Annotated in this window: 51 protein-coding genes and 2 tRNA genes (1 of these 53 cut by a window edge); 33 read left to right on the forward strand and 20 right to left on the reverse strand. The window is 69.3% G+C overall.

Annotated elements, in window-relative coordinates:
* Window positions 1-80: 80 nt before the first annotated feature.
* The 5 genes from bcp to SD455_RS10465 form a co-directional block, all read right to left on the reverse strand.
* On the reverse strand, window positions 81-545 hold the full coding sequence (bcp, locus tag SD455_RS10445) for a thioredoxin-dependent thiol peroxidase (RefSeq protein ID WP_445508064.1): 465 nt from the start codon (window positions 543-545) through the stop codon (window positions 81-83).
* 74 nt (window positions 546-619) lie between these two features.
* A complete protein-coding gene (locus SD455_RS10450; RefSeq protein ID WP_445508065.1) occupies window positions 620-3772 on the reverse strand; it encodes a type I restriction endonuclease subunit R in 3153 nt (1050 codons plus the stop codon).
* Window positions 3769-4917, reverse strand: a complete 1149-nt coding sequence (locus SD455_RS10455) for an ATP-binding protein (RefSeq protein WP_445508066.1) — start codon at window positions 4915-4917, stop codon at window positions 3769-3771. Before SD455_RS10455 ends, SD455_RS10450 begins: the two co-directional genes overlap by 4 nt.
* A 103-nt stretch (window positions 4918-5020) precedes the next feature.
* A complete protein-coding gene (locus tag SD455_RS10460; RefSeq protein ID WP_445508067.1) occupies window positions 5021-6322 on the reverse strand; it encodes a hypothetical protein in 1302 nt (433 codons plus the stop codon).
* A complete protein-coding gene (locus tag SD455_RS10465; protein WP_445508068.1) occupies window positions 6319-8292 on the reverse strand; it encodes a type I restriction-modification system subunit M in 1974 nt (657 codons plus the stop codon). The genes SD455_RS10460 and SD455_RS10465 overlap by 4 nt, the downstream gene beginning before the upstream one ends.
* Before the next feature lie 280 nt (window positions 8293-8572).
* Here SD455_RS10465 and SD455_RS10470 point away from each other — a divergent pair, with 280 nt between their 5' ends.
* The 3 genes from SD455_RS10470 (at window position 8573) to SD455_RS10480 (ending at window position 10131) form a co-directional block, all read left to right on the forward strand.
* A complete protein-coding gene (locus SD455_RS10470) occupies window positions 8573-9178 on the forward strand; it encodes a hypothetical protein (RefSeq protein ID WP_445508069.1) in 606 nt (201 codons plus the stop codon).
* Between the two features lie 79 nt (window positions 9179-9257).
* Entirely contained in the window at window positions 9258-9725 is a 468-nt protein-coding gene (locus tag SD455_RS10475; RefSeq protein ID WP_344681143.1) for a hypothetical protein, read from the forward strand.
* Between the two features lie 4 nt (window positions 9726-9729).
* Window positions 9730-10131 (forward strand): hypothetical protein, encoded by a 402-nt coding sequence (locus SD455_RS10480; RefSeq protein WP_344681146.1) that lies wholly within the window; start codon window positions 9730-9732, stop codon window positions 10129-10131.
* Between the two features lie 29 nt (window positions 10132-10160).
* Here SD455_RS10480 and SD455_RS10485 read toward each other — a convergent pair whose 3' ends face one another.
* Genes SD455_RS10485 through SD455_RS10495 form a run of 3 tightly spaced genes read right to left on the reverse strand, consistent with a single transcriptional unit; the run spans window position 10161 to window position 13867 of the window.
* Window positions 10161-11492, reverse strand: a complete 1332-nt coding sequence (locus SD455_RS10485; RefSeq protein ID WP_344681148.1) for a DUF4032 domain-containing protein — start codon at window positions 11490-11492, stop codon at window positions 10161-10163.
* A complete protein-coding gene (gene otsB, locus SD455_RS10490) occupies window positions 11489-12346 on the reverse strand; it encodes a trehalose-phosphatase (RefSeq protein ID WP_445508070.1) in 858 nt (285 codons plus the stop codon). The genes SD455_RS10485 and otsB overlap by 4 nt, the downstream gene beginning before the upstream one ends.
* An 18-nt stretch (window positions 12347-12364) precedes the next feature.
* Window positions 12365-13867: an alpha,alpha-trehalose-phosphate synthase (UDP-forming) gene (locus SD455_RS10495; RefSeq protein WP_311024683.1), complete on the reverse strand. Its 1503-nt coding sequence runs from the start codon at window positions 13865-13867 to the stop codon at window positions 12365-12367.
* Between the two features lie 313 nt (window positions 13868-14180).
* Here SD455_RS10495 and SD455_RS10500 point away from each other — a divergent pair, with 313 nt between their 5' ends.
* The 4 genes from SD455_RS10500 to SD455_RS10515 all read left to right on the forward strand — a co-directional run bounded on the left by SD455_RS10500 (window position 14181) and on the right by SD455_RS10515 (window position 18455).
* Window positions 14181-15098, forward strand: coding sequence for a DsbA family protein (locus tag SD455_RS10500; protein WP_139827811.1), 918 nt, complete (start codon window positions 14181-14183; stop codon window positions 15096-15098).
* A gap of 112 nt (window positions 15099-15210) precedes the next feature.
* A tRNA-Thr gene (locus SD455_RS10505) sits at window positions 15211-15286 on the forward strand.
* A 412-nt stretch (window positions 15287-15698) separates the two neighbouring features.
* Entirely contained in the window at window positions 15699-17198 is a 1500-nt protein-coding gene (locus SD455_RS10510) for a DHA2 family efflux MFS transporter permease subunit (protein ID WP_445508071.1), read from the forward strand.
* Between the two features lie 456 nt (window positions 17199-17654).
* Window positions 17655-18455: a polysaccharide deacetylase family protein gene (locus SD455_RS10515; RefSeq protein ID WP_445508072.1), complete on the forward strand. Its 801-nt coding sequence runs from the start codon at window positions 17655-17657 to the stop codon at window positions 18453-18455.
* 16 nt (window positions 18456-18471) lie between these two features.
* On the opposite strand, the gene SD455_RS10520 is transcribed toward SD455_RS10515, so the two are convergent.
* Genes SD455_RS10520 through SD455_RS10530 form a run of 3 tightly spaced genes read right to left on the reverse strand, consistent with a single transcriptional unit; the run spans window position 18472 to window position 20074 of the window.
* Complete coding sequence (locus tag SD455_RS10520; RefSeq protein ID WP_070162367.1) at window positions 18472-18783, reverse strand: AzlD domain-containing protein; 312 nt, start codon at window positions 18781-18783, stop codon at window positions 18472-18474.
* A complete protein-coding gene (locus SD455_RS10525) occupies window positions 18780-19487 on the reverse strand; it encodes an AzlC family ABC transporter permease (protein ID WP_344684199.1) in 708 nt (235 codons plus the stop codon). Before SD455_RS10525 ends, SD455_RS10520 begins: the two co-directional genes overlap by 4 nt.
* Window positions 19484-20074: a helix-turn-helix domain-containing protein gene (locus SD455_RS10530; RefSeq protein WP_344684201.1), complete on the reverse strand. Its 591-nt coding sequence runs from the start codon at window positions 20072-20074 to the stop codon at window positions 19484-19486. Before SD455_RS10530 ends, SD455_RS10525 begins: the two co-directional genes overlap by 4 nt.
* 175 nt (window positions 20075-20249) lie before the next feature.
* Here SD455_RS10530 and SD455_RS10535 point away from each other — a divergent pair, with 175 nt between their 5' ends.
* The 3 genes from SD455_RS10535 to SD455_RS10545 all read left to right on the forward strand — a co-directional run bounded on the left by SD455_RS10535 (window position 20250) and on the right by SD455_RS10545 (window position 23577).
* Window positions 20250-20936: an SDR family oxidoreductase gene (locus SD455_RS10535; protein ID WP_445508073.1), complete on the forward strand. Its 687-nt coding sequence runs from the start codon at window positions 20250-20252 to the stop codon at window positions 20934-20936.
* 111 nt (window positions 20937-21047) lie between these two features.
* Window positions 21048-21124: transfer RNA gene (locus SD455_RS10540), tRNA-Val, on the forward strand.
* A gap of 203 nt (window positions 21125-21327) precedes the next feature.
* A complete protein-coding gene (locus SD455_RS10545) occupies window positions 21328-23577 on the forward strand; it encodes a threonine/serine exporter family protein (RefSeq protein WP_445508074.1) in 2250 nt (749 codons plus the stop codon).
* 18 nt (window positions 23578-23595) lie between these two features.
* Here the strand turns inward: SD455_RS10545 and SD455_RS10550 are convergent, their stop codons facing one another.
* Window positions 23596-24294: a uracil-DNA glycosylase gene (locus tag SD455_RS10550; RefSeq protein WP_445508075.1), complete on the reverse strand. Its 699-nt coding sequence runs from the start codon at window positions 24292-24294 to the stop codon at window positions 23596-23598.
* A 323-nt stretch (window positions 24295-24617) separates the two neighbouring features.
* Here SD455_RS10550 and SD455_RS10555 point away from each other — a divergent pair, with 323 nt between their 5' ends.
* The 3 genes from SD455_RS10555 to groL all read left to right on the forward strand — a co-directional run bounded on the left by SD455_RS10555 (window position 24618) and on the right by groL (window position 27593).
* Window positions 24618-24920, forward strand: coding sequence for a DUF3263 domain-containing protein (locus SD455_RS10555; protein ID WP_070162354.1), 303 nt, complete (start codon window positions 24618-24620; stop codon window positions 24918-24920).
* Between the two features lie 160 nt (window positions 24921-25080).
* On the forward strand, window positions 25081-25662 hold the full coding sequence (locus SD455_RS10560; RefSeq protein WP_445508076.1) for a LytR C-terminal domain-containing protein: 582 nt from the start codon (window positions 25081-25083) through the stop codon (window positions 25660-25662).
* A 293-nt stretch (window positions 25663-25955) separates the two neighbouring features.
* On the forward strand, window positions 25956-27593 hold the full coding sequence (gene groL, locus SD455_RS10565) for a chaperonin GroEL (RefSeq protein WP_070162350.1): 1638 nt from the start codon (window positions 25956-25958) through the stop codon (window positions 27591-27593).
* Between the two features lie 107 nt (window positions 27594-27700).
* Here the strand turns inward: groL and SD455_RS10570 are convergent, their stop codons facing one another.
* From SD455_RS10570 to SD455_RS10595, 6 genes are all read right to left on the reverse strand, one after another.
* The gene (locus tag SD455_RS10570; protein ID WP_070162348.1) at window positions 27701-27991 is read right to left on the reverse strand and encodes a WXG100 family type VII secretion target; all 291 of its coding nucleotides are present in this window, start codon (window positions 27989-27991) and stop codon (window positions 27701-27703) included.
* 75 nt (window positions 27992-28066) lie between these two features.
* Window positions 28067-29671 (reverse strand): sensor histidine kinase, encoded by a 1605-nt coding sequence (locus SD455_RS10575; RefSeq protein ID WP_445508077.1) that lies wholly within the window; start codon window positions 29669-29671, stop codon window positions 28067-28069.
* A gap of 10 nt (window positions 29672-29681) precedes the next feature.
* Window positions 29682-30416 (reverse strand): response regulator transcription factor, encoded by a 735-nt coding sequence (locus tag SD455_RS10580; protein ID WP_070162346.1) that lies wholly within the window; start codon window positions 30414-30416, stop codon window positions 29682-29684.
* A gap of 107 nt (window positions 30417-30523) precedes the next feature.
* Entirely contained in the window at window positions 30524-32170 is a 1647-nt protein-coding gene (locus SD455_RS10585) for a DNA repair helicase XPB (protein ID WP_445508078.1), read from the reverse strand.
* Complete coding sequence (locus tag SD455_RS10590) at window positions 32167-34482, reverse strand: helicase-associated domain-containing protein (protein WP_445508079.1); 2316 nt, start codon at window positions 34480-34482, stop codon at window positions 32167-32169. The genes SD455_RS10585 and SD455_RS10590 overlap by 4 nt, the downstream gene beginning before the upstream one ends.
* A gap of 2 nt (window positions 34483-34484) precedes the next feature.
* Complete coding sequence (locus SD455_RS10595; protein WP_070160844.1) at window positions 34485-34721, reverse strand: hypothetical protein; 237 nt, start codon at window positions 34719-34721, stop codon at window positions 34485-34487.
* Between the two features lie 192 nt (window positions 34722-34913).
* Here SD455_RS10595 and SD455_RS10600 point away from each other — a divergent pair, with 192 nt between their 5' ends.
* Window positions 34914-35297, forward strand: coding sequence for a cold-shock protein (locus tag SD455_RS10600; RefSeq protein ID WP_070160842.1), 384 nt, complete (start codon window positions 34914-34916; stop codon window positions 35295-35297).
* Window positions 35298-35328: 31 nt separating this feature from the next.
* Window positions 35329-35685 carry a DUF3027 domain-containing protein gene (locus tag SD455_RS10605; protein WP_070160840.1) on the forward strand — a complete coding sequence of 119 codons (357 nt, stop codon included), beginning with the start codon at window positions 35329-35331 and terminating at the stop codon, window positions 35683-35685.
* A gap of 154 nt (window positions 35686-35839) precedes the next feature.
* Here the strand turns inward: SD455_RS10605 and serC are convergent, their stop codons facing one another.
* Complete coding sequence (serC, locus tag SD455_RS10610) at window positions 35840-36967, reverse strand: phosphoserine transaminase (RefSeq protein WP_085437470.1); 1128 nt, start codon at window positions 36965-36967, stop codon at window positions 35840-35842.
* A 191-nt stretch (window positions 36968-37158) separates the two neighbouring features.
* On the opposite strand from serC, the gene SD455_RS10615 reads away from it, so the two are divergent.
* The 11 genes from SD455_RS10615 (at window position 37159) to SD455_RS10665 (ending at window position 48015) form a co-directional block, all read left to right on the forward strand.
* Window positions 37159-37878: a metal-dependent transcriptional regulator gene (locus SD455_RS10615; protein ID WP_070160838.1), complete on the forward strand. Its 720-nt coding sequence runs from the start codon at window positions 37159-37161 to the stop codon at window positions 37876-37878.
* Between the two features lie 456 nt (window positions 37879-38334).
* Complete coding sequence (locus tag SD455_RS10620; protein WP_201791096.1) at window positions 38335-39447, forward strand: C40 family peptidase; 1113 nt, start codon at window positions 38335-38337, stop codon at window positions 39445-39447.
* A 254-nt stretch (window positions 39448-39701) separates the two neighbouring features.
* The gene (locus tag SD455_RS10625; RefSeq protein WP_311024669.1) at window positions 39702-40196 is read left to right on the forward strand and encodes an HNH endonuclease; all 495 of its coding nucleotides are present in this window, start codon (window positions 39702-39704) and stop codon (window positions 40194-40196) included.
* 4 nt (window positions 40197-40200) lie between these two features.
* Complete coding sequence (gene mobA / locus SD455_RS10630; protein WP_445508080.1) at window positions 40201-40935, forward strand: molybdenum cofactor guanylyltransferase; 735 nt, start codon at window positions 40201-40203, stop codon at window positions 40933-40935.
* A gap of 12 nt (window positions 40936-40947) precedes the next feature.
* Window positions 40948-41244, forward strand: coding sequence for a DUF6457 domain-containing protein (locus SD455_RS10635; protein WP_070160833.1), 297 nt, complete (start codon window positions 40948-40950; stop codon window positions 41242-41244).
* Window positions 41244-42542 carry a molybdopterin molybdotransferase MoeA gene (locus SD455_RS10640; RefSeq protein WP_445508081.1) on the forward strand — a complete coding sequence of 433 codons (1299 nt, stop codon included), beginning with the start codon at window positions 41244-41246 and terminating at the stop codon, window positions 42540-42542. Before SD455_RS10635 ends, SD455_RS10640 begins: the two co-directional genes overlap by 1 nt.
* Window positions 42530-43378, forward strand: a complete 849-nt coding sequence (gene fdhD / locus SD455_RS10645) for a formate dehydrogenase accessory sulfurtransferase FdhD (protein WP_445508082.1) — start codon at window positions 42530-42532, stop codon at window positions 43376-43378. Before SD455_RS10640 ends, fdhD begins: the two co-directional genes overlap by 13 nt.
* A gap of 74 nt (window positions 43379-43452) precedes the next feature.
* Window positions 43453-45873, forward strand: coding sequence for an FdhF/YdeP family oxidoreductase (locus tag SD455_RS10650; RefSeq protein WP_083277583.1), 2421 nt, complete (start codon window positions 43453-43455; stop codon window positions 45871-45873).
* A gap of 181 nt (window positions 45874-46054) precedes the next feature.
* Window positions 46055-46258 carry a cold-shock protein gene (locus tag SD455_RS10655; protein ID WP_070160828.1) on the forward strand — a complete coding sequence of 68 codons (204 nt, stop codon included), beginning with the start codon at window positions 46055-46057 and terminating at the stop codon, window positions 46256-46258.
* 273 nt (window positions 46259-46531) lie between these two features.
* A complete protein-coding gene (locus tag SD455_RS10660; protein WP_070160827.1) occupies window positions 46532-47305 on the forward strand; it encodes a hypothetical protein in 774 nt (257 codons plus the stop codon).
* 254 nt (window positions 47306-47559) lie between these two features.
* Window positions 47560-48015, forward strand: coding sequence for a class F sortase (locus SD455_RS10665; protein ID WP_070160846.1), 456 nt, complete (start codon window positions 47560-47562; stop codon window positions 48013-48015).
* Between the two features lie 135 nt (window positions 48016-48150).
* Here the strand turns inward: SD455_RS10665 and SD455_RS10670 are convergent, their stop codons facing one another.
* Window positions 48151-49707 carry an MFS transporter gene (locus SD455_RS10670; RefSeq protein ID WP_070160825.1) on the reverse strand — a complete coding sequence of 519 codons (1557 nt, stop codon included), beginning with the start codon at window positions 49705-49707 and terminating at the stop codon, window positions 48151-48153.
* Window positions 49708-49933: 226 nt separating this feature from the next.
* Between SD455_RS10670 and SD455_RS10675 the strand changes: the two genes are divergently transcribed.
* The 7 genes from SD455_RS10675 to SD455_RS10705 form a co-directional block, all read left to right on the forward strand.
* The gene (locus SD455_RS10675; RefSeq protein WP_445508083.1) at window positions 49934-50713 is read left to right on the forward strand and encodes a MerR family transcriptional regulator; all 780 of its coding nucleotides are present in this window, start codon (window positions 49934-49936) and stop codon (window positions 50711-50713) included.
* A 175-nt stretch (window positions 50714-50888) separates the two neighbouring features.
* A complete protein-coding gene (locus tag SD455_RS10680; protein WP_070160823.1) occupies window positions 50889-51614 on the forward strand; it encodes a fasciclin domain-containing protein in 726 nt (241 codons plus the stop codon).
* 193 nt (window positions 51615-51807) lie between these two features.
* The gene (locus tag SD455_RS10685) at window positions 51808-52422 is read left to right on the forward strand and encodes a sigma-70 family RNA polymerase sigma factor (protein WP_070160821.1); all 615 of its coding nucleotides are present in this window, start codon (window positions 51808-51810) and stop codon (window positions 52420-52422) included.
* Entirely contained in the window at window positions 52412-53185 is a 774-nt protein-coding gene (locus SD455_RS10690) for an anti-sigma factor (protein WP_070160820.1), read from the forward strand. The genes SD455_RS10685 and SD455_RS10690 overlap by 11 nt, the downstream gene beginning before the upstream one ends.
* Window positions 53186-53256: 71 nt before the next feature.
* The gene (locus tag SD455_RS10695) at window positions 53257-54876 is read left to right on the forward strand and encodes a molybdopterin-dependent oxidoreductase (RefSeq protein ID WP_445508084.1); all 1620 of its coding nucleotides are present in this window, start codon (window positions 53257-53259) and stop codon (window positions 54874-54876) included.
* Between the two features lie 89 nt (window positions 54877-54965).
* On the forward strand, window positions 54966-55985 hold the full coding sequence (locus SD455_RS10700) for a LacI family DNA-binding transcriptional regulator (RefSeq protein WP_445508085.1): 1020 nt from the start codon (window positions 54966-54968) through the stop codon (window positions 55983-55985).
* Window positions 55986-56142: 157 nt separating this feature from the next.
* Window positions 56143-56494 carry the 5' portion of an ABC transporter substrate-binding protein gene (locus tag SD455_RS10705; protein ID WP_070160816.1) on the forward strand. 986 nt of this gene lie beyond the right edge of the window, so the window shows 352 of its 1338 coding nt (coding positions 1-352); it begins with the start codon at window positions 56143-56145; its stop codon lies off the right edge, out of view.

Here is a 56494-nt window from a genome sequence, read left to right on the forward strand (position 1 = left end):
GCCCCGACCAGATCTGGTCGGGGCCCGCGGCGTCTGGGTCTGGTGCGGGGCGGAGCGCGGACGGCGCTCAGGCGCCGAGCTCAGACTCCCAGGGTGCGGCGCAGCTCGGCCACATGCCCGTCGGCGGCGACCTCGTAGGCTGCGTGGCGCAGCGTGCCCTCGGGGTCGATGACGAAGGTGGAGCGCAGGGTGCCTTCCACCGTGCGGTCTCCGAGGTTCTTGGTGCCGAAGGTGCCGTAGGCGCGGGCGGTGGCCTGGTCGGCGTCGGAGAGCAGCGGGAAGGTCAGCTGCTGGTCCTCGGTGAAGCGGCGCAGCGCCTCTGGCTCATCGGGGGAGACCCCGACGACGGCGTATCCGGCCGCCTGCAGGGAGGCCAGGTTGTCCCGGAAGTCGCAGGCTTCGGTGGTGCAGCCCGGGGTGGCGGCCTTGGGGTAGAAGTAGACGATCAGGTGCTGCCCGGCGAAGTCGGCGGTGCTGACCTGGTCGCCGTCGGCGTCGGACAGGGTGAAGGCGGGGGCCGGCTGGCCCACCTGAAGGCGTGTCATGAGGTCTCCTCGAGAGGGGTCAGGGACACCGCCAGTCTATCGTGATATGGAATCAGATATCCATAATATGGATGTCAAGTGGAGGAGTGGGTCGCCTTCTGGTGGATGTGCTCGTAGAGCCCGAAGTCCATCAGCGCGTGGACGAGGTCCGCGGTGCTCATCTCACGGATGGCCTTCATGACGTCCTGGCTGCTCGACTCGTGCGACCAGACGGCGTCCTCGACCGTGCGGTGCAGGGTGGGGGAGACCTGGAAGTCCTCTCGAGTGTTGTGCCGGGCCTGGTCGTGGAGGCGGTCGTCCTTACTGGTCTCGCGGATGAGCGCCTGGATTCCTTGGACCTTGTATTCGTCGTCGACGTCGAGGTCGCCGAAGTAGCGGTTGATCTTCTCGACGATGGTGTCCCAGTCGGCACGCTTGGTCTCGTCGCTGCGCGTGATGCCGGCCTCGGTCATGCCGCGTAGGCCTTCGGCGCCGCCGTCGTGGAGGCGCATGTCCTCTTCACGCAGCTTCTCCAGCCGGTAGTGCGTCAGGACGACGTCCTCGACGTCCACATAGTCCGGGTCGGCGTCCTCCTCAGTGAAGTTGGCCAGCTTACGGACCAGCATCTCCCCGTAGGTCGAAAGCTTCTCGTACATCTCGTCGCCGTAGTGGAGGATCTGGCTGAAGAACGCGTATGTCTTGGTGTACTGGACCAGGGTCTTGCGAAACTCTCGCAGGGTCTCGAGCCTCTCCGAGTCCTCGGCGAGCACGGCCTGTCTCCACTGGTGGGCGAACCGGTCCACCGCAGGATCCAGCGCGGCGGAGAGTCGGCTGTGTGCCTGGGCCAGGTGCTGGGTGTCCCGCCAGACGCTCCAGAAGTGCTCCACCTCGGAGCGGGTGATGATGCCGGCGTTCTCCAGCTTCTGCTTCAGGTCGGCCACCAGGTCCGGGTCGGACTCGGTGACGATCTGCGCGTCCTCGTAGTACTCCTGGAAGGCCGCCTGGATCTGCTCGGGCTCATTGACGAAGTCCAGAATGTACGTGTTGTACTTGCCCCGCGCCTGCCTGTTCAGACGCGAGAGCGTCTGGACCGCGGAGATCCCGGAGAGCTTCTTGTCCACGTACATGCCCACCAGCAGCGGCTCGTCGAACCCGGTTTGGTACTTATTGGCCACGATCAGCACATGCTGGTCGGGCTGGCGGAACACGACGGCGAGGTCGCGGCCACGCAGGTCCGGGTTCTCGGAGGTCTCGGTCACAGTGGGCCGATCGAAGCCGGGCACGTCGGGTGCGTCCGGGTCCTCCACCTCACCGGAGAACGCCACCAGGGCCTTCAAGTCCAGGTCCTGTTCCTTGACGGCCCGCTGGAACGCCCGGTGGTAGGCGACGGCCGCTTGGCGGGACGCGGTGACCACCATGGCTTTGGCGCGCCCGCCGAGTTCGGGGCGGACGGTGTGCTGGAAGTGTCGGATGATCTCGTGGACCTTGGAGCTGACGTTGGTCGGGTGCAGCTCCACCTGCCCGATCACTGCCCGGGTGGCGCGGCGGACATCGATCTCCTCGCCGGTCTCCTCGCCGTCCCGGGCGATGCGCGCAGCGACGTCGTAGGAGGTGTAGTTCTTCAGGACGTCCAGGATGAACTTCTCCTGGATGGCCTGCTTCATGGAGTACAGGTCGAAGGGCTGGAGTTCGCCGTGTTCGTCTCGGCGGCCGAAGAGCTCCAGGGTCTTGGCCTTCGGGGTGGCGGTGAAGGCGAAGAAGCTGATCCGCTGGTCCTCGTCGGTGCGGGCGGCCATCAGGTTCAGGGCGTCCTGGTCGTCGTCGAGGGGTTCCTGGGCTTGGTCGGACTGCTGAGCCTGTTCCGCCTGCTGCGCCTCGCGCTCCTGGTTGCGGTAGAGGAGTTCCTTCAGCGCGTCGGAGGCGGCTCCGGTCTGGGAGGAGTGGGCCTCATCGGCGACGACGGCGAAGCGCCGCCCGGCCAGGACTCCGCCCTCTTCACGCATCTTCGCCAGGGCGTGGGGGAAGGTCTGCAGGGTCAGCCCGATGATGGGCACCTCGGCGGCCAGCGCGTCCAGGAACTGGGCGGTCTTGGAGCCTTCCGAGCCGCGGGTGATGGGCTGGAACTTGCCGGTGACGTGGGTGAGCTGGTCGACGGCGTCCTGGAGCTGGCTGTCCAGGATCTGCCGGTCGGAGATGACGATGATGGCGTCGAAGACCTTCTGTCCGTCGGCGTGCTGCAGGTCGGCCAGCCGGTGGGCAGTCCAGGCGATGGAGTCAGTCTTGCCGGAGCCCGCGGAGTGCTGGATGAGGTACTTGTGTCCGGGGCCTTCTGTCCGGGCGGCCTGGGTGAGCCGGGTGACGGCTCGCCACTGGTGGTAGCGGGGGAAGCGCAGCTGGCGCTTCTCCTGGACCTCCCCGGTGACGGGGTCGGTGCGGGTCTCGTGGTTGATGTAGATGAACTTGGTGAGGATGGTCAGCCAGGTGTCACGCTCCAGCACCTCCTCCCACAGGTAGCTGGTGCGGTGCTTGCCCTCGCGTGGAGGATTGCCCGCCCCGTTGTCATGCCCGGTGTCGAAGGGCAGGAAGAAGGTCTCCTCCCCGGCGAGGGCGGTGGTCATGGCCACGTTCTCTTCAGCGACGGCGAAGTGCACCAACGCGCCCCGGAAGGGGGTGAGCAGGGGCTCGCCCTGGGGCTTGCGGTCCTGCCGGTACTGCTTCTTCGCCTCCTCCAGCGGCTGGCTGAAGGAGCTCTTGGTCTCGATGGTGGCCACGGGGATGCCGTTGAGGAACAGCACCAGGTCGATGCGGTCCTGCTTCCGCGCTGAGTAGCGGACTTCGCGCACCACGCGGAGGCGGTTCTGGCCGTAGCGTCGGGTTGCCTGCGGGTTGAGGTCGGTGGAGACGGGCGCCTGCAGCAGGCTGAGGCGCCGGGCGCCGGGGATGTCGACGCCGCCACGGAGGGTCTTCAGGGTGCCGCCGCCCTGGTCCTCGCTGGTCGCCAGGACTTTGGCCACGCGGTCGAGGATGCGGCGCTGGCCGCGTTCGCGGACGGCGGCATCGGCCTCAGGCGGGACGAGGCGGGCGTAGTTGTCCGGGTCGGTGTCCTCGAGCCAGCCGAGCAGGTCCTCGGGCCAGAGGGCTCGCTCGACGTCGTACCCGTGGGCCTCAGGGGAGTGCAGCCACCCGTGATGGGCCAGGTGCTCCGCGATCTCCCGCTGGAAGGTGTCCTCATGGTGGATCTGGCTCATGGCAGCTCCTGGATCGAGTCGAGGGCGATGAGCTGCTCGAACGGGAGCACGCTCACCTGGTCTGTCAGTCGGTAGCGGCGCGTGCCGGGGTAGATGACCCACAGGTGGTCGAGGTCGAGGTCTTGGGAGGCGGAGCGCATGGATGTGGAGAGCCGGGGCGCGTCGGCACGTTTGATCTCGAATCCGAGGCGGCGGGGGCCGTCCAGCATCAGGTCGAGCTCGGCGCCACCTTTGGTGCGCCAGAAGTAGGGCTGGAACTCTGCGGAGCGGCGCAGCACCTCGTCGATCACGAATCCCTCCCAGGAGGAGCCGACGCTGGGGTGCCGCAGCAGGGAGGCGTGGTCGGGGACGTTCCCCCAGAGGGCGTGGAGCAGGCCGGTGTCGCGGAGATACGTACGCGGTGTTCGGACCAGGCGCTTGCCGTGGTTGGTGTGCCAGGGCGGAAGGGAGCGGATCAGCAGGGCGTCGCGGAGGCCGTCGAGGTACTTCCGGACGGTGGACTCGCCGATGTCGAGGTTTCCCGCGATGGAGGCGGCGTTGATGGGCCCTCCGTGCTGGTGCGAGAGCAGCCCGAGGAAGCGCGTGATCGTGGACGCGGGTAGGGAGAAGCCGAACTCGGCGAGGTCCCGGTTGGCCAGGGTGCGCAGGTAGGAGCGCCGCCAGTCCAGGGAGTCCTCGTCTGTGTCGGCGAGCAGGGACCTCGGGTAGCCGCCTCGCAGCCAGACGGCCTCCGGGTCTTCTGCGTCAGCAGGGCCGAGCCCGGGGAGTTCGACGATCTCAATCCTGCCGGCCAGGGATTCTGAGGACTGGCGCAGTGCTTCCGGGGAGGCGCTGCCGAGGACGAGGAAGGTGGCTGGGGCGTCGTCTCGGTCCGCGAGGACGCGCAGCACGGGGAACAGCTCTGGGTGCCGCTGCACTTCGTCGATGACGACCGTTCCAGTGAGGCCTTCCAGGGCCAGCATCGGCTGCTCCAGTCGAGCGAGATCTACCGGGTTCTCCAGGTCGAAGTAGTTCTCTGAGCCAGGGGCGACGACGGTGCGGGCCAGTGTGGTCTTGCCGACTTGGCGTGCGCCTACGAGGAGGACCACTGGCGCCCGGCGCAGGGCGCGGTGGAGCGCAGCTTCTGCGTGGGGGCGTTGCTCCATGATGCGATGCTACCTGGCAAATCCGCACGTGTCATGCGGATTTGCCAGGTAGGTGTGGGAGGGATTGACGAGCTCGTGGGGACGATGGGAGGGCTGGCACTGCTCAGTGCAGCTGTTTGACCTCGTCTTCGAGCTGTTCGGCGACCGGCCGGTGCTTCTGCGTGACGTCGATCTGGCCTGTGACCGCGGCGGAGATGAGCGCGGCGCGGCGCTCGCGGGCGAGGTCGACGGCACGGTTCACGGCGTCAACCATGGAGGCGTGCGCCGCAGCCGCGGTGTTATGAACGTGGACGAAGTTCTCCTGGGCCTTGCGGTCGGGAAGGGGGATCTTCGCAGCTGACACAATGCCCAGATTCAACCTGGTGCGGGTGGTCCCTCTCCCCATCATTTGGAACGCGGCACTCATTGCCGGTGACGAGAGCGCCCAGGCCAGGTAGGCAGGAGACACGCGTTCGGACGTCCGCGCCCGGTAGCAGTCGGCTTTGACGATGCCCCTGCCGAACTCCGCCGGTACAACCGCTGCACGCCCCAGCGGGAGTTTCTCATCCCCAAGCCCTGCGATCACTACGTCTCCAGGTTCGACGTCGTGGGAAGAGAGCTGAGCGGCATAACCCCGGGGGACATAGACTCGTGGCTCCGTGCTGAATCTGTTGCGCCGGATATTTCCTAGCCGTACGACGGGAGCTCCCTCATCAGAGTAGCTGGAAGATGTCAGAGCAGACCCGAAAGGGCCATCGACGAGAGATCGCAGCACCCGGCGCAGCTCTACTACTGGGTGGACTCCAACGAGCCTTCGAAACTCCGCGTCCCAGAAGGAGTCCAGATGTTCCGCGGACAGAGCGAGGAACTTTTGGAGGTCGGCGATGAAGGCGTCGATCTCGGCGGTCTCGTGGTCGAGGTAGTCGGCGATGGTTTGCGCCCGACGCACGGGCGGCACAGCCACGGGAAGCCTGCCGAATGCATCCGGATCCAGGTCCCACTGATTCGGGCGCACACCTGAAGAAATGCTGCCGAAGGCTTGGCGGTAGACGTCGGATCGGAACACGTAGTGGAAGTACCGCACCGGGTGCTCGCTGATCGGGCGGTATACGAAATATGCCGGGCTGATGATTCCGGAGTAACCACTGATACCCACAGACCCTTGCCAGGCCTTCATCTTATTGACGACGAGGTCCCCTGGATTGACCTGCTGATAGTTGCTCAGATCATCGGATGCTCGATTGAAATTGTCGTCCCGGCTATCCTTGGGAACGATGCCGTAGTCGCGGTACAACGACAGCAGCGTTTGCGACCCCGAACTGACTGTCTTGGCTCTTGAGAACAGGTGCTTCAACGGTACGACCCTGGCACGCGTCAGATTCGCAGACCGCCGGACAGTCTCGTCAAGTGAGTTGATGGCGTTCATGACTTCACCTGCTCCAGGCGTGCGCGAATCCTGCCCAGTACCTCATCAAGGTCGCGGTCGATCTCTTCGAGCGGCCGCGGCGGCACGTACTCGTAGAAGTGCCGAGTGAAGGGGATCTCGGTGCCGATCTTCGTCTTCGAGTCATCCACCCAGGCCTCCGGGACGAACGGCTTGACCTCTCGCTCCAAATACTCGTCGAGGTCCTCATCCCACGGGACGTTCTCCGTGTCTCGCAAGGAGGTGTTCGGCTCGGGCGTGCCGTCTCGCTTGGTGACCAGCTCGCCGTCGTCGTCATGTTCGCTGAGCTCTGCCACCAGAGCCTTCAGCTCGGCAGGCTTCAGCGTCACACCTGCCTCGTCACAACGCTTCTTCAGGTCCTGGCGGAACTCCTCACGATTCGTGGAGACGTGCCCGTTCCACCCGGCGGACGCCTTCTCCAGCGCGCCGCCTAGCGCGGCCTGGGCGTAGTCGTCGAGCTTGGCGAACATCTTGGATGCCCGTGCCCGCTCCACGCGGTCGGCAGAGTAGGCGTAGTTCAGCCGCAGGGGTCGCTCCACCGTGATGGTCCGGTAGAAGAAGTCCTCGTTCCTGAAGATTTTTGAGTGCTTGGACTCCTCGAACGCCTGATACAGCTGCGCGATGCGCGCGATGTCCTCAGCTCCGAGCATCTTGCGCTTCGAGCCCACCGACTTGCGCATCTTGGTGAACATCTCCGTGGCGTCGATCAGCTGGACCGTGCCGCGCCGGGCCTTCGGCTTCTCCTTGTTGAGCAGCCACACATAGGTGGAGATGCCGGTGTTGTAGAACATGTCCGTCGGCAGACCGACGATGGCCTCCAGGTAGTCGTTCTCCAGCACCCACTGTCGGATGCTCGACTCCCCGGAGCCCGCCCCACCGGTGAACAGCGGCGAGCCGTTGAGCACGATCGCGCCACGGCCGCCCACGTTCTGCGCCTCACCGCCCGGCTCGCGCAGCTTCGAGATCAGGTGCATCAGGAACAGCAGGGAGCCGTCCGAGACGCGGGGGAGCCCCGGACCGAACCGTCCCGAGTATCCCTGCACCTCATGCTCGGTCTGCACCCGGGAGCGGTACTGCTTCCAGTCCACGCCGAACGGCGGATTCGAGAGCCCATAGTGGAAGGTGCGTCCCTTGAAGGCCGGCTCGGTGAGGGTGTTCCCCAAGACGATGTTGCCGATGTCCTGGCCTTTGACCACCATGTCCGCCTTGCAGATGGCATAGGAAGCCGGGTTGATCTCCTGGCCCAGCAGGTTCACCGAGGCGTCCGGATTGATGGCCTTGATCTTGTCATCGGCCACCGAGAGCATCCCGCCGGTGCCGGCCGTCGGGTCATAGACCTCACGGACCACGCCCGGAGTGTGGAGGTTCTCCTCATCATTGAGCAGCAGAGTGACCATCAGCTCGATGACCTCGCGCGGGGTGAAATGCTCACCGGCGGTCTCATTGGAGGCCTCCGCGAACTTGCGGATCAGCTCCTCGAAGATATGGCCCATCTGCTCATTGGTCACCCGCTCCGGATGCAGGTCCACGTGGGAGAAGTGCTGCAGAACCTGCAGCAGCAGATCGTGCCGGGCGAGCTCGATGATCGTGTCCTCGAGCTTGTACTGCTCGAAGATGTCCCGCACATTGGCGGAGAACCCGTTCACATAGCCGCGCAGGTTCTCCTCGATGTTGTCCGCATCGCCGCGCAGCGTCTTCAGCGTGTGCCGCGAGCGGTTGAAGAAGCTGTAGTGGTGATCTGCCCGGACCCGCAGCATGCCCAGCGGCGGCTCGGCGTCCTCATCGAAGCCCTCCGAGGCTGCCAGCACGGAATCCTTGGTGGGCGCGAGCACCGCATCCAGGCGGGCCAGCACGGTGAACGGGAGGATGATGTCCCCATACTGGTGCTGCTTATAGGTGCCGCGGAGGATGTCCGCGGCCTGCCAGATGAACTGGGCGTGGTTGAGCGACACTCGAGGGCCTTCCGTGATGGGCGGGGCAACTGCTGGCCAGCGTACTGGATTGCGGTATCAACTCTGGAGTTGCATCGGGCTGACCAGGGTCTATGAACGGCCAGCACTTCGCTGGGGTGGAGCGAGCCATCCTCCTCCGTGAAGCTCGCTGGGGCGATGTGTGACCTGTGGTGTCAGTGTTGTCGTCCATCATGAAAGGGCAACGCCGCAAGAGAGGGGACGCAGAATGCCTCATAGGGTCGACGACAACGATCTCGCTGCCGCACGTGCGGTCAGAGAGGTGATCACGGCCGTCGCTGTGCACCGCGACGCCCAGCGCGCCGGCGTATTGGTCGCCGAGCACCTGGACACCTTTGGCGTTGCGCTTGTCCGCTCAGCTTCCGCCTTCATTGCTCACCACACAACGAATCGTGCGACTCCAGAGCTCGCCACGGATCGGTTTCACTATCTGCTGACACGTATCGGAGGCCTGATTGAGCTCGCAGCCGACATGGATGATCTCGAGCCTGAGGAAATGACGGTGGTCATCGTCGAGCACCTCGAGGCGTCGGTGAGTGATGAATCGGAGCGACAAGCCTTCCAAGCTGCGCAGACCTGCCTGGTCGCCCAGATGCTGATTCGGCGTGGTCGCCCACCGTGGGGCATTCAGAGGTCGCTCGACCTTGAGGACATGCTGGTTCTGAACACCGCTCTCGCTGAAATACTCGTGCTGGTCTCCTGCTCGTTCACTGAGGAAGCTCTTGGCGACGTATTCGTGGTGCTGCTGAAGGAAGCGCAGCACATCTTGGCTCGGCAGGCACAAGCTCGTGGCTGGACGGTGGAGAAGCTCATTGAGAACTACTTCCTGGCGCTCTCCGCGGGGGAGGTCGAGGTGCGGCAGGCCTGAGCGGTCGATCACACGTGGCCGCATGGCACTATCTGTGTCATGATCGTATCCACGATCTTAGCAAGAAGGAGGCGAGATCATGAGTGTTGCAGCTGAACACATCTACCAATCCTCGGACTTGGCCGGCAGCAACCGTAAAGCCTTCATCGCTGACGCACTCCGTTCCAAGGCTCGGTTGCGCAGTACTGACGGTGAATCGTTGGTCATGCTCCGTGAGGCTCGTCTCGAGCACGTGGCGGCGATTCGTCATTACGCCGTGGCGTACTTGACCCTGGATACGGCGCTGCGGCGACCGAGGGAAGACCGACGCGCCAGTGACTTCGGACCCTGGGCATTCCTTGAAGTCTTTGATGATGCAGATATCGAAGAGTTCCGGCAGGAGATCAACGACGCCATCGTCCGTGCCGCATCCGGCGATAATCACGACGCGGTGGAAGCGTTGCTGCACCAGTGGCAGATGAGTGCGGAGACGCTGTCAGATCCCGTCGCCCGCGACATCCTGGACGGCGAGACGACGGACGAAGACTGGGTCGAGCTCGACGGCTGAGCCGATGACTGAAAATCCGCAGCCGAAGGCGTACCGACCGTTCGTGGCCGCCCGCTACCCGGCATCGGGTCAGCCCGTTGAGAAGCCGGTGTGGAGGGTGATAGTGCATCGTAAGCACGTCGACGCGTGGAACCGCATCCTCGATCTCTGCGGTGAGAGCAACGCGCAGGAACTGTGGCAGCACCTCACCACGAGGCCGGATCAGCAGCCGCTGTTAGGAACCGTGACTCCGATGAAAGGCAGGCGGTATGGCCCCACCGCGGACGGCATGTCGAGGGTCTACCACTACGAGGTCACGGGCGCCGCACGTGTCGACTACCGATTCAATCCGAACTACAGGACCTCAGTTGACGGAGATCCCCACAGGATCGTCCAGATCATCAGCATCTCGCTCGGAAGCCATTGAGACGGTGATCGTCCGGTGGGGCCGCCCCCTCACTCCGGGTCGGCCGCCCAGACGGCGTCGTCCTCTCCGGTGAAGCTGATGCCGTCGTCGTCCTCGTCGTCGCGCTCTCCGCGTTCCAGCTGCTCGATCACATCGGTGGGCGGGTTGATCATCAGCACCGCCTCGTCCCGGTAGCCGCGCAGCTCCTCCTCGATGAAGCTGGGCAGCGCATCGGCCAGCTCTACGTCTCGGCCCTCCCGCTCGGAGAGCTTCCAGCGGTGGTCGATCAGCTGGTGCATCAGCTCGGCCGGCTCCAGCTTGTCCCGCAGCTCCCGGGGGATCTGGGCGATCAGCGGCTGGAACACCTGCTGGGTCCACATATGGGCGGCCACCGCCTCATCACCGTGCGGGTCGGTCTGCGCCCGGTAGGCGTCGATCGCGCCCAGCAGCCGCCGGGCCTGGTTCTCCTGCACGTCCAGGCCGGTGAGGTTCATCAGCCGCCGCTGGTGGTGCCCGGGGTCCACCACCTTGGGGCGCAGCAGCAGCTTGCCGTCCGCGCTGGCCGAGCGGATGTCGTATTCCTCGACGTCGAAGCCCAGCTCGTTGAGCCGGCGGATCCGCTCCTCGATCAGCCACTGCTGGTCCGGGTTGAAGGCGGTGTCCCCGGTGAGCTCGCTCCACAGGCCCCGGTAGGAGTCGATGAACTGGTGGCTGGTGGCGATAGGATCGACCTCCTCGTCCACCATGCCGCCCTCCATGAGGTCCATCAGCTCCCCGGCGATGTTCACCTGGGCCAGCTCGAGGTCGTACTCGCGCTGCCCGGTCGAGAGCTCGGGGTGGATCTCCCCGGTCTCGGCGTCCACCAGGTAGGCGGCGAACTGGCCGGCATCGCGGCGGAACAGGGTGTTCGACAGGGAGACGTCGCCCCAGTAGAAGCCGATCAGGTGCAGCTCCACCATCAGCAGCGCCTGGGCGTCGATCAGTCGGTGCAGGGTCTCCTTGCGCATCATCTGGTTGAACACCGCCCGATACGGCAGCGAGAACCGCAGGTGCCGGGTGATCAGCGCCGGGGACAGCGCAGTGCCGTCCTCCCGGGTGCGACCGGTCACCTCGGCCACCGGCTTCACGCACGGCGCGCCCAACCGGCCCAGCCGGCGCAGCATCCGGTACTCGTGCCGGGCGGCCCGCTCCGAGGTCTCCTTGATGGCGATGATCGACCCGCCCAGATGGGCGAACCGCACGATGTGCCGGGAGATGCCTCGCGGCAGCGCGGCGATCACGTCCTCCGGCCACTCCACCAGCGGCAGATGCCACGGCAGGTCCAGCAGCTCCTGCGGGATGGTGCCGGAGGCGGTCAGGCTCAGGCCTGGGACTGGATTCACTGCTGCTCCTTCTCTGCGGCCGGGGCCCCTGCGGCTCCGGCCCGCTCGCGGGCGTCTGCGATCACGGTCAGCACATCGGCCAGCTGGGGCGGAGCCCCGATCCTGTGGTCGGCGCGGGTCTCACCCTCGCCCACCTTCACTCCGACGTCGGCACCGGCCAGCACCGCGAATCCGAACTCGTCGGTGACGTCGTCGCCGGCGAAGAACACCGCATCCGGGGACACCAGCTCGCGCAGCTCGGTGATGCCCTCGCCCTTGGTGGCCTGCACGACCACGGCCTCCAGCACCGCCTTGCCCTCCTTCGGGTGGACCTCGTCCAGGGCGGCGACGGCGGCGCGCGCCTCGGTGAGCACCTGCTCGGCCTCCGCGGCGTCGGGCACCTTGCGCACATGCATGGCCGCCCCGGCGGGCTTGTGCTCCACCCAGGCGCCGTCGGTGCCGGCCGCGATGGTCTCGAAGACCTCCAGCAGGCGGGTCCGTGCGGCCTCCTGCTTCGAGGTCAGGACCAGCTGCGCATCCTCCTCGGCCAGGTCCGCCACATCCCGTTCGGCGCCGTGGGAACCGATCAGCAGGGTTCCCGACGGCGGCGCGGCGATCTCCCGCAGCGTGTCCAGTCCGCGCCCGGAGACATAGGCGACCCGCACCCCGTCGAACTCCGAGAGGCGCTGGACCGCCTCCGCGTTGGCCGGCTCCGGCCGGGCATCGTCAGCGTCGGGGACCAGCTCGGCCACACAGCCGTCGAAGTCCAGGCACACCAGGATCTTCGGCAGCGCGGCGAAGCGCCGCAGGGCGGCCACCAGGTCACCGTCCAGCGCCGTCACGGAGGCGTCCCGTGGAGCGTGATCTGTGGTCATGGCTCGAGTATCTCCCGATCAGCGCAGCTCCGCCAGACGCTCGAGGAACTCCTCGGCCCAGCGCTGCACGTTGTGGGAGACCACCTGACGGCGCAGGCTGCGCATCCGCCGTCGCGCATTCTCCGGCTCCATGGTGGCGGCCTTGACCATCGCAGTCTTCAGTTCGTCCACATCATGGGGATTGATGAGCAGCGCCTGACGCATCTGGTCCGCCGCGCCGGTGAACTCGGAGAGCACCAGCACGCCCTGTCCCGACTTGCGGGCGGCCACATACTCCTTGGCCACCAGGTTCATGCCGTCGCGCAGCGCGGTGACCAGCATGACGTCGGCGGCCAGATACAGCGCCACCATCTCTTCCACCGGGTAGGAGTGGTGCAGGTAGCGGATCGCGGTGTGGGCCAGGGTGTCGTACTCGCCGTTGATCCGCCCGACGGTGGACTCGATCTCCTCCCGCAGCAGCCGGTAGGACTCCACGCCTTCCCGGGAGGGGCTGGCCACCTGCACCAGGCAGGCCTGGCCCACCGTGAGCTCGCCGTCGGCCAGCAGCTCCTCGTAGGCCTTCATCCGGTGCCGGATGCCCTTGGTGTAGTCCAGGCGGTCCACGCCCAGGAAGATCGTCTCCGGGTTGCCCAGCTCGCGCCGGATCTGCTCGGAGCGGGCGATGATGTCCGGGCGCTCCGCCAGCTCCACGATCTTCTGGGTGTCGATGGAGATGGGGAACGCCTTGGCCTCCGCGATGCGGTAGTCGCCCTGCTGCGGGGCGGCCGCCTGGCGGGCGACCGTGCCGCGCGCCGGGTCCGGATGCAGGCCGGGCAGGGAGGACAGCTGGTCCGGCTCCGGCTCTTCGGAGGGGACGTAGATCTGGTCCGACTTGATGTAGTAGCCCAGCCGGTGGCGCACCACCCGCTGGAAGTTCCGGGCGTCGGACTCGCGCTGGAAGCCGATGAGGTCTGCGCCGAGCAGTCCCCGCAGCACCGAATGCCGCCAGGGGAGCTGGGAGAACAGTCCCGGGGGAGGGAAGGGGATGTGGTTGAAGAACCCGATCCTCACATCCGGGCGCAGCTCGCGCAGCATGGCGGGCACCAGCTGCAGCTGGTAGTCCTGCACCCAGATGGTCGCACCTTCGGCGGCGACGGCGGCCGCGGCCTCTGCGAAGCGCCGGTTCACCCGTCGATACGCCTCGAACCAGTGGCGGTGGAACTCCGGGCGGGCGATCACATCATGGTAGAGCGGCCACAGCGTCGCATTGGAGAACCCCTCGTAGTAGTCCTCCACCTCCTGCTCGCTCAGCGGGACGGGCACCAGGTGCATGCCGGCGTGGTCGAACGGCTCCAGCGTCTCATCCGCCGCACCGTGCCAGCCCACCCAGGCGCCGTCGGACTGCGCCATGATCGGGGCCAGAGCGGTGACCAGTCCGCCGGGGGAGCGGCGCCACCCCGTCCCGCCGTCCTCAGTGGTGATCCGGTCCACGGCGAGCCGATTGGCCACCACCACGAAGTCGTACCCGCTCTTCTGAGCCATCAGCGCGAACTCCCTTCCTCTCGAGGACGGCGTCCGCTGCGACCATCACCACCGGCGATGGCCTGTGACGCCCGTCGCATCCTGTGTGGCGCAACTCTACCCGGACCGGCGCCGTTCCGGGCCTGAATGTGAGGAAGATCGACCTCCGGCCGGCTGAGCCCTGTCAGCGCGGCGACGGCGTCGTGACCAGCCACGACGCCGCCGTCATGGGAGCCGACCCGTCCAGGAAACCCCCGGAGTGAGGGGCTACCCTGGATGCGACCGTTCCCCGGATCCGCCTGCGCGGAGCCGGCACTACGACATCTTCGGAGACATGATGGCTCGAAATCCCCAGACCTCGGGCGGCAGCGCCCGCGACCAGGCCCGACGCATCCAGCAGGAGGAGGAGGCCAAGCAGCGCAGGACTTCCGTGATGCTGCGCGTCGGCGTGATCGTGGTGGCGCTCGCCGTCGTGGTGGGTCTGACCTTCTTCATCATCAATCAGCGCGCCGGTCAGGAGCGGATGACCGCCAGCGAAGGCCCCGCTCCCGCCTCGGCGAACGAGCAGGGCGGCATCACGCTGACCTCGGCCACCGAGATCATCGACGGGGCCGACCTCGGCACGGTCGACGCCTCGGACGTGCCGGAGTCCGAGACCGAGCTGCCCATCGGTGTGGAGCCGGGCGAGGAGGGTGAGCCCCCGCATCTGGTGGTCTACGCCGACGTGAACTGCGTGCACTGCGCCAACTTCGAGACTGAGCACGGCGAACAGATCAAGGAATGGGTCGACGCCGGCCAGATCACCGTCGAGTACCGCATGGTCGGGTTCCTGGACCAGAACTCCACCACCAACTACTCCTCGCGAGGGGCCAACGCCACGGTCTGCATGGCGGAGGAGTCCCCGGAGAACTACCTGGACTACCTGGCCGAAGTCGTGACGCACCAGCCGCAGGGGGAGCTGTCCAACGACGAGCTCGTCGCTCGGGCCGAGGCCTACGGTGCGGACATCGAGTCCTGCGTGGAGGGTGGCACCTACCGGGCCTTCGTCACCTACACCTCGCGCCAGGCCTCCGCTCAGGGTGTGGGCGGGACACCGACCGTCTACCTCGACGACGAGGACTGGAGCACCTCCGAGATGGGCTTCCGGGAGTTCGTCGAGTCGAGGATCGGCGACGCGGACGCCGACGAGGACGCCGACGACGAGGATGCTGACGCTGAAGACGCCGACGGGGACGCGGACGACGAGTCCTGATCCTGCGGACCGCGGGCGGGGGCCATGCTTCCGCCCGCAGGGTCGTCCGACCATGAACTGGTCACCTGAGGAGATCCGCCGGTAGGATGGGTCTCCGGCGCTGCGGCGCCACGCCTCCTTAGCTCAGCTGGTAGAGCAGCTGTCTTGTAAACAGCAGGTCGTCGGTTCGAACCCGGCAGGGGGCTCCACAGCATCCCGGATCCGCGGACAGCCCGCGGACAGCCCGCGGACAGCCCGAGGACAGCCCGCGGACAGCCCGAGGACAGGCGTTCCATGCGCGGCGCGCATGCGTCGATGTCCGCCTGATCTTCAGAAGATCTCACCGACGATCGGGAATACCTGCGCCGGGCCGCCGGTTGACTGAAGCGGACTAGCATGCACCCTGTGCCTCTCCGTCGCTGTCGCGACGATGCCCGGTGCCATGCGGCAGCCCTCCCTCCCTGCTACGGGATGCGGCGCCGCCGTCTGACCATCGACCCACCGTGAGTCCTGCAGGTCCGTGCCTCCGAGGCACGGACCTGCAGGACCATCATCGTCTCCGGAGGCCTCATGAGCGCACCGTCAACCCCGCCGCCCGCACCCCCCGTCGAGGTGCCCAGGATGCCCGCCGGTGACAAGTTCACCATCGGCACGCTGCTCATCGCCGCGTTCATCATGATCCTCAACGAGACCATCATGAACGTCGCCCTGCAGCCGCTGATGGTGGAGTTCCAGGTCGGAGAGACCACCATCCAGTGGCTGACCACCGCGTTCATGCTGACCCTGGCCACGGTCATCCCCACCACGGGTTACCTGATGCAGCGGTTCAGCCTGCGGACCGTCTTCACCATCGCCATGGTGCTCTTCAGCCTCGGCACGGCGATCGCCGCGGCCGCCTTCGGGTTCCCCATGCTGCTGGTCGGTCGCATCGTGCAGGCCGCCGGCACCGCGATGATGCTGCCCCTGCTGATGACCACCACGCTGACCCTGGTGCCGCTGCAGCGCCGCGGGGTGGTCATGGGGAACATCTCCATCGTGATCTCGGTGGCTCCGGCCACCGGTCCGGCGCTGTCCGGGCTGATCCTGCACATCGCCGACTGGCGGTTCCTGTTCCTGATGATCCTGCCCATCGCCCTGGTGGCGCTGGTGCTGGGGCGTCCCCGTCTGGACAGCAGCCCCGGAGTCAAGGGCGGCGGACTGTCCGTGCCCTCGCTGCTGCTCTCGGTGCCCGGCTTCGCCGGAGTCGTCTACGGCATCAGCCAGCTCGGCGGTGGCCACGGTGAAGGTGCCGGCGTGGATGAGACCGTCGAAGCCGGCGTCGACGTCGTCGCCCTGGTGGTGCTGATCGTCGGCGTGCTGTTCCTGGCCGCCTTCACCTGGCTGCAGATCCGCCTGCAGAAGGGCGGGAACCCGCTGCTGAATCTCTCGCCGTTCCGGTACACCATGTTCACGCGCTCGCTGCTGATGATGCTGCTGATGATGATCGCCCTGTTCGGCGCGATCATCATGCTGCCGCTGTTCCTGCAGCAGGTCCGCGGTCTGGACACGCTGCAGACCGGCCTGCTGATGCTGCCTGGCGGCGTGCTGATGGCGCTCCTGGCTCCGATCGTCGGGCGCCTCTATGACCGCGTCGGCCCCAAGCCGCTCGTCGTCCCCGGGGCCTCCCTGTTGGTCATCGCGCTGTTCCTGATGAGCCTGCTGAGCCCGGACAGCAGCATCTGGGCGGTCCTCGGGCTGCACCTGGTGCTCAGCTTCGGGCTGGCCTGCCTGTTCACCCCGGCCTTCACCACGGCCATGAATCCGCTGCCGCAGCCGCTGTACTCCCACGGCTCAGCGGTGCTGAACACCCTGCAGCAGCTGGCCGCCGCCGTCGGCACTGCGCTGCTGGTCACCGTGCTGGGCCTGGGTGCGGCCGCCGCGACGGCTCGCGGGCTGGACCCTGACGCCGCCGCCGTCGAAGGCTTCCGCACCGCCTTCCGCACGGCTGCCGTGATGAGCCTGGGCACCCTGGCCCTCGGGCTGACTCTGCGCGCCACCAAGGCCGGAGAGGCCGAGGGTGGGGACCCTGCGGAGCATGGCCGACCGGACCAGGGGGAGGCCGCGCCGGCCGCCGCCCACTGAGAGCCGCCCACTGAGAATCGCCCGCTGAGAGCGGGCGGGATCCACAGACGACGCCGGGCCCGGCAGAGATGCACTGATCATCTCTGCCGGGCCCGGCGTCGTCTGTCTGCGTGAGGTCTGCGGCCGTCTGGCAGGGCCGCGTCCGGCGCCGCGTTCGTCCTGCCGGCGCCGATGTTCTTCCCTGGGTGGGAAGCGGGGCCCGCCCGCACCGAGCGGGCCCCTGTCGCACCCAAGTGAGGACCACCTTACAGAGTGGATCAGGAATACGCAACGCCTATGTGTTGAAAATTCGCAGCGTCGATCATGGGTCGCCAGCGGGTAGCGGTCCCGGCGCGTCGGCGGGTCACGTGGGGAGCGTTCGCCCGGCGTCGCCGCGCGGATCGAGCGACATTGTTGCGCGGGAGTTCGTAAATGCCGCTACGCTCCTGCCGTGTCGCAGATCACAGGAGGACAGCCATGGTCAGGTTCGCTCGCACCGCTCTCACCGCCGCCCTCACCGGGGGCATGATGCTCGCCGCCCTCGGCCCCGGCGCCCAGGCCGCACCGGGCGGCTCCGGCGGCTCCGCGCCGACCGGCGGCCACCCCGATCCGGTGCCGGAGCTGGTCCGCCAGGCCCAGGGGGAGGGCGACGTCGTCGCGCTCACGGTGGACGACGGCCCGAATCCCGGCGAGACCGACGTGCTGCTGGACCTCCTGGCCGTGCGTGACATTAGGGCGGTGTTCTGCGTGATCGGGCAGAACATCACCGCCCCTGGAGGTGCGGAGCTGCTGCGTCGGATCGTCGACGACGGCCATGTGCTGTGCAATCACACCACGAGCTATGCGGACATGGCCGGGTGGGAGTCCGAGGAGATCCGTCAGGACCTGACCGAGACGCTGGAGATCATCCGCGATGCCCTCGACGACCCCCAGGCGCCCGTGCCGTTCTTCCGGGCGCCCAACGGCAGCTGGGGGCAGACGCCGGAGGTCGCCGTCGAACTGGGGATGCAGCCACTCGCGGTGGTCAACACGATCGCCGACTGTGAGACCCAGGACGAACAGATCCTCACGGAGAACCTGCGGGAGGCCATCGTGCCCGGCGAGCTGGTGCTCGTCCACGACGGCGGCGGGGACCGGTGGGGCACCATCTCCGCGGTGGAGACCGTGGTCACCGAGAAGCTCGCCGACGGCTGGGAGTTCACCCTGCCCGTGGGGATCGACACGGGTGACGACGGCGACCAGCCCACAGCAGTCCAGCAGCGGGTGGTCAGGCCCTGAGTGCGTAAGTCACGGGTCAGCCGATGCCGAGGGCCCGCAGGCCCGCGGCGGCTCCGGCTCCGGCGATCACCACCACGAGGAACGGGGCCCGCAGCAGCAGAGCGACGGCGGCGGCGAGCAGGGCGCCGACCCGCGCGTCGAGCACCACGCCGCCATCGCCTGAAGCGGTGTTCATGGCCACCAGGGAGGCCAGCAGCGCCACCGTCATCAGGGTGGAGAGCCGGCCGACCAGCGGGTGCTCCAGCCAGGAACCCGGCACCAGGTAGCCGAGGAGCTTGGTGGCGTACACCGCCGCACAGGCCAGCAGGACCCAGAGCCACAGCGTCATGGGCGGACCTCCTCGTGCTCCTTGTGCGTCCTCGTCGACTCGGCGCCTCCGCTCCTGCCGCGGGTGACCAGGCCCCAGGACGCCGCGACGACAGCTGCCAGCAGCACCGGCACGCCGGCCGGCAGCATCGGCATGGTCAGCACCGTGACCAGGGCGGCCACTACGGCCAGCGCCCAGGGCTCCCGAGACCTCAGCCGCGGCCACAGCAGGCCCAGGAAGGCGGCGACCACCGCCCCGTCGAGCCCCAGCGCCTCGGGCTCCGCCACGAAGTCGCCCAGCAGGGCGCCGACCACGGTGGCGAGGTTCCACCCGACATAGACGCCCAGACCGGTCACCCAGAATCCGCGGCGCCGCTCCTCGGGGTCGGTCTGGCTCATGGCGTTGGCCGCCGACTCGTCGATGGTGAGTTGCGCGCTGACCCAGCGCCGCCAGCCCGAGGGGTCGAACATGGCCTTCATCTGCACCGCGTAGATGGTGTTCCGTGCGCTGAGCAGCGTCGAGGCGCCCAGTGCGGCGCCCCCGGAGCCGCCGGCGGCCAGGATTCCGATGAAGGCGAACTGGGACCCGCCCGAGAACAGCAGGGCCGAAAGTGCCACCGTCTGCCACAGCGTCAGTCCTGAGGCCACGGACAGTGCACCGAAGGAGAGCCCGTACAGGGAGACGGCGGCGGCGATGGAGAGTCCCATCCGGGTGGCCGGCGTCATCGCGGGCCTCCCGGGGTGCCGGCGGCGGGGTGCTCCATGAGCAGGGCGAACCACGCGCCCGCGGTGAGGGCCTCGTAGGTGTGCGGGACGTCGCCGGCGAAGGTGGCGTAGTCGCCGGGTTCCAGGATGAAGGGTGCATCCTCCGGACCGAGGCGGATCCTGCCGGAGCCGATCACCACGTGCTCGACGGAGCCCGGCGGATGCGGTGCGGCGCTGCGCGGCTCCCCAGGTTCCAGGCTCACCACGTAGAGGTCCCTCTGGGCGGAGCTCCGGCCGGTGTGCAGCAGAGTGGCCAGGTAGTCGGACTCGGCGGAGGGCACCGGGGTGCGGTCCGCGGCGCGGATGATCCGCGGTCCGCGGGGAGGGGCCTCCACCAGGCGGGCGAAGGGGATGCCCAGGGTGGAGGCGATGGACCACAGGGTCTCCACGCTAGGGTTCGCCTGTCCGGACTCCAACTGGGAGACGGTGGACTTCGCGATGCCGACGCGGCGGGCGAGCTCGCTGATCGAGAGCCCGGCCTGCTGTCGTTCGGCGCGCACCGCCGCGGCGATGTGCGCCCGTAGTGCGTGATGATCCTGCTCAGCCATGAAACCTCCTTCGTTCGGTACATCATGCCATGCGTTCGGCATGGCGAACCATCCGGAGGGGCGTCGCAGCGGGCCTGGCGGGAGGAATAGTTGGACCGTGCAGATGTTGTGCCAGAAGGCGAGCCTGTTCAGCAGGGCGCCTGCCCGATCCCGAGATCGACCGAAGGAGAATTCCATGGCACAGGACAAGCGCGTCGTCATCCTGGGCGGCCACGGGAAGGTGGCGATGCTCGCCGCCCCCAAGCTCGTCTCCGCCGGATGGAGCGTGGATTCGCTCATCCGCAACCCGGATCACCGAGACGACGTCGCGGCCACCGGGGCCACTCCGGTGGTCCTGGACATCGAGAACGCCGACGTCGACCAGCTCGCCGAGGCCTTCGACGGCGCCGACGCCGTCGTCTTCTCCGCCGGCGCCGGGGGCGGCAATCCTGCCCGCACCCGCGCGGTGGACCTGGAGGCCGCCGTCCGGTCCATGGAAGCCGCGGAGCAGGCCGGGGTCACCCGCTACGTGATGGTCTCCTATGTCCGGGCCGAGACCGACGTGGACGCCCTGGACAAGGAGAGCTCCTTCTACCCCTACGCGGAGGCCAAGCACCACGCCGACGTCCACCTGCGCGGCACCGCTCTTGACTGGACCATCCTCGGCCCCGGCTCGCTGACCCAGCAGCCGGCCACGCGCCGACTGCAGGTGGTCGACGGCGCCGGGCTGATCGACGGCCGCAGGCCCGAGGCCGCGGAGGTCGGGGCCTCCCGGGAGAACGTGGCCGAGGCGATCACCCATGTGCTCACCGCCGGCGCCGCGGTGCGCCGGACCGTGAACTTCTACGACGGCGAAACCCCGCTGGAGGAGGCGCTCGCCTGATTCGGCGGCATCGCCTCGGGCGCCCCGGGCCCCGGTTTTCCGAATCGGGGCCCGAGGTGCTAATCTTTTCTGGCGCTCGCAGGCAGGCTGAATGCCGGCGAGATCACGCACGGATCCGTAGCTCAGATGGTTAGAGCGCTCGCTTCACACGCGAGAGGTCGATGGTTCGAGTCCATTCGGATCCACCATTTCGCAGCACACCGCCCTGTCGGGCCGCCGCCACTCTGGCCGGCGACCGGCGGGGCGGTTCTGTACCGTCGCCCGCTTCCAGATCGTCCCGATCGGCGATCGGCGGGTCCAGGACCCCCACGACGCCTCGGGCGCTCGACCCCGCCGCGAGCCCCACCGCGTAGATTGGGAGACGATCCGAGACATCCTGAAGGGAGGGGCAGTGGCAGCTCAGCAGGGCCGCAGGGGCACCCGCGACGTCCAGCCGCACGAGGACGAGGCCCGCTGCGGGACGGATGGCGTGGCCGGTCCGGACGAGTCGGGCGGGCCGGGGACGTCGGGCGACCAGCACGGGCTGGGGGAGCACCATGCCAGCACGGACGCCGTCGAGGCCATCGACCCCGTCATCTCCGAGCCCGACGCCGAGGTCACCCTCATCCCGGTGGTGCGGCCAGCCTCCGCCGGCGAGGACGAGGAGGAGGACACCTCCACCGGATTCGTCCGTGCCCTGACCGGCAGCATCGCCTCCTCCTGGCAGGCCTCCCGGGAGGCCGAGGCCACCTTGGAATGGGAGGAATACGACGCCGAGGCGGCCGAGCGTGCCCAGGAGGAAGCCGCCCAGGCCGAAGTGGAGGCGGTCCGCCACGAGTACGCCCCCGACGCCTTCTATGACTCCCCGGTCGACAGCCCTGACCTCGGCCAGCACGGGCATCCTGGGCATCCCGGTCAGCACGTCCAGTCCGGTCCTCCCACCTCACCGCTGCCGCGGCCCCACACGCACACCTTCGATGAAGCCCGTCAGGAGCTGGGGCACCCGGAGCGCCCTGCGGACCGGGTGTCCACCGGCGAGTGGACCCCCGTCGGAGACTGGGCCCAGACCGAGGCGCTGGGGCCTCAGATCCCCGGCGACCGCGCCCTGGCGGCGGACCCGCACGAGGTCTCCGCCGCGCCCGCCAGCGAACCGATCCGTCGTCGCTCCGTGCTCCGCCCCGCAGGGACGAAACTGGCGGACCAGCTGAAGCTGCCCCCGCTGTTCGACCGCTCCGTGTTCGAGCAGAAGGTGCGGCCGCAGAACGTGCTGCGCCGCATCATGCGGGCCGAGACGACCCACACCCAGGCCGTGCCGTTGGTGGACCGGCTCGTGGGCACCCCCTACGCGAACCCCCGTCAGGCCGAGCAGCCGGTGGACTCGGACGAACTGGCCACGATCGCCTTCGTCCTCGACCTGGGGGAGGCGCTGTTCCGGTACGGGGCCGGCGCCCTGGAGGTGGAGACCTCGATCATCGCGGTCACCGCGGCCTTCGGGATGAAGAACACCGACGTCGACATCACCAACCAGTCGATCAGCCTCAACTGGGCACCGGACGGCAAGATCCCCTACTCCCGGGTGCGCGTGGTGCGTTCCTGGTCCCGGAACTACAAGGCCCTGGCCGCGGTGCATGAGCTGGTCACCGACATCATCTCCGGGCGGCTCACCCGCGGCGAGTCGGCCGAGCGGCTCCAGGAGATCACCCGGGAGCCCAAGCCGTATCCGCGCTGGATGGTGAACCTGGCCGGAGCTCTGTTCGCCAGCCTGTTCGCGAGCTTCCTCGGAGCCCCGCTTCTGGACGCCGCCCTCGGCTTCGCCGCGACCCTGGTGGTGCTGGGCATCACCCGTCAGCTGGCGGTCTGGAGGGTCCCGGAGTTCTTCACCCTGGCCGCCGGCGGTTTCATGGCCACCTTCATCGCCATGGGCGCCTTCATGCTGGACGCGCCCATCACTCCGTCCATGGTGGTGGCCGGCGGGCTGATGATCCTGCTGCCCTCGGCCCGGGTGGTCTCCGCCATCCAGGACGCGATCAACGGCTTCCCCATCACGTCTGCCGGACGTCTGGTCTCCGCGATGATCGCCTTCGCGGGGATGACAGCGGGCATCATGGCCGGCGTCGTGCTGGCCGACCTGCTGGGTGCCCCGCACATCGAGGTGGCGGTGGGGCTGACCCGCATCTACCATCCGACCGTGCTGGTGGCGCTGGTGTTCGTCGCCGCGATGGCCGCCGCCGTCGTGGAGCAGGCGCGCTGGAAGATGCTGCTGCCCACCGGTGCCGTCTCGGCCCTGGGCTTCCTGCTGTTCTATGCCGGTGAGCTGATCGGGCTGGGGGAGCGGATGACCCCGATCCTGGGCGCGACGGTGGTCGGCGCGCTGGGCCGTGTGGTGGCGCTGCGCATGGGCGCCCCGCAGCTGGTGGTCGCCGTGCCGGGCATGATGTTCATGCTCCCGGGTCTCATGGTCTTCCGGGGCATGTATCAGATCGCTCTCGACAACCCCGAGGTCACCCTGGTGGACTCGATGATGGGCGGGCTGACCGAGCTGTTCAGCGCCCTGATCATCATCCTGGGCATCGCCGCCGGCATCGTGCTCGGCGATGTGCTGATGCGTCCGTTCACCTCGGGGCTGCAGTCCAACGAGCGGTCCCGCGGCCGACGCCGCTGAGCAGTCAGACGGGTGCGGTCAGGCGGGTGCGGTCAGGCGCCAGTCCACCGGAGCCGCGCCCAGGTGCTGCAGAGCGTCGTTGGTCCGGGAGAACGGCCGCGAGCCGAAGAAGCCTCGATGGGCGGACAGCGGCGAGGGGTGCGGGCTGGTGATCACTGCCGTGTGGTCTCCCGCATTCAGCAGCGGCTGCAGGCGCCGCGCATCGGCGCCCCACAGGATGGAGACCAGCGGGGTGTCCCGGGCCACCAGCGACCGGACGGCGGCCTCGGTGATCTGCTCCCATCCGATGCCCCGGTGCGAGCCCGGGCTGCCTGCGGTGACGGTGAGGACCCTGTTGAGCATCAGCACCCCCTGCCGGCTCCACGCCGTGAGATCGCCATGCGGAGCGGGCTCGATGCCGAGGTCCTGATGCAGCTCTCGGAAGATGTTCTGCAGGCTGCGGGGCAGCGGCCGCACATCCGGGGCTACGGCGAAGGACATGCCGATCGGATGCCCCGGGGTGGGGTAGGGATCCTGGCCGAGGATCAGGACCCGGACGTCGTCGAAGGGCTGCCGGAAGGCGCGCAGCACGGCCTCCGGGGCGGGCAGCACGTGTTCGCCGGAGGCCCGGCGGCGGGTCAGCTCCTCGCGGACGCGGGCGAACTGCGGCTCCTGCTCGGCCAGGGCCCGCTCCCAGCCGGACTCCAGAGGTGCGACGAGGTTCTCGGAGAGCTTCATGGGCCACCACCTTAGAGGGTGCCTGGGAGGTGCGTGGTCGCTCGTCATGCGCCCGGAGGTGGTCCGCGGAGGATCCAGGAGGCGATTTCCGGTGCATCTCAGGAAGCTTGCGCGCGTTGCCCAGGGGGTGATGCGCGGGGAAATGACTCCTCGACGTGCGGGGCGCGGCCGGACTGGAGAGAGTCCGCCGTGCGCCGGGCGTCCCTGTGGCAGCGAACACACAGCGGGTGATATGCGCCGTCGTGCCTGCTCCGGGCCGTAGGATGGGCGCAGAACCAGCGGGCCGGTCGCGCATCGGCCCGAATCGAGATCAGGAGGCATCGATGAGCTCTGCCAGCTCGGCCGAAGCCGTCACCCGTGACGAGGTCGCGGACGCGCCGTCTGACGCCGGGGAACTGACCGAGCAGGAGCAGCAGATCCTGGCCCTGGAGCGCCAATGGTGGAAGTACGCCGGGGCCAAGGACCAGGCGATCAGCGATCAGCTGGGCATCTCAGCGGTGTCCTACTACCAGCTGCTCAACCGGCTCATCGACTCCGAGGCGGCCCTCGCCCACGACCCCATGCTCGTCAAGCGCCTGCGCCGCCAACGCGACGCGCGGCAGCGGGCTCGGGCCTCCCGCCGGTGACCGTCGAGATGAGGAGTCCCGCGATCACGAGCCCTGAGATGACGAGCCCTGAGATGTTGAGCTCCGGGATGTTGAGCTCCGATGCCACGAGCGGGCCGGGCTCTCCGGTCCGCCTCACCGTCCGTCCGCAGTCCGCGCACAGCCTGAGGATCGCCACACCATGAGCAAGTTCCCGCACGACGAGTTCGACGACGTCCCTCCCTATCAGCAGGGCGAGGCCGGCAAGCACCGTGCTCCGGCCGAGGCCTCCACGGGCTCCCGGGGCGGGGGCCTGAAGTGGATCGGGCTGCTCGCGGTTCTGGCCCTGACGGTCGGCGTCGTCAGTTACTTCGTGCTGCCCACCCTGCGCGACGGCGACACCGAGGCCTCCGATCAGGACCAGGCCCAGGAGGAGTCCGACGGCGAGGACGAGGGTTCCGAGGACGGCGCCGCCGAGGACGGCGAGGAGGGTGCCGAGGAGGAGCCCACCGGCACCGCCGCGGACACCGAGGCGGCCGTACAGGTCCTGGGCTACGAGGGCGCCGAATCCGAGGCCGCGGCCACGCTGGAGGAGATGGGCTACAACGTCACCTACGTGGCCGAGTGGACCTACGACGACGTCGAGACCCCCGTGGTCTTCTACCCGGCGGGCTCCGAGGAGCACGCCGAGGACGTGGGGCAGAATCTCGGCATCGAGCGGGTGGAGGAGAACAGCGCGTGGAGTTCGGTGGCCGTCGTGGTCGACGGCGATTTCGCCGAGTGAGATCAGCCGCGCAGCAGCAGGCGGGAGCTCACCTCAGGGGTTTGCACTCGCCTGCACAGAGTGCTAAAAATTGAGCTAGCACTCTCCCCCGGAGACTGCCAGCCCGGTGACGGGTGCAGCCTCCTGCGGCGGCGAGTGGGATGAACCTGAACAGGTGAGGCCACCGAAACCATGCGCCCCCGGTGACGCGGGGGTGCGGCCGTCCGTCGCGGGCACCTCTCAAGGTTCGACCCGATTGACGCGAACACGTCTGAATCATCATCACCCGCAGTCCAGGAAGGACACGTGCCGATATGGCTAAGACCATTGCATTCGACGAAGAGGCCCGCCGGGGCCTCGAGCGGGGCCTGAACAGCCTCGCCGACGCCGTCAAGGTCACCTTGGGCCCCCGCGGCCGCAACGTCGTGCTGGAGAAGCAGTGGGGCGCCCCCACCATCACCAACGACGGCGTCTCGATCGCCAAGGAGATCGAGCTGGAGGACCCCTACGAGAAGATCGGCGCCGAGCTGGTCAAGGAGGTCGCCAAGAAGACCGACGACGTCGCCGGTGACGGCACCACCACCGCCACCGTGCTGGCCCAGGCGCTCGTCAAGGAGGGCCTGCGCAACGTGGCCGCCGGTGCCGACCCGATGGGCCTGAAGCGCGGCATCGACAAGGCCGTCGAGGCGGTCACCGAGGAGCTCTTCAAGTCCGCCAAGGAGATCGAGACCAAGGAGCAGATCGCCGCCACCGCATCGATCTCCGCCGCCGACAACCAGATCGGTGAGCTGATCGCCGAGGCGCTCGACAAGGTGGGCAAGGAAGGCGTCATCACCGTCGAGGAGTCCAACACCTTCGGTCTGGAGCTCGAGCTCACCGAGGGCATGCGCTTCGACAAGGGCTACCTCTCCGGCTACTTCGTCACCGACGCCGAGCGTCAGGAAGCGGTCCTCGAGGACCCGTACATCCTGATCGCGAACTCCAAGATCTCCTCGGTCAAGGACGTCATCGGCGTCCTGGAGCAGGTCATGCAGTCCGGCAAGCCGCTGCTGGTCATCGCGGAGGACGTCGAGGGTGAGGCCCTGGCCGCTCTGGTGGTCAACAAGCTCAAGGGCACCTTCAAGTCCGTGGCCGTCAAGGCCCCCGGCTTCGGCGACCGCCGCAAGGCCATGCTGGCCGACATCGCCATCCTCACCGGTGGCCAGGTCATCGCCGAGGAGGTCGGACTCAAGCTGGAGAACGCCACCCTGGACCTGCTGGGCACCGCCCGCAAGGTCGTGGTCACCAAGGACGAGACCACCATCGTCGAGGGCGCCGGCGACGCCGACGAGATCGCCGGCCGCGTCTCCCAGATCAAGGCCGAGATCGAGAACAGCGACTCGGACTACGACCGCGAGAAGCTGCAGGAGCGCCTGGCGAAGCTGGCCGGCGGCGTGGCCGTCATCAAGGCCGGTGCTGCCACCGAGGTGGAGCTCAAGGAGCGCAAGCACCGCATCGAGGACGCCGTGCGCAACGCGAAGGCCGCCGTGGACGAGGGCATCGTCGCCGGCGGTGGCGCCGCTCTCATCCAGGCCGGCGCCCGGGCGTTCCAGTCCCTGTCCCTGGAGGGCGACGAGGCCACCGGTGCGAACATCGTGAAGTTCGCCGTGGAGGCCCCGCTGAAGCAGATCGCCATCAACGCCGGCCTCGAGCCCGGCGTGGTGGCCGAGAAGGTCAAGGGTCTGGCCGACGGCACCGGTCTCAACGCCGCCACCGGCGTGTACGAGGACCTGCTGGCCGCCGGCGTCAACGACCCGGTGAAGGTGACCCGTTCGGCACTGCAGAACGCGGCCTCCATCGCCAGCCTCTTCCTCACCACTGAGGCCGTCGTGGCCGACAAGCCCGAGAAGAACGCCGGCGGCGCCGGCGCCGAGGGCATGGACCCGATGGGCGGCATGGGCGGCATGATGTGATCATGCCCGGCCCGTCGCGCTGAGCAGCACGAGAGCCCCGCAGGCATCAGCCTGCGGGGCTCTCGTCATGCTCAGGGGAATCGCAGCGCCCGCCCGGGGCGCGCCCGTCAGCGGCCGAACATGCGGGTGTTCGCGGACTCCGTCTCCTCATACTGCGAGGAGGCCGCGGCCATCGCCTGCCGGACGCTGGCCAGCGACTGCTCCACCTGCACCTGGGTGCTGCGCCACTGGGTCAGCACCTCCTGGAACGCGGTGGAGGCCGAGCCCTTCCAGGACTCCTGCAGCTGGCGCAGCTGGGACTCCATGGAGTTCACGTCGGTCTGGATGCGGGTCAGGGTGGACTCCACGGTCTGGGACTTGGCCATCAGGTCCGCGGTGTCGATCTGCAGCACTGCCATGATCGGCTCTTCCTTCCGTCGATGTGCGGGACGCTCCCCACAGTAGGAGGAGCGGACCGTCGCCGTCGCGGAGGATCAGCGGCCTGTGGAGGAACCGGGCGTGTCGTCGCCGTCGGACCGTCCCTGTGGAGGAACGGGACCGTCCTGCAGCTCCGCCAGCTCATGATCCTCCACATCGGATTCGTGGTCGGACTGGTCGCTGGGCTCCACCATCGGCAGCCGCAGGGTCATCGTGGCCCCGCCGCCCGGAGTCTGCTGGTGCCGGACCGTGCCGCCGTGCTGGGCGGCGATGGCCGCGACGATGGCCAGTCCCAGGCCCGTGCCGCCGGTGCCCCGGTCCCGGGAGTTGTCGGCTCGGTAGAAGCGCTCGAAGATCCGTGCGGCGTCCTCCTCGGAGATCCCCTCCCCATGGTCCCGGACCTGCAGCACGGAATCGGTGCGCCCGGCCACCAGGGACTCCGTGCCCACCACCAGCTCGATGGGGGATCCCTCAGGGGTGTAGCGCAGGGCGTTGGTCACCAGGTTGGTGACGATCTGGCGGATCTTGCCCTCGTCCCCCAGCACCGGGGCGGCCGCCGGCGAGTCGCCGTGCAGCCCCACCACCTGCACCGTGCGGTCCGGGGCGTTGACGCCCATGTCCATGGCCGTGTCATGGGCGATCAGGTTCAGGTCCACCGGGGCCAGCTGCAGCGGACGCTGCTCGTCCAGCCGGGCCAGGGTGAGCATGTCCTCCACCAGCTGGCCCATCCGCTTGGCCTCGGACTCGATGCGACTCATCGCCGCGCCCACGGCCTCCGGATTGTCGCTGACCCCGCCCTGCCGGTACAGCTCGGAGAAGCCGCGGATGGTCACCAGCGGGGTGCGCAGCTCATGGGAGGCGTCCTGGATGAACTGGCGCATCTTCTGCTCCGAGGCGGTCTTGGCCTGGAAGGCCTCCTCGATGTGCTCCAGCATCACGTTCAACGAGCTCGACAGGCGGCCGATCTCGGTCTCCGGCGGCGCGGTGGTCTCCACGCGCTGGGAGAAGTCCCCGCCGGCGATCGCCGCGGCGGTCTTCTCCACCCGGAACAGCGGCCGGAAGGCGCGGGTCACCACCGCATAGGCGATCGTGGAGGCCCCGAGCGTGGCCAGCAGGCCGATCGTGGCCACCAGGAAGGTGGCGCGCTCCACGGAGGTGTCCACGTCCTCCAGCGGCAGCGCGATCGCCAGCGAGGCCTCCCCGGACTCGAGGCGGTAGACCTGCACGCGCCAGCCGCGCGAACCCTCCTCGGTGCCGGGCACCTCGAAGGACTGGCCCGCCTGCGCGAGCACGTCCTCGGCCGTCAGCGGCGGGATCTCCGGCAGGTCCTGGCCCTCCACACGCCGGTGGGTGGCGCTGTACTCCATCGGCTGGCCGTCATTGGTGAGCAGCACCCCGTAGAAGCGCAGGATCGCCAAGGCGTTCGCCCGATCCTCCGGGTCCGATCCCATCTCGGTGAGGTACATCGAGATGTTGTTCCGGTTCGTGTACAGGTCCTCGTCCAGGCTGCGCAGCAGCTCCTGACGGAACAGCGACGCCGAGACGAAGGTCGTCACCGCCAGGGTGAGGAGCAACAGGCCCGAGATGATGAAGACCAGCTGAGTGCGCAGCGAGGCGCTGCGCCATCGGCGCGCGGCGGAACGGACTGGTGTGAAGGCCATGCCTGGGGGCTCAGTGCGACATCCCCTGGGAGCGCTGCCTCCGCTCCCAGGTCTGCAGCACGTAGCCCACGCCGCGCTTCGTCTGGATCATCGGGGCGCCCTCGGCCCCGGAGTCGATCTTGCGACGCAGATAGGAGATGTAGGACTCCACGATCGAGGCGTCCCCGTTGAAGTTGTACTCCCAGACGTGGTCCAGGATCTGCTGCTTGGAGAGCACCCGGTTCGGATTCATCATCAGGTACCGCAGCAGCTTGAACTCGGTGGGGGAGAGGTCCACCATCTCGCCGTCGCGGCGCACCTCGTGGGCGTCGTCGTCGAGCTCCAGGTTGTCGATCACGATGACGGCGTCCTCGTCCTGGTACGGCGCGGTGCGACGCAGCACGGCCCGGATGCGGGCGACGACCTCGTCCAGGGAGAAGGGCTTGGTGACGTAGTCGTCGCCGCCGACGGTCAGGCCGGTGATCTTGTCGTCCGTGTCGTCGCGGGCGGTGAGGAACAGCACCGGGAAGTGCTTGCCGGCCGCGCGCAGCCGCCGGGTCACCGTGAAGCCGTCCATGTCGGGGAGCATGACGTCCAGCACGGCCAGATCGGGTTGGAACTCCTCGGCCGTGTCCAGCGCCTCGCGCCCGTTCGAGGCCGCGGCGACCTCGAACCCGGCGAAACGCAGGGAGGTGGCGAGCAGCTCGCGGATGTTGGGCTCGTCGTCGACGACGAGCAGCTTGGCTTCGGCAGTCTTCTCAGTCACGGCGCCAGTGTCCCTCCGTTGTCTGGGAGTCAGCTGGACGTGTCCTGTGCGCCCAGTAAGGGTCTGCCGGGCTCCGCCTGCGCAGCGGGCCGGAGACAGTGCCACGCTCAGACCACATCGGAGCCGTCCAGGATGGTGTACCCGTAGCCCTGCTCGGACAGGAACCGCTGCCGCTTGGCCGCAAAGTCCATGTCCACGGTGTCCCGGGCGACGATCGAGTAGAAATGCGCCCGCTTCGCCTCATCGCCCCCGCCCGGGCGGAGCAGCCGGCCCAGCCGCTGGGCCTCCTCCTGCCGCGAGCCGAACGTCCCAGAGACCTGGATCGCCACCGAAGCCTGCGGCAGATCGATGGAGAAGTTCGCGATCTTGGAGACGACCAGCACATCCAGCTCCCCGGAGCGGAACTGGTCGAACCGGCGCTGCCGCTGCGCCGTCGACGTCGATCCCGTCAGCACCGGCGCACCTAGCCGCTCCCCGAGGGACTCCAGCTGCTCCACGAACTGTCCGATCACCAGGATCCGCTCGCCGCGGTGCCGATGGCGGGCCACCAGGCGGGCGACGACGTCGTCCTTGGCCGCGGTGCCCGCGGCCAGCCGATGCCTCTCGCGATCGGTGGCGGAGGCATAGTCCATCCGCTCCCCGCGCGGCAGGTCCACCCGGATCTCCACGCACTGGGCCGGAGCGATCCACCCTTGGGCCTCCATCTGCTTCCACGGGGTGTCGTAGCGTTTCGGCCCGATCAGCGAGAACACCTCCCGCTCCCGGCCGTCCTCCCGGATCAGAGTGGCGGTCAGCCCCAGCCGACGGCGGGCCTGCAGGTCCGCCGTCCGGCGGAAGATCGGGGCGGGCAGCAGATGGACCTCGTCATAGATGATCAACCCCCAGTCGTGCTGATCCAGCAGCTCCAGATGCGGATAGAGCTCGCCGCGGCGCACCGCCAGCACCTGGTAGGTGGCGATCGTGACCGGGCGGACCTCTTTGCGGTCCCCGGAGTACTCGCCGATCTCGTCCTCCTGCAGCGAGGTACGGCGCAGCAGCTCGTCCTTCCACTGCCGGGCCGAGAGCGTGGAGTTGACCAGGATCAGCGTGATAGTCGCAGAAGTGGCCATCACCCCGGCGCCCACCAGAGTCTTGCCCGCCCCGCAGGGCAGCACGACGACGCCGGAGCCCGCCGCCCAGAAGCTGTCCACCGCCTCCTTCTGATAGGGACGCAGCGCCCAGTCCTCCTGCCGCAGCGCGATGGGGTGGGCGGTGCCGTCGACGAACCCGGCCAGGTCCTCGGCCGGCCAGCCCAGTCGCACCAGCTCCTGCTTGAGCTCCCCGCGGGCCTGCCCGTGCACGGCCACCGTGGCGTCGTCGATCTGCGGCCCGAGCAGCGGGGCGACCGTCCGCGCGCCGCAGACCTCCTCGACGATCGCCGGCTCCTCACCGCGCAGCACCAGACCATGCTGCGGGTCCTTCTCCAGGCGGATCCGGCCGTAGCGGTCCATGGTCTCGGCGATGTCCACCAGCAGCGAGTGGGGGACCGGGAAGCGGGAGAACTCCAGGAGGGTGTCCACCACGGTCTCCGCGTCGATCCCGGCCGCGCGGGCGTTCCACAGGCCCAGAGGGGTGATCCGGTACGTGTGGACGTGCTCGGGGGCGCGCTCCAGGTCGGCGAACGCGGCCACGCCTCGGCGTGCGGCGTCGGCCTGCTCGTGGTCCACCTCCAGCAGGACCGTCTTGTCCGACTGCACGATCAGCGGTCCGGTCATGGCGCGGCTCCCTCCCCAGGCTTCTCGGGCGTCTCGTCCCCGGTCTCATCCAGCAGCCGGACCGCGGTGATCCGGTGGACCAGCAGCACCGATTCGCCCTCCCCGGCGAGCTGGCGGATCCGCACCCGTCCGGCGTTGAGCGCCGTCGGCAGTCCGGAGAGCGTGTGCTCGCGACCCTCGGCGTCGACCCGGCGCAGCCACACCGGCTGCCGTGACCTCACCGCGGTGCGCAGCAGCCCCATCACGTCCGTGCCGCCCACGGGGCTCGTGGCCTCGGCGGCGACGGCGTCCTGGTCGGGGTCTGCGTCGCCGGCGATCGAGGCCCCGGCGCGGGCTCCGGCCCCGGCCCGCAGGCCGGCGAGGGTGCGGGAGACCAGCTGCGGATCGGCCTGCTGCGCGGAGAGCGTCCGCACCGGCGACTGCTGCCAGGGCGACTGCGGCAGGGTCCAGGCCTCGGCGGTCTCGGCCAGCTCCGCCTCCCGACGGGAACCGGTCGGTGTCGTCGCATGGGCGGCGTCGCGGCCCGGCTCCTCGGCCCTGCGCGACTCCACCCCGGCCTCCGCCAGGGCGCGGGCCAGACGCTCGGAGTCGACGTCGCAGACCAGGACCTCGGTGGTGAGCTCCCGCAGGCCCAGGCTCCGCAGGATCGGGTGCTGCAGCAGCGTGGCACGGCGCGCAGGATCCCGCTCGATCAGCCAGCTGGAGGCCGCGCCGATCGTCACCCCCTGCCAGGTGCGGGCGGCGTCGTCGATCAGCGTGGCCAACGACGACGGGATCTCGGCCAGACTGTGCGCGGCGAGGAACTCGCGGATCCTCTCGGCGGTCCAGCCGGCCGAGATGCCGCGGCGCAGCGAGGCGGCCGTGAAGCGGAAGGTCGGCACACCGCCGCGGGTCTCCTTCTGTGCGATCGCCTCCAGCCCGGCGGAGACCTCCGGAGCCAGGGCGCCCACCGCGACGGCGGTGAGGTCGGACTGTACGTGGATCTGGTCGACCTGCGGCGGCAGCGCCTCGGCAAGATGGTCGGCAGTGCGCGCCAGCCGTTCGGCCAGTCCGGTGGAGGCTGAGCCGGCGTCCGGGCGGTGGTCTTCCCCGCGGCCGGGCACGGCGGGCGTCTCGGGCGCGAGCAGCCGCCCCACCTCGGTGAGGGTCCCCATGGCCAGCAGTCCCAGGCGCTCGGCCTCACGGACCATCGGTGGCAGCACCTGACCCACCCGGGCCAGCAGGACGGGGCGGTCCCACGTCATGCGATCCGGCAGCGTCCCGGTCAGCGCCTCAGGGCCCGGCTCCTGGTCGTCGGGAAGCTGCAGGTGGTACAGGGCCGGCGCGGCGGAGCGGCCCAGGTGCTCGGCCAGCTCCGCCCCCAGCGCGGCGGCGGTGCCCAGCAGGCGGGCGCGCAGCGCGGGGGCGTCGCCGCGCTGACGATCCGGCGTGAGGGCGGGCGCCAGCCGGGCCGTGGGATGCGGGCCGCGCAGCAGCAGGGGCGACCGCGGGGCCAGCAGCCACCCCGAGACCAGCAGCTGATGCTGACGATGCCGTGGGGCCCGCCGCCAGCGTCGTGCCGCAGGGGTGGTCCGCCACCGGTCGGAGTCCACGTCGAGCGCCACCAGGCCCGCCGCCGCGGCGAGCTCCAGGAGCCAGCCGGTCTCTCCGACGTCCGCGTCGGAGGGCCGGGAGGCCCCGCTGCGCTCGCCGGTCAGGCGCCGCAGCTCCCGCATGCCGACCCCGCCGGTGCGCAGCACGGCCGCCGGGGTCTCTTCGAGCACCGTGAGCAGGTCACCGACGTCGGCGAGCAGCTCCGCCACGGCCGCCAGCGCGGCGTTGCGCACCAGGGAGGCCGGGCCGCGCGCCGGGGAGGCGCCGGGTGGAGTCAGGGCGGCGTCGGTGTCAGCGGAGGCGAGCTCGAGGTTCAGCCCGGCCAAGACCGCCGGCAGGCTTCCCGGGACCGCCAGTCGTCCCGCGGCGGCGTCGGCGGCCGTGGGCGCGGAGGACGCCGCGGGGCGGTCGTCGGGGGCGAAGATCAGGCCGAGCCGTGCCAGGCGGCTCAGCACCGGGTCCAGGGCGTCCTCGGTCAGGCCCGTCAGCGGCCGGCCGGCGGTGGCGGCGGCGAGGACGGCGAGGGCGCCGGCGTCGAGTCGCTGCAGGCAGTGCCGCAGGCTCATGTCCGACTGGGCGCGCACCGCCAGCCCGGTGAAGTCTCCGGGGGAGGGATGCACCAGGTCGGGGCGGGACCGCAGCAGGGCGGCGACGGCGTCGTCGTCGCGCGAGGAGAGGCGCCGGGCCAGGGCGGCGAGTCCGAGGAGCGTCGGCTGCATCCTCAGGACGTCGCGGCGCGGCGTCGACGCCGACGCATCGACTCGAGCAGGTGGACGACCATCAGGGTGAAGCCCAGGGGGAATCCCCAGAGGGCCGTGAAGTACAGGCCGGGGTGCGGCTCGACGTCGGCGAAGTACAGTCCCAGGATCAGCGCCAGCGCCACGGCGGACGCGGCGGTGATGATCACGCCCAGGAGCAGGACGGCCCGCGAGGCCGCAGGGGCGGAGGTGGTGGACATGGTGCCGATTCTATCCCGACCGCGCGCCCCAGGTACTCTGGAAGGCAGTCGAGATGACGCGTGAGCCGGTGTCGCGGGCGCCGGACGGTGCCGAAGCGGCTCGGCGGCACCGGGCAGGACGCCCGGACGCTGACGGGCTTCCGCGCCTCGACCCCAGTGACCCAGACCTATTCGAGGACGAGGTAGAGGAACGTGCCAACCGGGAAAGTGAAGTGGTTCGACGCCGAGAAGGGCTTCGGATTTCTGACCTCCGACGACGGGCAGGAGGTGTTCCTGCACTCCTCGGCGCTGCCCGCCGGCGTCTCGAACGTGAAGACCGGCACCCGCATGGAGTACGGCATCGCCGACGGTCGCCGCGGCAAGCAGGCGCTGTCGGTGCGCATCCTGGACGAAGGTCCTTCGGTGGTGCGCGCCACCCGCAAGCCTGCTGAGGAGATGGCCTCGGTGGTCCAGGATCTGGTCAACCTCCTGGACTCCACCACCGGAGGCCTCCGCAAGGGGCGCTACCCGCAGTCCGCCCAGTCGAAGAAGATCGCCGCGCTGCTCCGGCGCGTGGCCGACGACTTCGACGCCTGATCCGCCCGTCTACCCCATTCCGGAGGTCATCATGCCGAAGAAGGATGCCGTGCTCAGCGAGGCCGTCGACCTCGCCCGCGAGGCCCTGCGCGAGATCGCCCCGGATGAGCAGGTCGGTGAGCATCTCTCCGTCACCGCGGAGGAGGACCGGCTGCACACCCATCGCTTCGCCGCCGACCGCCCCGGCTACCACGGCTGGCAGTGGTACGTGACCGTGGCCCGCGCCCCGCGGGCGAAGAAGGTCACCGTCTGCGAGCTGGGGCTGCTCCCCGGTGATGATGCGCTGCTCGCGCCGGCGTGGGTCCCGTGGGCGGAGCGTATGGACGAGCAGGAGAAGAAGGAGCTCGCCGCCGCGGAGGCGGCGGCCGCCGAATCCGCCGGAGGCTGATGCCCGCAGGCCCGGACGCGTGAGGGGCCCGGACGCCGTGTCGACACGGTGTCCGGGCCCCTCACGCGTGGGCAGACCGATCGTCCAGTGATCCCGGCGACCCGGGGGCCTGCAGGGGAAAGCCGGATCGGGCGGGCGAGCCCATCCGGTGGACTCAGCCGGTGAGATGCTCCAGCACGTGGTCGATCGAGCGCAGCAGCTGAGAGACGTCGTCGGGCTCGATGGCCACGAAGGTGGCGATGCGCAGCTGGTTCCGCCCCAGCTTGCGGTAGGGCTCGACGTCGACCACGCCGTTGGCGCGCAGCGTCGCCGCGACCTCGGCGGCGTCCACCGAGTCGTCGAAGTCCACGGTGACGATGACGTTCGAGCGGTCCTCAGGCCGCTGGACGAACGGGGTCGCCAGGCTGTGGGCTTCCGCCCAGGAGTAGACCCGCTGGGCCGAGTCGGCGGTGCGGGTCGCGGCGAATTCCAGGCCGCCGGCGCCGTTGAGCCAGTCGATCTGCTCGGCCAGCGTCACCAGGGTGGCCAGGGCGGGGGTGTTGTAGGTCTGGTCCTTGCGCGAGTTGTCGATCGCGGTGGTCAGGCTCAGGAAGTCCGGGATCCAGCGGTCGGCGGCGATACGCTCGGCCCGCTCCAGGGCTGCGGGGGACATGATCGCCAGCCAGAGCCCTCCGTCGGAGGCGAAGTTCTTCTGTGGGCCGAAATAGTAGGCGTCCGTCTGGGCGACGTCCACGGCCAGCCCTCCGGCCGCCGACGTGCCGTCGACGAGGACCAGCGCGCCCTCGTCGGCGCCGGCGACACGACGCACCGGGGCGGCCACGCCGGTGGAGGTCTCGTTGTGCGGCCAGGCGTAGACGTCGACGCCGGCCTCGGCGGAGGGCTCCGGGCGGGTGCCCGGCTCCGCGGTGAGGATCGAGGAGGCCCCCAGGTGCGGGGCCTTGTCGGTGGCCTTGGCGAACTTGGCGCCGAACTCGCCGAAGGACAGGTGCTGGGCGCGGGTCTCCACGAGGCCGAAGCTCGCCACGTCCCAGAAGGCCGTGGATCCGCCGACGCCGAGGATCACTTCGTACCCCTGAGGCACCTGGAAGAGCTGGGAGACGCCCTCCCGGAGCCGGCCCACCAGGTTCTTCACCGGGGCCTGGCGGTGGGAGGTGCCCAGCAGGTCGCGGCCAGCCGCGGTGAGCGCCGCGATCTGGTCGGGCCGGACCTTCGAGGGTCCGGCGCCGAAGCGGCCGTCGGCGGGGAGCAGCTCGGCGGGGATGGTCACGCGGTCAGCGGACATGGAGGATCTCCTCGACTTCTCGGACGCATGGCGGCTGCGACGCGGCGACTGCGACAGGGGCGGACAGGACCATGTCGTCGACACCTGTGACAGGGGCAGCCACTATGCTGGGGTGGTGTGGGGACGCCGAGCATCACGTTACCAAGTGCGGAGGCCTCCCCTGCGGCCGGGCAGAGGAAAGAGAGTCATCGTTGACGGATCTCATCGACACCACTGAGATGTACCTTCGCACCATCCTGGACCTGGAGGAGGAGGGCATCGTTCCGCTGCGGGCGCGCATCGCCGAGCGGCTCGAGCACTCAGGGCCCACGGTCTCGCAGACGGTGGCCCGGCTGGAGCGGGACGGGCTCCTGGTGCTCGCGGAGGACCGTCATCTGGAGCTGACAGAGGCCGGCCGGGAGCTGGCCGTGCAGGTCATGCGCAAGCACCGTCTGGCCGAGCGTCTCCTCTCCGACGTCATCGGCCTGGACTGGCCCTACATCCATGAGGAGGCCTGCCGCTGGGAGCACGTGATGAGTGAGCGTGTGGAGCGGCGCCTGGTGGAGATCCTCGACGACCCCGTCGAGTCCCCGTACGGGAACCCGATCCCCGGGCTGGAGAAGCTGGGGGTCGCGGGCCGGGCCGCGTCCGCCCAGGGCCTGGTGACGTTGAGGCGTGCCGCGGAGGACCGTGTGGCGGACGGGGAGGCCCCCTCGTCCTGGAGGGTCCAACGCCTGGCAGAGTCCATCCAGGTGGAGCCTGAGGTCCTCGAGCAGCTGCTCGAGGCCGGGCTGCGACCCGGAGCTGCGGTCGATGTGGGGGAGGTGGACCAGGCCTATGTGACGCTGACGGTGTCTCACGACGACGTGGACGCCCTCGAGGTGGAGATACCCCTCGAGGTCGCTCAGCACATCTTCGTGGTCGCCCGCTGAAGCCTTCTGAGCCCCCGGACGACGACTCTCATCACGAGAGTGTCACGCGCCATGGGGCGAATATGTCACGGACTGTGACCATTCGTCGCCGCCGGCCCAGGAGCCCTTCGGCATCCATCTGACCTGCAGTGATCCTCCGGCCGTGGGGGCGGAGGAGGGGGTGGACGTGTGGTCGAGTCGTGATCTTCGCGGGGGTCGTCGTGACCTGAGCGTGACATTCGCGCCGAACTGTTATAGCGTCGGGGTGTGCCCGGGCGACTGTCCGAATGCCCGGTGCGCCTCAGGTCGGTCTTGCTTCTCTGCCGCCGACCGGAGCCGTTCGACAACTACCGCATGGCAGAGGGCGGGGTACGCGGTCATGCATGGACCTGGAGTTGGAAGCTTCCCGGGCTTCGTGCTCCACGCAGGCAGGCCCCGCCGACACAGGGAGAGGTTTTCATCAAAGTGACTGACAACATGACGATCGTCTCGCGCCGTGACCGGCGCCATCAGGCGTCTCTGGCGCGTGCTGTGGTCCACAACGCCGGCACCTTCGGCCGTGGCGCAGCAGTTGCCGTCGCAGCCACCGGCCTCGTGGTCTCCACGGGTGCCGCCGCCAACGCAGGTGTGGGCTCCGCCTCGGTGAACGACGGCCGTGAGGTCACCACGCTGCAGGTGTCCCAGTCGGACCTGACCGTGGAGCGCGCCAGCAACAACACGGCCGTCACGGTCACCGCGTCGCCGAGCGTCGACCTGACGTTCGACCGCCCGTCGGTGGGCTCGGAGAGCGCTCCGGAGCCGACGCCCGAGCCTGAGGTCGAGACCGAGACCCAGTCCGTCGCGCTGAGCCACACGCTCCACGACTACCTGCCGGGCACCCGCGGCCTGGTCGAGCAGCTCGCTGAGCTGGAGGGCGTCTCCGCCGAAGGTCTCTTCGAGCAGCTCTTCGCCGACGGCACCTTCGTCGACGAGAACGGCGTGCTGGACCACGGCGCCCTCGCGGCCCGCGTCGCCGAGCTGAGCCCGCAGCAGGCTGAGGAGCCCGCGCAGCAGGAGACTCAGGAGCAGGCCCCGCAGCAGGAGGCTCCCCAGCAGGAGACCCAGCAGCAGGAGGCTCCCCAGCAGGAGGAGAGCCAGGAGCAGGCTCAGACCGAGTCGCAGGAGTCCTCTCAGGAGGCGAGCGCCGAGGTCGAGCTGGCGTCCGCTCAGGAGGAGGCGCCGCAGGAGGAGTCCTCCGGTTCGCTCAGCGCCGTCGTCTCCGCCGCCTACTCCGGCATCGGCACCCCCTACGTGTGGGGTGGCAAGGGACCGGGCGGCTGGGACTGCTCGGGCTTCACCGCATGGGCCTACGCCCAGGCCGGCTACAGCATTCCGTCCAGCACGGCGGCTGTGCGCAGCTCCGGCCAGTTCCGCTGGACCGACAACCCGCAGCCGGGTGACATCGTCGTGCAGAACGGCGGCGGCCACATCGCCATCTACGTCGGCAACGGCCAGTTCATCGGTGCCCAGAACCCGAACTCCGGCACGCTGCTCTACAGCTACGAGACCCGCCCGGGCAACTCGCACGTGGGGTACCTGACCCTGCGCTGATCCCCGGACGATCCGCACACGAGCCGCGGCCGCGCCCCGAGTCCTCTCGGAGCGCGGCCGCGGCTCGTTCTGTCTCCTGAGGCCTCCGAGGTCGAACGGCAGGCTCTGCAGGCCCCTGGCGCGCTGACCGGGTGTGATCTGTGTAATGTGGTGCCATCTCGGCGCTTCAGCGTCTATATTGAGGGCTGTACAGGCGCGGAACGGCGCCGCGCGGCGCCGAACCGTACTGCCATGAGAGGTACGGAGGGTTCGCGATGCGCACACTGGTGCTCAACGCCGGCTACGAGCCGCTGAGCGTCGTGTCCTCCCGACGTGCCGCCGTGCTGGTGATGCACGGCAAAGCCAGCATCCTGGCGGAGGACGGCACACCGATCTCGTCGCCTTCCACCCTGATGCCCCGGCCGGCCGTGATCCTGCTGCACCGCTACGTCCGGGTGGTCCGACGTCGTCCCAGCTCGCCCTCGCGCCGTGGCGTGCTGCGCCGGGACCAACGCCGCTGCGCCTACTGCTCACGTCCTGCGGCGACGGTCGACCATGTGATCCCACGATCCCGCGGCGGCGACTCCACCTGGGAGAACCTCGTGGCCTGCTGCGGGCCCTGCAACGTCCGCAAGGGGGACAAGACGCTGGATGAGCTCGGCTGGACGCTCGACACGACCCCTCAGCCGCCGCCGCACCACGCCTGGATGCCTCACGAGCTGGATGCGCCTCATGAGCTGTGGGTCCCCTTCCTCGACCATGCGGCCTGAGTCCGTGTCAGAGCCAGTGCCTGAGCCGGAGCCTCCGGACTCCTCTGCGCCGGGGGACGAGGTGCCCGGCCCGTCCGTGGCGGCGGTGCTGCTGGCGGGCGGACGCGGAAGCCGCCTCGGCGGCGTCGAGAAAGGCCTGCTGACCCGCGACGGCGTCCCGCTGATCACCGGCTGGGCGGAGGCGCTGGGGCGGCGGGACATCCCCGCAGTGGTCGTCGGCACGCCGAGGCTGCGCCCTCACCTGCCTCCCGGGGTGCGGCTCACCCGAGAGGACCCGCCGTACTCCGGTCCCGCCGCAGCGGTGTGCGCCGGGGTCCGCGCGCTCGAGGCTGACCCGTGGCCTCGGCATCTGCTGCTGCTCGCCGTCGACACGCTCGATCCCGATGCCGTGCTGGACTGGCTGCTCGCCCGGCTTCCGGATGACGGGGCGCTCATCCCCCGCGATGCCGAGGGGAGGGCGCAGATGCTCACCGCCGCGGTGGAGGCGGGCGCCCTGCGGCGTCGTGTGCTCTCCCTGGTGCCCGGGGAGGAGGTGGGGCGCCCGGTGCGCTGGCTGCTCGACGGGATCTCCTCCGGGAACCTGACGCCCGACGGCGGCGCCTCGGCTCCCGGGGAGGAGGGGGCGCCGGGCCCGAGGCTGCCTGACGGGTTGGGGGTCGACGTCGACACCGCGGCCGACGCCCTGCGTCACGGGGTCGAGGTTCCCCCGGAGCAGGATCCGCGCGACACGGGGCTGTGAGAAGCTGGGGCCATGGCAGAGCGATCCGAGCAGGAGATCACCCGGGAGTCGATCGACCAGTGGGTGCAGGAGCTGTCCCGCGAGCTGGAGATCGAAGGCGTCCCGATCGACGTCGACGCGGTCCTGCGCCTCGCGGGGGTCGCCGCCCACACCGTCGTGCGCCCCGCCGCCCCGGTGACCACCTTCCTCATCGGCTACGTCACCGGCCTCGCGGAGGCCTCCGGGCAGGCCGACTTCGAACGGGCCTCGCGCGCCGCCACCCGCGTGGCGGAGCGGCTGCTGGAGGGACGAGGCGGCGCCGGAGACTGATGAGCCTCACCACGTTGGCCGAGGCGCGTCGCTGCGCCGCGGACGCCGCCGCGCTGCTCCGCGGCCCCGCAGCCCAGGCGCCCATGCATGAATGTCTCGGGGCGATGCTCGCCGAGGACGTCCACGCACCACAGCCCATCCCGCACGCCACCACCTCCGCCATGGACGGCTGGGCCGTCCGCGGCGCCGGTCCGTGGCTCCTCATCCCGGAGGCTCCGGAGCCGCGCACGGGCCGCACCGCGCTCAGCCCTGCCGATCAGCGGCCCGCGCTGCGGGAGGGAGAAGCGGTGGCGGTGGTGACCGGGTCGCCGATACCTCGGGGCACCACCTCCGTGCTGCGCAGCGAGCACGGGAGCCTCCGCCCCGACGCCGGTGCGCCGGGCCGGGAGCTGCTGCACGCCCGCTCGGACACCGTCGACCTGGAGCCGGGCCGTCATCTGCGCCCCGCGGGCTCCGAGGCCGCTGCCGGAGACCTCCTCCTGCGGGCCGGTGCGACCGTGACCCCCGCCGTGGCCGCGATGGCCGCCGTTGCGGGGCATGACACCCTCCGCATCCACCCGAGGCCCCGGGTGCGTCTGATCTGCACGGGGGAGGAGGTCATCACCTCCGGGCTGCCCGGGCCCGGCCAGGTGCGCGACGCCTTCGAGATCTCCGTGCCTGCCGCCGTGGAGGCCATGGGCGGCGCGACGGAGGGCGTGGAACGGGTGGGGGACGCCGTCGAGGCGCTGATCTCCTCCCTGCAGGAAGGGCTCGCGTCCCGAGCCGACCTGCTGCTGACCACCGGTGGCACCGCACGATCCGAGGCCGATGCGCTGCTGCCTGCCCTGCGGAGCCTCGGGGCCGAGCTGCTGGTGGACGGAGTGGACATGCGCCCCGGTCACCCCACGGTCCTCGCCCGCGTCGGGGGCAGTCTGGTTCTGGGTCTGCCGGGCAACCCACTGGCCGGACACGCGGCCCTGGCCGGCATCGGGCAGGTCATCCTCGACGTGCTCGCCGGCGCCGACCCCCGGGACGCGGTGGGGATGACGAAGACCATCGCCGTCGAGCCGCTGCCCGGCGCTCGCCGCGGTCAGCGGCTGCTTCCGGTGGAGAGGCGCAGCGCCGGCGTCGCGCCTGTGGGGCACGACAGCCCGCACATGATGCGCGGATTCGCCGTCGCCGCCGCCTTCGCGCTCGTCCCTCCTGAGGGGGTCGCCGCAGGGGAGACGGTGGAGGTGCTGCCCCTGGCGTGGCACGCTGGAGGCACACGGTCGACAGGCGGCCCGCGCGGACGAAGGAGCTCACCATGGGACGGCTGACCCAGAGACACCGCATCATGCGGGTGGGTCGCGACGGCGCGGTCCGCAGCCGCGGCGACGTCGTGGCCGTCGAGGAGCCGCTGGAGCTGCGCCTTGGCGGGGAGTCGTTCACGGTGACCATGCGGACCCCCGGGCACGACTTCGAGCTGGCCGCCGGATTCCTCGTCTCCGAAGGTCTGGTGGCCGCTCCGGAGGAGGTGCGGGGCATGCGCTACTGCGCCGGCACCGACCCCGACGGGCTGCAGACCTACAACGTCGTCGACGTCACCCTCGACCCTCGCATCGCCCGGCTGTCCATCGGTCAGCACCGGCAGGTGCTGACCACCTCGGCCTGCGGGATCTGTGGGACCACCAGCATCGACGCCGTCGAGAAGGCGCTGCCCGCCGCCGCTGCGGAGGGCCCCCAGCTGAGCCTCACCGTGGACGCGCTGCTCTCTCTTCCTGACTCCCTGCGGCAGCAGCAGAGGATCTTCGACCGCACCGGAGGCGTCCACGCCGCCGGGCTCTTCGACGGCGAGGGCGAGCTGCTGTGCCTCCGGGAGGACGTCGGGCGCCACAACGCGGTGGACAAAGTGGTCGGATGGGCGCTGACCGAGGGGCGTCTGCCGCTGACGGGCACCGCCCTGCAGGTCTCGGGCCGGGCGTCCTTCGAGCTCGTCCAGAAGGCCGCGCTGGCGGGCGTGGAGCTGCTCTCCGCCGTCGGGGCGCCGTCGTCGATGGCGGTGGACCTGGCCGAGCGTGCCGGCATCACGCTGGCCGGGTTCTCCCGGGGGGAGACCATCAACATCTACACCCATCCCGAACGTCTCAGCGACCTCGTCGCCACGCCGGCCTGACCAGGCGATCCTGCCGCCGAAGACACCCCTGTGAGGGGTGTCACAGGCCGGCTCAGGTCTGTCAGAATGGAGCCATGGGACTCATCAACGGACGCCGCAGCGGCTCCGAGCAGCGCACCGGCGAGGACGCCGAGGCCAAGGTCCACGGTCGCACCGTGGAGATCGAGGACATCGACGAGGATGACCTCACCGTCGGCACACCGAAGAAGACCGCGGCCGGACTGAAGGCGGTCGGCGTCTCCTTCGAACGCGGCTTCGGGCAGGGCGGCGTGAGCCGGACCCTGCGCTCCTATCTCCGCGTCAACCAGCCCGGCGGCGTCGACTGCCCGGGCTGTGCCTGGCCGGAATCGACCACCGGGCACCGGAAGAAGCTCGAGTTCTGTGAGAACGGAGCGAAGGCGCTGGCGGAGGAGAACACCCAGCGCGTGGTCACCCCGCAGTGGTGGGAGGACCACCCGATCGCGGAGCTGGAGCAGCGCTCGGACTACTGGCTCGGCCAGGCCGGCCGCATCACCCACCCGATGATCATCCGACCGGGGGACACCCACTACACCCCGATCAGCTGGGACGAGGCCTTCGAGACCATCGGTGAGCACGTGCGGGCGACCACGCCGGACCGGTGCGCGTTCTACACCTCCGGGCGCACGGCCAACGAGACCGCCTTCATGTACCAGCTCATGGCCCGATCCCTGGGCACCAACAACCTGCCGGACTGCTCCAACATGTGTCACGAGTCCTCCGGCACGGCGCTGACCCCGACCATCGGCGTCGGCAAGGGCACCGTCACTCTCGAGGACGTCGAACATTCCGAGCTGGTCCTGGTGGTCGGGCAGAACCCGGGGTCCAACCACCCCCGCATGCTCGGCGCGCTGACCGAGGCGCGCAAGAACGGCGCGAAGGTCGTGGCGGTCAATCCGCTGCCCGAGGCCGGCCTGTTGAACTTCAAGGACCCGCAGACGCCGCGGGGCCTGGTGGGCCACGGAGACCGGGTCTCCGACGAGTACCTGCAGATCAAGGTCGGCGGTGACCAGGCGCTGTTCCAGGCGCTGGGCCACCTGCTGCTCGCCGCCGAGGAGGAGAACCCCGGCACCGTGCTGGACCAGGAGTTCCTGGACTCCCGCACCCGCGGCTTCGCGGAGTACCGGGCCGCCCGCGGCACCCTGGACTGGGACGAGATCGAGACGGCCACCGGTCTGCTCCGTGCGGAGATCGAGAAGGTCGCCGAGATGCTCATCGCCTCGAAGGCCACGGTGGTCTGCTGGGCCCTGGGACTGACCCAGCAGCCGCATTCGGTGGACACCATCCGCGAGATCATCAACGTGCTGCTCCTCCAGGGGAACTTCGGCAAGCCGGGGGCCGGCGCCTGCCCGGTCCGCGGGCACTCCAATGTGCAGGGGGACCGGACCTTCGGCATCTGGGAGAAGATGCCCGAGGACTTCCTGCAGAGGCTCGACGACGAGTTCGGCATCTCCTCGCCGCGGAAGCACGGGTACGACTCCACCGATGCGATGCAGGCGATGGCCGACGGCGACATCGACGTCTTCGTCTCGCTGGGCGGCAATCTGGCCCGCGCGAACTCCGACACCCGGATGATGGAGGCCGGCATGCGCCGGACGGGCCTGACGGTGCAGATCTCGACCAAGCCGAACCGCTCCCACGTGGTGCACGGCGAGACGGCGCTGATCCTGCCGACTCTGGGCCGCTCCGACCGCGACGACAAGCACCCGGGTGGCGCCCAGTTCCTCTCCGTGGAGAACTCGATGTCGATCATCAGCTCCACCCAGGGACGTCTGGAGCCCGTCTCCGACCAGCTGCTCGCAGAGCCGGTCATCATCTCTCGGATGGCGCGGGCGATGCTCGGCGACGACCACGTCGTCGACTGGAAGGCCATGGCCGAGGACTACGACGTCATCCGCGACCACGCCTCACGCGTGGTGACCGGCACAGAGGACTTCAACCGGCGCATCCGGGACAAGTACGGCTTCGTGCTCCCCAACGCCCCCCGCGACAGCAGGACCTTCGCGACGCCGGACGGCCGGGCGGCGTTCACCGTCTCGGATCTGGAGTACCTCCAGGCGCCCGAGGGGCACCTGGTGCTGCAGACGATGCGCTCCCACGACCAGTACAACACCACCATCTACGGCCTCGACGACCGTTACCGCGGCATTTCCGAAGGGCGCCGGGTGATCCTGATCCATCCCGACGACCTCGCCACGCTGGGCTTCGCCGACCGCGCGCTGGTGGACGTGGTCTCGGTGTTCCGCGGCCGGGAGCTGCGGAGTGCACGCTACCGGCTGGTCTCCTATCCCACGGCGCGCGGCTGCGCGGCGGCCTACTATCCGGAGGCCAACGAGCTGGTGCACCGCGAGCTGGTCGCCCGAGAGTCCAACACGCCCGGATTCAAGGCGATGATGGTGCGTTTCGAGCCCCACGAGGAGAAGGCGGATCAGGAGAAAATGGCCGCCGCCGTCGACTCAGACGTGGTGATGGCGTAGGCTGAGGACCATGCGGGTGCCACGAGGCTCCGGATTCGGACTTTCCGGCGCCCGCTGATGATGTGCAGCAAGACTTGAGACAGTCCGTGGCCTTCATTGAACTCCGCGCCTGCCCGGCCTGGGCGGGGGCGGGAAAAGCATCGTGACATCGGTGCATCGTAGGAAAGTAAAGGGAAACACAATGGCCACTGGCACCGTGAAATGGTTCAACGCTGAGAAGGGCTACGGGTTCATCGCACCCGACGACGGCTCGGACGACGTCTTCGCGCACTTCAGCGCGATCCAGAGCTCCGGGTTCCGCACCCTCGAGGAGAACCAGAAGGTGGAGTTCGAGACGGCTCGCGGCCCCAAGGGCCTGCAGGCTGAGAACATCCGCCCGCTCTGATCCCCAGCTCTCTCCCGCCCGTGACGCGCCTCGCGTGTCGGCGGTGAGCAGGACCTGAACAGCACCGGCCCCTCGGCGTCGCTTCTGGCGATACTGAGGGGCCGGTGTCGTGGTGGCGGGACCTGTCGGCGGGCTGGACCCGCGAGATTTTCCGAGAGAGTTCCAATCCGAATCGTGAAGTGCGACGAACGTCACGTGCAAGCCAAAATCCTGACGTGATGAGCCGAGCCTCGAGGCTTGCCGAGCGTTCGACGCCTGAATGAGGAGACGACCATGCGCACTTCCACCTTCTTCGCTGTTCCTGCACTGGCCCTCGGCGGACTGGCGCTGACTGCGTCACCGGCCATGGCAGACAGTCACGACGACTCGTGGTCCGTCCAGACATCATTGGAGGAGCTGAACTCCAGCGGCACCACCGGCGAGGTGATGATCGACATCCATGGCCAGGAGGCGACGGTCACGATGAACGTCACCGGAGCAGCCGAGGAGTTCATGGACGGGCCCTTCCCGCATGCCCAGCACATCCACATCGGAGCCCAGGGCCTCTGCCCCGGCCCGGATGCTGACACCGACGGCGATGGGGTGGTGAGCACTCCCGAAGGGCATCACTTCTATGGAGACATCGGGACATCCCTGACCACGGAGGGAGACACCAGCCCGGATTCGGGGCTGGCGATCGACCGGTTCCCCGGAGGCTCGGAGTACTCCTATGAGCGGACCTTCGAACTCTCTGACGACACTCTCACCGCCGTCGAGGAGGGCACCGCCGTCGTCGTGGTCCATGGGGTGGACCCGGACCTGATGCCGGAGGAGGCGGCCCAGAAGCAGAGCGAGCTTGACCCCGAGCTTCCGCTGGCGGCGACGCTTCCGGCCGCCTGCGGGACGCTGAGCGCTTCGCAGATGGAGGAGATGCCTGACGGTGGTGCCGACACAGGTGCTCCGGTGCAGGCGGACAACGGCATGAACCTCGCACTCGGCGGCGGAGCGCTCGCATTGGCAGCGCTCGGTGGCGCGTGGGCCGTGCGACGCCACACTGCCCGCGCCTGACCAGCAGGGCTGACGAGATCATGTGGACGGCATGCCGCCCCCGTCGTGCTGGCGCATTCGCCGTCGCGACGGGGGCTGTCCTGTTCCTCTGTGGCTGTGCGGGCGCTCCGGAGCCGGACTACGCCTCGCCGGTCAGCGCTGAGCGCCCGTCGTCTGAGGCTCCTGCTGACGAGGCACCGTCCTCCGACCGACCTGACTCGGGGCTGGACCCAGTGCGTACTGAGAGCGGACCGCCGGTGAGTGTCGCTGAGGAGATGGCACCGGCTGAGCCGACCTCGGTAGAGGTGCCTGCTATCGGCGTCGTCTCTGAGCTTGTGCACCTGGGGCTGCAGGACGACGGCGCCATCGAGGTCCCTCCGTACGGTGGTGGCTCTCCGGCCGGCTGGTACCGGCACGGACCCACGCCAGGTGAGATCGGCCCCGCCGTGATCCTCGGTCATCGCAACGCGTCGGAAGGAGGCCCCGGGATATTCGCTGAGCTTCCGACCATGGAGGTCGGCGACACCATCGCGGTGACCCGGGACGATGGGACTCTCGCGGAGTTCGTCGTGTATCGGACCGACCGTTTCCCCCAGGAGGAGTTCCCCACGCTCGACGTCTACGGAAACACCGTCGGACCTGAACTGCGCCTCATCACGTGTGACGGGCTCAACCGGGACACAGGAGTCCTGGAGGACAACTTCATCGTCTACGCAGAGCTCAAGGACTGAGCCTGCGCCCAGCGATGCAGGAGCATGCGCGGCCCCTCACGACGCGCTCTCACCTGTGCCGTCGATGTGCACCTGGACATCATGTCTGCCTCACCAGATCTGGTGCGGCAGACATGATGTCCCGGTGCAGCCCGGTCAGCGGCTGCGTGCGGCATCGCCGCGCAGCATCACGAACACCGTGACGGCGGCGAAGACGACGATGGCCACCGCGATCGCGCTGGTCAGGTGCACGCCCGAGACGAAGGCCTCCCGGGCGGCGTCCATCAGCGCAGTCCCGGCGGAACCGCTGAGCCGTTCCGAGGCGGCGTGGGCGGCTCCCAGCGTCTGGGAGGCCTGCTCCATCGCGGAGGCGGGCACACCCTCGACGGCGTCGATGCCGCTGCGGTAACCGGCGGCCAGGATGCTGCCCAGCACGGCGACGCCGAGCGCGCCGCCCAGTTCGTAGGCGGTCTCCGAGACCGCTGAGGCGGCGCCGGCCCGGTCCGCGGGCGCGGAGGTGAGCACGGCGTCATTGGTCATGGTCTCCGCCATGCCCACACCCAGGCCGATCAGGAAGAATGCGGCCATCACGAACGCCCAGCCGGCCTCCACCGGTGCCAGGATCAGCACCGCGTAGCCGGCGGCGGCGATCAGGATTCCGCCGACGATCACCGCCCGCAGCGAGGTGGCGCGGGCGATCGGGATCACCAGGAAGCTGGCCGCCACAGAGATGACCAGTCCGGGGACCAACATCAGCGAGGCATGGAGCGGGGACATCCCGTAGCCGAGCTGCAGCAGCTGGGGGAGGAAGAACATCGAGCCGACCATGGCGAACACCAGCATGAAGTTCGCACTCACCCCGGCCCGGAAGCGCGGCATCGCGAACAGACGCAGGTCCAGCAGCGGGTGCTCCAGGCTTCGCTGACGGCGGACGAAGAGCGCCAGCAGGGCGACGCCGACGAGCAGCGCAGCCACGGGCAGCACCTCGAGGTAGCCCTCGACGAGCTTCTTGATGCCGTAGACGGCGGTGATCATGCCTGTCAGGGAGAGCAGCACGCTGAACAGGTCGAGCCGGCCCGGATGGGGGTCTCGGGACTCGGTGACCAGGAACGGCATGGCGATCAGGATCACCACGACCACCGGCAGGTTGATCAGGAACACCGATCCCCAGAAGAAGTGCTCCAGCAGGGCACCGCCGATGATGGGGCCGAGGGCGGCCCCGGCGGAAAACGCGGAGGCCCAGATGGCGATCGCCAGGGTCCGCTGGCGGGGATTCGGGAACAGGTTCCGGATCAGGGACAGCGTCGAGGGCATCAGGGTGGCTCCCGCCAGCCCCAGCAGCGCCCGGGCGGCGATCAGCATCTCGGCGCTGACGCTGAACGCGGCGATGGCAGAAGCCACACCGAAGCCAGCCGTCCCGATCATCAGGAGCCGGCGTCGGCCGATCCGGTCACCCACGGATCCCATGGTGATGAGCAGTCCCGCCAGCATGAACGCGTAGATGTCGACGATCCACAGCAGCTGGCCGCTGGTGGGCGCCAGGTCCTCGCTGAGATGCGGGACGGCGAAGCCGAGCACGGTCATGTCGACGGCGATGAGCACCACGGGGAGCACCAGGGTGGCCAAGCCCAGCCACTGGCGGGCGCCGGCACGCGGTGTCGAGGGGGATGCATAGTGCGGAGTCTGGATGCTCGCGGTCTGAGGCGAGGACATCGTCCCACATACCTTTCGATCGCTGCGCGGGACGGCGGGGCGCAGCGGGATCTTCTTCTGGAAGACGGGCCGCCTGGGGCAGATCGGCGGCATCAGAACGTGGCCGTCCTTCCGGGTCGTGGTGACCCGACGTCGACCATCGTAGCACGAAACATTACAGATGTAATGTTTGCTTCGTCGCCTCACTGTTGACGTTGACGCGACGTCAACCTCTAGCGTGGGACCCATGGACAGCAGAACCCATGAATGGGACATCCAGGAGCTCTGCCGACGGGCCGGAGTGAGCAGCCGTACGCTGCGGCACTACGACGCCGTCGGGCTCCTGGAGCCCACCCGCACCGGACTCGACGGCCGACGGCACTATGACGCCGACGCCGTCGCGCGCCTCCAGCAGATCCTCGTCCTCCGGGACCTGGGGATGCCGCTCCTGGAGATCCGGGAGGCGCTGGCGCAGCCCGGAACGGAGGTCCACAGGCTCGAGCGGCTCGTCGAGCGGCTCCAAGCTGAACAGCACAGGCTCGGCGCGCAGATCCACGCCGTGCGACACACGCTTCAGGCCCGCAGGGACGGGCGCTCCCCGACGATGGAGGTGATGATGGACGGTTTCGACGCACAGCACAAGGAGGAGGTCATCGAGCGCTGGGGTGAGGAGTCCTACCAGCGCAGCATCGCCTGGTGGACCTCCAAGACTTACCAGGAGCAGCTGAAGCTCAGGCGCGAAGCCGAAGACCTCATCGCCCGCTGGCAGCAGGCTGCCGCCGAGGACGGCGACCCCCGCGGCGAGCTCGGTCAGGCGCTGGCCGCCGAGCAGATCCTCTGGCTGCGCCAGATGCCCGGCACCCCCATGGAGTCCGAGGAGCAGGCAGGCCGGCGTCGCTACGTGGAATGCCTGGCCCACATGTACGTGGACGACGAGCGCTTCGCCGCCACCTACGGAGGCCAGCGCGGAGCCAGGTTCGTCCGGGATACGTTGCTCGCCCACCTGGAGGAGCGGCCGCAGCTCTGATCGGAGTGCGGCAGGCGGTCCTCACGGGCAGCGGGTTCTTCGCAAGAGAGGGCACACTGATCCAATCCAGAGTCCGCATGGCGCCGAACCCCTTCGTGACGGCCCGTGCCGAACGGTCGGGTCGCGGCGTCGGGGATGTCCCTCGGCGAGACGCACGACGACGAGGAGATCAGTCATGAAGACTCAGACGAAGTCCACCGCCTCCGCCATCCTGGGGATCGGGGTGATCTCCCTGCTCGGGCTCACCGCCTGCGCCGATGACACGGCTGAGGACGAAGCCCCGGCGGAAGGGCAGGAGGAGATGACTCAGGACGACGGCGCCACGGAGACAGACGAGGACATGGACGACGACGCCGCGGCCCAGGATGACGCGGACATGGAGGAAGGTATGGACCCGGCGGCCGATCTGGTCGGTGCCGCCTGTGGGGACTACGCCGAACAGGTGCCCGATGGGGACGGTTCGGTCGAAGGCATGGCCCAGGACCCGGTGGCCACCGCGGCCTCCAACAACCCGATGCTCACCACGCTGACCGCGGCGGTCTCCGGCGAGCTGAACCCTGACGTAGACCTGGTCGACACCCTCAACGGTGACGAGTTCACGGTCCTGGCCCCTGTCGACGATGCCTTCGCCGACGTGCCGGAAGACGACCTGAACGCGCTGGCTGAGGATGCCGACGCGCTGACCTCGGTGCTCACGTACCACGTGATCCCCGGTCAGCTGAGCCCCGATGAGATCGCCGGTGAGCACGAGACCGTCAACGGCGACACGGTGGAGATCACCGGAGAGGGCGACGAGCTGATGTTCGACGAGGCCGGGTTGGTCTGCGGCGGAGTGCAGACTGCCAACGCCACGGTCTACATGATCGACGGGGTGCTCATGCCTGAGATGGCGGAGCAGTGAGGGCGAATCACCGAGAGATCCTCTGAGGTTTCTCAGCTCCGACGTCGTTGCGGCGCTCGGGCAGGTGGCTCCGCGGGGTGCCTGCCCGAGCGCCGTCGTCGTCAGGGGCTCGTGGTGGCCGGATCCTGGTGGCGCTCGCTCCGGGTTCGGTGCGGCAGTTCCTGTCCCTTCTGTGACCTGGCATGATGGTGGCATGACCAATCCTGAACGGACCCGCGGGGGAGAAGGCGTGAACCCGCCTGCTTCCCTGGGCGGTCCTGACCCGTGCGGGGAGCTGCTGGTCCGCACGGCGAGCGGAGACGCTCAGGCGTTCGAAGAGCTCTTCCGGGGCCAAGGCTCCGTGCTCCTGGCCGTCATCCTGCGGATCGTGCGCAGCCGAGCTCTGGCCGAGGAGATCCTCCAGGATGTCTTCGCCGAAGTGTGGGAGGACTGCTCCCGCTTCGACCCCGGCCGGGGCAGCGGCCGCGCCTGGCTCATCACCGTCAGCCGCCGCCGGGCCATCGACAGAGTGCGCTCGGTCAGCGCACAGCGGGAGCGTGACACCGCGCATGGGGAGGGGCAGCTGCGGCAGGAGTCCCCGGACGTGCAGTACGAGGCGCTGGAGAACATCGAGTCGGCCCGTGCGGCCCGGGCTGTGCAGGGACTGCCGGAGGACCAGGCGCGTGCGATCGCCCTCGCCTACTATCACGGCATGACGCATGTCGAGATCGCCGATCATCTCGGTGTCCCTCTGGGAACGGTGAAGACGAGGATCAGAGACGGCATGCGACGGCTGAGGACTTCACTGGGGGTGACCGATGCACACTGATCGAGAGTATCTCGCCGCAGGATATGTGATCGGCGGCCTGAGTGCCGACGAGGCGGCTGAGGCTGAGCGGCTCCTCCACGAGGACGCGGAGTTCGCCCGTGAGGTGGCGGATTTCGAGGAGACTATGGCGTTGGTCGCCGCCGATGACGAGCCGATGGCGCCCTCCGAGGAGGCGGCCCAGGCCATCCTGTCCATCCCCCGGCAGAACATCCTCGCCGCCTCCGGCGAGCCCGTCCGCGGCTCTGCGCCGGAGAGGGGGCCCGTGACAGGCCCCGGCCGCCAAGTCCGGCGAAACCGTCCGGCGCTGTATTTCGCCCTGGCGGCCTCGTTCCTCCTGCTTCTCTGTGCGGTCCTGGGAGGGGTGGCGCTGCGCGCCCAGGCGGAGAACGAGCAGCTGCGCGAGACCGTCGCGGGCCTCGATGCGGAGCAGCAGGAGGTCCAGCGACTCCTGGGAGCTCCGGACCTGGCGGCCCAGCACGTCGAGGTGGGCGACGGCTCCAGCGTGACCGTGTCCTACTCCGTCACCGAGCAGCTGATACTGGTCACTCCGCATGACATGGAGGGCCCTGAAGAAGGCCAGGATCTGCAGATGTGGATCATCGACCAGGACGGAGCACACGACGCCGGACTGATGACCGCCGAAGGGCCTGCCGTCGTGACGGGGCCGTCCTTCTCCGCCGACGCTGCCGTCGGGATCACCGTCGAGCCCGAAGGAGGATCGGAGGAGCCGACATCAGAGCCGCTGGTCGTCGCGGAGCTCTGACAGCCTGACCGACTGAGTCATCGAAGGACGGCGCGTCCCATCCGGTCCGCGATCGGCTCCGAATGCAGGTCATGACATCGCACCAGTGGAGAAGGATCGCCGCGTACAGGCGGCATGCGGCCGCAGGCGTGCTCGCCGCCGCCGTCCTCCTCGGCGTCGCCGACGTGATCGCCCGAGCCTTTCGCCCGGCCGCCTCGCCCCTCGTCGCCCTCGGATCCACTGTCATCGAGTTCGCACCCCCAGCGCTCCAGGAGACGGCGATCGCGGTGCTGGGGCCGTGGAACAAGCCTGTGCTGTTCCTGGTCATGGGGCTGGGCGGCGTGGTGATGGCCGCAGGCATCGGTGCTCTCGGGCGGCGCCTCCCGAGAGTCGCCTCCACGATCTTCCTCGCGGTGGCGGCGCTCCTGTCTGCCGCGGTGGTACGTCGGCCCGAGACCGCCGCGGCGGATCTCATCCCCTCCGCCCTGGCGATCGTCGCGGGTCTGGCGGTCCTGTTCGGGCTCTGGCGGCTCGCGGGGGTGGGGGTCGCTGCAGGATCTGGGCAGGGGCCGGCGCGCCGGAGGGCTGAGAGCGACGCACAGTGGGAGGGGGCGGCGGAGCGCGATCCCGTCCGGCGCCCTGCTTCGCGACGCGCCTTCCTGGCAGCGGCCTCCGGGACCGCTGCTCTGGCGGTCGCCTGCTTCGCTGTCGGGCGTTCGATCGGAGCCTTCGGCCGGCAGGCGGGGGAGCGGCTTGTCGAACTGGTGCTGCCGCGACCGGCTCGTGGCGCGTCACCGGTGCCTGCGGCGGCCTCGGTCGACGTGGCGGGGGTCCCTCCGTTCATCACACCGAACGATGACTTCTACCGCATCGACACCGCCTTGGTGGTTCCGGAGCTGGAGCCGGGCGAGTGGCGTCTGCGGATCACCGGTCTGGTGGAGGAGGAGATCAGCATCGATATGGCCGAGCTGCTGGAATTGCCGCTGGAGGAGCACCACGTCACGCTGACCTGCGTCTCCAACCCCGTCGGCGGCGACCTGCTGGGAACGGCCACGTGGATGGGGTACCCGGTGCGTCAGCTGCTCGCTCGGGCGCGCCCGCTGCCCGAAGCGGATATGGTGCTCTCCCGGTCAGTCGACGGCTTCACCGCCTCGACTCCGCTGGAGGTGCTCACAGACGAGCGCGCGGCGCTGCTGGCCGTGGGGATGAACGGTGAACCCCTGCCCCGGCAGCACGGCTACCCGGCCCGGCTGGTCGTCCCGGGCCTCTATGGGTATGTCTCGGCCACCAAATGGGTGGTGGAGCTCCATCTGACCCGCTTCGACCGGGACACGGCCTATTGGACCGACCGAGGCTGGGACGCGAGAGGGCCGGTCCTGGTCGCCTCGCGCATCGACGTGCCCGGTCCACTGGCCACGGTGCCCCGCGACGGAGTCGTCGTCGCGGGCACGGCCTGGGCCCAGCATGACGGGATCGCAGCCGTCGAGGTCAAGCTCGACGACGGCGACTGGCAGGCGGCCGAGCTGGCCGCCGAGGTCTCAGTGGACACCTGGCGGCAGTGGCGCCTGTCCTTCGACGGGGTGGAGCCGGGCCGGCATGCCGCGACCGTGCGGGCGGTGACCACCTCCGGGGAGGTGCAGACCGGAGTGCGACGGGACCCGATCCCGAACGCGGCCACGGGGCATCACCGCATCGAGTTCCGGGTCGCATGAGGCCTGGTGCGGCAGCTCCCCGCTCGCACGGCACGGCACGTCCTCGCCGCGATGTACGGTGGTCTCACAGCGGCCTGAGGAGGGAGCCCATGGCGGTCACACTGCGCGACGTCGCCCAGCGCGCCGGAGTCTCGATCAAGACGGTCTCCAATGTGGTGCACAAGCGCCAGTATGTGAAGGACTCCACCCGGGAGGTCGTCCAGGCGGCCATCGACGAGCTCGGATACCGGCCGAACCTGTCGGCGCGGAGCCTGCGCAGCGGCCGGTCCGGGGTCATCGGCCTGGCGCTGCCGGAGGTGCGGCTGCCCTATTTCGCCGAACTGGCGGACTCCGTGATCACCGAGGCCAAGCAGCGCGGTCACACCGTGCTGATCGAGCAGACCGGAGCCGAGCCGGCGGCGGAGCGGGAGCTGCTGCGCAGCCCGCGCCTGCAGCTGACAGACGGCCTGATCTTCTCGCCGCTGGCCCTCTCTCAGTCCGACGTGGGTCTGCTGGAGGTGGACTATCCGTTGGTCACGCTGGGGGAGCGGATCTTCGACGGCCCGTGCGACCACGTGGTGATGGACAATGTCGCGGCAGCCCGCGCCGCCACGGAGCATCTCCTCGAGGCCGGGTGCCGGAGGATCGCCGTCATCGGCGCCCATGAGGGAGAGGATCAGGGGTCGGCCGCCCTGCGGCTTCGGGGCCACCAGGAGGCGCTCGACGCCGCCGGGATGCCGCGCGACGACCGCCTGGTGGGCTATGTGGGCCTGTGGCATCGGCAGGACGGCGCCGACGCCATGCGCAGGCTGCTCGCCTCCGGGGTCGAGGTGGACGGCGTCTTCGGGATGAACGACACGCTGGCGCTGGGGGCTCTGCGTGCCCTGCAGGATGCGGGCCTCGCCGTACCGGAGGAGGTGAAGGTCATCGGATTCGACGACCTCGAGGAGACCCGGTACACGTCGCCCACGCTGTCCTCCGTGGATCCGGGGCGGATGGATATCGCCCGGACGGCGGTGCGGGTGCTGGTGGAGCGGATCGAGGAGCGGCTGGCCGGGGAGACGCCGGCACCGAGGCGTCAGTACACCACCAGCTATCGGGTGGTCCCGCGAGAGTCCACCGCCGGCTGAGCGCTGTCGCGGGACTGAGGCCGGTCCCTGACCTGGCCGGTGACCTGGGGCTGCGGATCGCCTGTTGACACCCTGCGTGACGCACGCCACAATTACAGCGTTGGAATAATGTTACAACGTTGGAATCTCGCGTGAGCTTCGAGGGAGAGGGGCGCAGATGAGGCACAGAGTCATCAGGACGGCGGGGGTGATCGCCTGTCTGGCCGCGGCCGCCGGGGGCTTGGCCGGCTGCGGACGGGGAGGTGACCCGGACACGCTGACCTTCATGTTCCGCGGCAGCCCCGCCGAGGAGGAGGCCTACACGGCAGCGATCGAGCAGTTCGAGGAGGACACCGGGGTCACCGTGGACATCATCATGACCACGGCCGACGAATATGCGACCAAGCTCCGTGCCGCGATCGTCGGCGGTCAGATCCCCGACGTCTTCTACTTCGACCCCGGCAGCGTGGAGTCCTATGTCAACTCCGGGGTCATCCAGGACATCTCCGGCTACATCGAGGACTCCGACG

The sequence above is a fragment of the Nesterenkonia sp. K-15-9-6 genome (genome assembly GCF_052656005.1).

Coding starts and splice junctions, on each gene's coding strand:
- SD455_RS10480 (WP_344681146.1), top strand. CDS start 9,730: ATGACTGAAAATCCGCAGCCGAAGGCGTACCGACCGTTCGTGGCCGCC.
- SD455_RS10690 (WP_070160820.1), top strand. CDS start 52,412: ATGCACACTGATCGAGAGTATCTCGCCGCAGGATATGTGATCGGCGGC.
- SD455_RS10675 (WP_445508083.1), top strand. CDS start 49,934: ATGGACAGCAGAACCCATGAATGGGACATCCAGGAGCTCTGCCGACGG.
- SD455_RS10525 (WP_344684199.1), bottom strand. CDS start 19,487: ATGACGCCGGCCACCCGGATGGGACTCTCCATCGCCGCCGCCGTCTCC.
- SD455_RS10620 (WP_201791096.1), top strand. CDS start 38,335: ATGACGATCGTCTCGCGCCGTGACCGGCGCCATCAGGCGTCTCTGGCG.
- bcp (WP_445508064.1), bottom strand. CDS start 545: ATGACACGCCTTCAGGTGGGCCAGCCGGCCCCCGCCTTCACCCTGTCC.
- SD455_RS10650 (WP_083277583.1), top strand. CDS start 43,453: ATGGGACTCATCAACGGACGCCGCAGCGGCTCCGAGCAGCGCACCGGC.
- SD455_RS10460 (WP_445508067.1), bottom strand. CDS start 6,322: ATGAACGCCATCAACTCACTTGACGAGACTGTCCGGCGGTCTGCGAAT.
- SD455_RS10695 (WP_445508084.1), top strand. CDS start 53,257: ATGACATCGCACCAGTGGAGAAGGATCGCCGCGTACAGGCGGCATGCG.
- fdhD (WP_445508082.1), top strand. CDS start 42,530: ATGGGACGGCTGACCCAGAGACACCGCATCATGCGGGTGGGTCGCGAC.
- SD455_RS10455 (WP_445508066.1), bottom strand. CDS start 4,917: ATGGAGCAACGCCCCCACGCAGAAGCTGCGCTCCACCGCGCCCTGCGC.
- SD455_RS10515 (WP_445508072.1), top strand. CDS start 17,655: ATGGTCAGGTTCGCTCGCACCGCTCTCACCGCCGCCCTCACCGGGGGC.
- SD455_RS10495 (WP_311024683.1), bottom strand. CDS start 13,867: ATGGCTCAGAAGAGCGGGTACGACTTCGTGGTGGTGGCCAATCGGCTC.
- SD455_RS10660 (WP_070160827.1), top strand. CDS start 46,532: ATGCGCACTTCCACCTTCTTCGCTGTTCCTGCACTGGCCCTCGGCGGA.
- SD455_RS10595 (WP_070160844.1), bottom strand. CDS start 34,721: ATGTCCACCACCTCCGCCCCTGCGGCCTCGCGGGCCGTCCTGCTCCTG.
- otsB (WP_445508070.1), bottom strand. CDS start 12,346: ATGACCACAGATCACGCTCCACGGGACGCCTCCGTGACGGCGCTGGAC.
- SD455_RS10475 (WP_344681143.1), top strand. CDS start 9,258: ATGAGTGTTGCAGCTGAACACATCTACCAATCCTCGGACTTGGCCGGC.
- SD455_RS10550 (WP_445508075.1), bottom strand. CDS start 24,294: ATGAAGCTCTCCGAGAACCTCGTCGCACCTCTGGAGTCCGGCTGGGAG.
- SD455_RS10605 (WP_070160840.1), top strand. CDS start 35,329: ATGCCGAAGAAGGATGCCGTGCTCAGCGAGGCCGTCGACCTCGCCCGC.
- SD455_RS10560 (WP_445508076.1), top strand. CDS start 25,081: ATGAGCAAGTTCCCGCACGACGAGTTCGACGACGTCCCTCCCTATCAG.
- SD455_RS10520 (WP_070162367.1), bottom strand. CDS start 18,783: ATGACGCTGTGGCTCTGGGTCCTGCTGGCCTGTGCGGCGGTGTACGCC.
- SD455_RS10555 (WP_070162354.1), top strand. CDS start 24,618: ATGAGCTCTGCCAGCTCGGCCGAAGCCGTCACCCGTGACGAGGTCGCG.
- SD455_RS10570 (WP_070162348.1), bottom strand. CDS start 27,991: ATGGCAGTGCTGCAGATCGACACCGCGGACCTGATGGCCAAGTCCCAG.
- SD455_RS10510 (WP_445508071.1), top strand. CDS start 15,699: ATGCCCGCCGGTGACAAGTTCACCATCGGCACGCTGCTCATCGCCGCG.
- SD455_RS10685 (WP_070160821.1), top strand. CDS start 51,808: ATGACCAATCCTGAACGGACCCGCGGGGGAGAAGGCGTGAACCCGCCT.
- SD455_RS10585 (WP_445508078.1), bottom strand. CDS start 32,170: ATGACCGGACCGCTGATCGTGCAGTCGGACAAGACGGTCCTGCTGGAG.
- SD455_RS10625 (WP_311024669.1), top strand. CDS start 39,702: ATGCGCACACTGGTGCTCAACGCCGGCTACGAGCCGCTGAGCGTCGTG.
- serC (WP_085437470.1), bottom strand. CDS start 36,967: ATGTCCGCTGACCGCGTGACCATCCCCGCCGAGCTGCTCCCCGCCGAC.
- SD455_RS10590 (WP_445508079.1), bottom strand. CDS start 34,482: ATGCAGCCGACGCTCCTCGGACTCGCCGCCCTGGCCCGGCGCCTCTCC.
- SD455_RS10665 (WP_070160846.1), top strand. CDS start 47,560: ATGGCACCGGCTGAGCCGACCTCGGTAGAGGTGCCTGCTATCGGCGTC.
- SD455_RS10530 (WP_344684201.1), bottom strand. CDS start 20,074: ATGGCTGAGCAGGATCATCACGCACTACGGGCGCACATCGCCGCGGCG.
- SD455_RS10700 (WP_445508085.1), top strand. CDS start 54,966: ATGGCGGTCACACTGCGCGACGTCGCCCAGCGCGCCGGAGTCTCGATC.
- SD455_RS10450 (WP_445508065.1), bottom strand. CDS start 3,772: ATGAGCCAGATCCACCATGAGGACACCTTCCAGCGGGAGATCGCGGAG.
- SD455_RS10640 (WP_445508081.1), top strand. CDS start 41,244: ATGAGCCTCACCACGTTGGCCGAGGCGCGTCGCTGCGCCGCGGACGCC.
- SD455_RS10575 (WP_445508077.1), bottom strand. CDS start 29,671: ATGGCCTTCACACCAGTCCGTTCCGCCGCGCGCCGATGGCGCAGCGCC.
- SD455_RS10500 (WP_139827811.1), top strand. CDS start 14,181: ATGATGGCTCGAAATCCCCAGACCTCGGGCGGCAGCGCCCGCGACCAG.
- SD455_RS10655 (WP_070160828.1), top strand. CDS start 46,055: ATGGCCACTGGCACCGTGAAATGGTTCAACGCTGAGAAGGGCTACGGG.
- SD455_RS10670 (WP_070160825.1), bottom strand. CDS start 49,707: ATGTCCTCGCCTCAGACCGCGAGCATCCAGACTCCGCACTATGCATCC.
- SD455_RS10535 (WP_445508073.1), top strand. CDS start 20,250: ATGGCACAGGACAAGCGCGTCGTCATCCTGGGCGGCCACGGGAAGGTG.
- SD455_RS10680 (WP_070160823.1), top strand. CDS start 50,889: ATGAAGACTCAGACGAAGTCCACCGCCTCCGCCATCCTGGGGATCGGG.
- SD455_RS10635 (WP_070160833.1), top strand. CDS start 40,948: ATGGCAGAGCGATCCGAGCAGGAGATCACCCGGGAGTCGATCGACCAG.
- groL (WP_070162350.1), top strand. CDS start 25,956: ATGGCTAAGACCATTGCATTCGACGAAGAGGCCCGCCGGGGCCTCGAG.